The sequence below is a fragment of the Paractinoplanes bogorensis genome (genome assembly GCF_018829635.1).
Classification (GTDB): domain Bacteria; phylum Actinomycetota; class Actinomycetes; order Mycobacteriales; family Micromonosporaceae; genus Actinoplanes; species Actinoplanes bogorensis.
Map to the genome: position 1 here is coordinate 402,577 of NZ_JAHKKG010000011.1, position 40,944 is coordinate 443,520.

Genomic DNA, 40,944 nt, shown 5'->3' on the forward strand with positions numbered 1-40,944 from the left:
CTGCTCGAGGCCGGGGTGAGCGCCGCCGTGTCGGTTTCGGTGGGTGCGGGCGCGGCCTGGTCGTCGACGGCCTCCTCGTCCTCGGCCGGCTCCTCGGTCGGGGTGGCCGACGGCGTGGGTGACGGGGTCGGCGAGGCGCTCGGCTTGGCCGCGACCGGACTCACCACCCGGGCCTGGGCGCCGGTCGAGCTGAGCAGCCGGCCGGTGCCGTCGAAGGCCTGGGCCGAGAACGTGACCTCGCCGTCGTCGGGACCGGTGAACGCGATGTTCCACTGCCCGGTGACCGTACGGTCCTGGCAGAGCTGCCCGGGGTCGAGTCGCTCGTCGATCACCGTCGCGGCCTCGCCCTGCACGCCGGCGCGTACGGGAAACGCCTTTTGATCCTCGATCCGGGTCACCCGCACCTGGTCCAGGCTGATGCCCTTGGTCTCGATGCTCAGCGCCCAGCGGACCTTGAGGCAGCGCCGGCCGCGGTCGGTCGAGACGACGGCGGTGAGCGTGCGGGCGTCCTTGCCGATCGTGAACGTCTGGGGCGACTGCCCCATCTTCACCTCGAAGCCGGGCACGTCGGCCCGCGCGGGCGAGGCCCAGGCCAGCGTCGCCACCGCCACGAGGACAGCGCTGATCCGAGTCCCCCCTCGGGTCAGGTGCCGCATGCGGATCATCTCCTTCGTCCGGCGGCCGCGCGTGAATGGACTGTGGCCGCAACCCATGGTTCGCACGGGAGGGCCGAAAGGTTCACCGGGTGCGCTGGGTCACTGCGTCGTGACGCCTTATTTTTCGCTTAGGCAACTGTTTCTCCGGCGTGTCTGCGCAGGTCAGCGCCCTTCTTGGGGGTGTGGCGAGAAAGTGCGGCGCAAAAGAACCGTCCGGCGTTCATCCGAACCCGTGTGCGGCACGTAGTTGGGGGATGGGCAGGGACCGGCTGGCGCCGTTCGCTGCCCGGCAACAAGTGAAGCAGGGGGCATTCCCCACGGATGCCTGCGTCCCACCGCCCACGGGACGTGACCGCTGCGGAGAACGAGGAGTTATGGCTCGGACGAGTAACAAAGAGCGACCCGCCGAACGCATGCCCGTCGACGTCGGTGCCACCGGAAGCCGCGAGCCCTCCAAGGGCGCGATCGCGATCCTGGCCGTGAGTGTGATCGCGGCCATCTGGGCCGTCGCCATGATGACGAAGCCCGGCCGGGTCGGATACGTCTATCTCTTCACCTACACCGAGTACTACATCGGCGTCATCACGCTCGTGTCGTTGTCCGTCACGATCATGATCGGCCTGGTCTCCACCGACCGGCTGGTCCTCTCGATCCGGCAACGCGTGCTGCTGCAGTCCGCGCACCGCACCACCGGCGTCATCGCGGTCACCGCGCTCGTCCTGCACGTCTGGATGAAGGTCGTCGAGAAGCACGCCTCGGTGATCGACGCGTTCATCCCCTTCCTCTACTCCGGCGACAAGCGCGTCTGGATCGGCTTCGGCACCATCTCGGGCTGGACCATGATCCTGGTGATGTGGACCGGCATCGCGCGGTCCCGGTTCATCGGTCGTGGCAGCCCCTGGATGTGGCGGGGGATCCACTCGATCTCCTACCTGATCTGGCCGACCGCCCTGATGCACGGGCTCAGCGCCGGCCGGCCCGCCGCCACCTGGGTCGTCGTCAGCTACATCGTCTGCGTGCTCGGCGTGCTGGTCGGCCTGGCCGTCCGGCTCTCGGTCTCGCTCAACCGCCGCAAGGACTTCTCGTCGACCGCCGCGTCGGGTGGCCTCAAGCCCGTCGGTCAGCTGGTGCCCACCAGCTCGCCGGCGATGCGCCGCCCCGGCCGCCGCGACCAGCGGGTCGCACCGATCGAGCCCGAGCGGCTCGGACCGGTCGCCGTGACCGACACGTTCCGCCCGGCCGCCGAGATCACCGCTCCGCCGGTCGCCCCGCCGCCCGCCGACGACCTGGTCGCGCCGCGGCAGCGCCGGGCCCGGTCCGAAGAGATGTTCGACGAGCCGACCGGCATGATGCCGCAGTACGACGACGAGCGTCCGCGCCGCGGTCGGCGGGCCACCGAGGAGATCGAGTACGACGAGCCGCGCGGCCGTCGCTACCCGGGCGAGGAGACCGGCACGCGGATGCGCCGGCCCGAGCTCGAGGACACGCAGACGCGGATGCGCCGGGTCGAGATGGAGGACACCGGGACCCGGATGCGTCGCCCGGACTTCGAGGACACCGGCACCCGCATGCAGCGGCCGGACTTCGAAGACACGGGTACACGGATGCGGCGCGCCGACTTCGAGGACACCGGGACCCGGATGCGCCGCCCGGACTTCGAGGACACGCAGACCCGCATGCGCCGGGTCGAGATGGAAGACACCGGCACCCGCATGCGGCGGGTCGAGATGGACGGCTACGACGAGCCGGCTCCGCGCCGCCGCCGCTACGCCGAGCCGGAGGACGAGCCCGCGCCGCGCTCGCGCCGCCGGGGCGACATGCCCTACGAGGAGCCGCGCGAGAGCCGGCACGCCGGTTACGACGAGATGCCCCGCCAACGGGGACGCTACGACGACGAGCCGCCACCGCGCCGCTCGCGCTCGGAATCCCGTTACGACCGGGAGGCCGAGGACGCACCCCGGGGTCGGCGCGACCGGGGTGCCGACATCTCCGGCGCCGATTCAGGACGGCACAGCCGCAGCGGGTTCGTCGATCTCGACGGTCCCGAGTACGTGGAACCGGACGAGACGCCGACCCTGGTCGACATGGCGTCGCGCCGGGCCCGGCGGGAACAGCAGGAACCCGTACGCGTCCAGGCGGGCAAGGGGGCCCGCCGCGGTGGACGCGGCCGGACGGAGGACGAGGCTGACGACGGTTACTGGTCGCAGCTGCGAGGGGAAGCGAATTGAGCGCGTCGCAGGTTCCGCCGGTCACCGCGATCGGCACGCCGCGGATCACCGCGGGCTTCGACGAGTACGGCCGTCTCGACCTGCTCGCCCACCAGGAGGTGCACGGCGGGTTCGCGGCGCTGTCCTCGGGTGAGCTGATCGGCCTGGCCGACCGCATCGAGCTGCGCGGACGCGGCGGCGCGGGCTTCCCGTTCGCCCGCAAGGTGCGCGCGGTGCTCGACTCGTGCCGCCGGCAGGAGCTGCCGCCGGTGATCGTGGTCAACGGCACCGAGGGCGAGCCCCCGTCCTGGAAGGACAAGGCGGTGCTGACCCGGGCGCCGCACCTGATCCTGGACGGCGCCGCGCTGGCCGCGGCCGCGCTCGACGCCGAGGAGATCGTCATCGGCATCGCCGACGACGGCATCGGCCAGAGCTCGATCACCGCCGCCCTGGCCGAGCGCCGGATGCCCTGCCCGACCCGCATCGTCACCGTGCCGCACCGGTTCATCTCGGGCGAGGGCGGCGCGCTGGTCCGCGGCATCAACGGCGAGGCGCACATCCCGCCCGGCCGCAAGGTGCGCTCCAGCGACAACGGCGTGATGGGCCTGCCCACGCTGCTGTCCAACGCCGAGACCTACTCGCAGCTGGCGATCGCGGCCCGGCTCGGCCCGTGGGAGTACAACGCGGTCGGCATCCCCGAGGAGCCGGGCACGGTCATGCTGACCGTGGGCGGTTCGGCCAGCAGCCCGGCCGTGGTCGAGGCGCCGACCGGCACCCCGCTGATGGACGTGCTGAACATGTGCGGCGCCGACATCGGCCCCGGCCTGCTGGTCGGCGGCTACCACGGCAAGTGGATCACCGCCGAGGCCGCGCAGACGGTCACCATCTCGCGCAAGGGCTTCGCGAGCGTGGGCGGCACGCTGGGCGCGGGCATGCTGATCCCGATCGGCTCGCGGACCTGCCCGCTCGGCGAGGTCTCCCAGGTCGTGCAATATCTGGCCGGCGAGTCGGCCGGTCAGTGCGGCCCGTGCCGGCTCGGCCTGCCCGACCTGGCCCGCGCGGTCACGCTGGTCTCGCTCGGCGGCAACGCGGTCGAGAACGTGCGCCAGGCGGCCGGCGTGGTCAAGGGCCGTGGCGCCTGCAGCCACCCCGACGGCACGGCTCGGTTCGCGTTGTCGGCGCTCGAGGTGTTCGCCAAGGACGTCGAGGCGCACACCAACGGCGAGGGCTGCGGCAAGAGCGTACGGGGAATCCTGCCTCTGCCCTACACGGCCGAGCAGGGTGCGCGCCGGCTGGCGGTGGACTGGTCGCGCTGTGACGGGCACGGGCTGTGCTCGGCCGTCGCGCCCGAGATCATCCGGCTCGACGCGAACGGCTTCCCGGCGTTCCCGCAGACGCCACTGCCGCCGTGGCTCGAGAACGGCGCCCGCAAGGCGGTCAACGTCTGCCCGGCACTGGCCCTGCGGCTCACGGAGGAGACGGTCAAGTGAGAAGGCGCGCTGTCCTGCTCTCGGCGGCGGGGGTGCTGCTCGCCGCCGGGTGCAGCAGCGCACCCGTGGAACAGCCGACGTTTGTTCAGCCGGCGGCGGCTGTCCCGGACAAATCGGATGCACCCGAGGCGGCGCCGATCGTTGTTCCGGCCACGCTCAAGTTCAGCGGCAAGACCCTCGACGGCAAGCCGTTCGACGCGACCACGCTGGCCGGCAAGCCGACCATCCTGTGGTTCTGGGCGCCGTGGTGCGCGACCTGCGCGAGCGAGGCCCAGAGCATCCGCGACCTGCAGGAGGAGTACGGCGACCGGCTGTCCTTCCTGGGCATCGCCGGGATGGGCGCCAACTCCGAGATGCACCAGTTCGTCAAGGATCTCGAGGTCGGCAACGTGACCCATCTCGACGACGGCGCCGGCAAGATCTGGAAGAAATTCAAGATCACCGAGCAGAGCCTGTACGTCGTCCTGGACCGCTCGGGCGTCGTCAAGTCGACCGGGTATCTGGACGATCTGCAGCTCACCGCCCAGGTGAAGGCCCTGGTCGCCTGAGTCGGCGGGGTCTGACGGTGCTCGAGAGTTCCGGCCCGGGGGAGTTCTGACGTGGATGGGGAACTGCTGCTGGCACTGACCGCGGGGATGCTCGGCGCGGTCAACCCGTGCGGGTTCGCGCTCCTACCGGCCTATCTGTCGGTGCTGGTCGCGGCCGACTCGGCCTCGCCGGCCCGGGCGGTGGCTCGCGCGCTCAAGGCCGGTGCGGCGCTGGCGATCGGCTACGCGCTGGTGTTCGGGGCGTTCGGGCTGCTGCTGATGCCGGTGGCGGGCGTTCTGCAACCCCGGCTGCCATGGCTCACCGTGGTGCTGGGCGTGGGCCTGGCCGCGGTCGGGGTGTGGCTGCTCGCGGGCCGGTCACTGCCGTCCTTACCCGTACGGGCTCCGGCCCTGACCGGTTCGACCTTCTCTACGGTGCTGTTCGGGATGGCGTACGCGATCGCCTCGCTCGGATGTGCGGTCGGGCCGTTTCTCGCGCTCGTGGTGTCGAGTCTGCGGGCGGGTTCGGTGGGGTCCGGCGTGGCGCTCTTTCTCGCGTACGCGGGAGGAATGGCTCTGGTCGTCAGTGCGACCGCGGTGGCCGTGGCCCTCGTGCGGGTGTCGCTGATCGCCCGGATGCGGCCGCTGCTCGGGGTCGTCCCGCGTGTGGGTGGGGCTGTGCTGGTGATGTGCGGGCTCTACGTCGCCTATTACGGCTGGTACGAGCTGCGGCTGGCCGGAGATCGGCGACTGGCCGGCACCGACCCGGTGATCAACGCGGCCGGGGTCGTGCAGCGCTGGCTCAGCTCGTTCGTGTCCTCGGCCGGCGTCGTGCCGTTTGCGATCGTCGTCGCGCTCGGCCTGATCGGGCTGCTCGCTCTGCGCGTGCGCAAAGCCGGCGCTTCCGCGCAGTCCGCGCCCTCCGCGCCGCCCGCGCCCTCCGCGCCGCCCGCGCCCTCCGCGCCGCCCGCGTAGTCCGCGCCCTCCGCGTAGTCCGCGCCCTCCGCGTAGTCCGCGCCCTCCGCGCACGAAGAAACGGCCCGCACCAGGCGGGCCGTTCTTCAGCGATTCGGGGCTGCCGTCCGGGGACGGCGTCGGGGTCAGACGGCCGGCGGGTAGGCCGTGGCGTAGGCCGGCTTCTCCGACGGCATCAGGATCCAGAGGATCGGGTAGATCAGGATCTGGCTGCCCGGGATGGCCAGCAGGATCACCACGAAGAGCACGCGGGCCAGCCACGGGTCGATCCCGAAGCGGTTCGCCAGACCGGCCACGACACCGGCGATCATCCGGCCCTGGCGCGGCCGGGTGAGGCCCCGGCGGGACATGTTGTCGTGCACGGTGTTCATGGGATGTCTGTCTCCATCTCTCCGGCTCGTTCGGCCTGATGCATTCCATCCTCCGGTCTCGGAGCCTCCGCGAACATCCGGAACTGCCCTGGTCCGACCCTGACGTGCCAACCCTGAGTCCCGACTTGCTAGAGACTTCTTTCTAAAGCATTCTCTAGGGTATGCGGGACACAAACCGGCTCACCGATCCGAAGACCCTTCGCGCGTACGCTCATCCGCTGCGCATGCGGCTCATCGGGCTGCTGCGGTCCGATGGTCCGATGACGGCCACCCAGGCCGCGGCCGCTCTCGACGACAACGTGCCGAACTGCTCGTTCCACCTGCGCCAGCTGGCCAAATACGGTTTCGCCGAGCGGGTGCCCGGTGCCGACGGGCGCGAGCGACCATGGCGGGCCACCGCACGCACCACGTCGTGGGACGACGACTCCGACGACCCGGCCATGCGCGCCGCCACCGACCAGCTCAACAGCGTGCTGCTCGGGGTCTTCACCCAGCGGGCCCAGGACTACCTGGCGGCGCGGGCCGGCGAGCCGGCCGAGTGGCGTTCGGCGGCCGGGTTCGGCGACGCCCTGGTCCACGTGACGCCCGAGCAGCTGGTCGAGCTCACCGCCCAGATCGAGGCGCTGGCGGCCCGGTTCGCCGATCGCACCCCCGGATCGCGGCCGGTTCAGCTCATCCAGCTGGCCATCCCGCGCGGCCCGGTGCCGGCTCTTGGCGAGCCGGAGCGTGGCCCGGTTTCGGCTCTTGGCGAGTCGCAGCGTGGCCCGGTTTCGGCTGTTGGCGAGTCGGACGTCGGCTCGGTCTCGGCTCGCCGACAGCCGGAGCTCGACCCGGGGGAGTCACGGTGACGGCCGGGGCGATCGTCGAGCCGCGGGGGCCGTGGCGGCTGCTGCGCGAGGCCGCCTTTCGTCGCTACTGGAGTGCGCAGACCGTCTCGCTCGTCGGCGATCAGATCACGGTTCTGGTCGTGCCGCTGCTGGCCGTGCTGGCCGTCGACGCTGGACCGGCCGAGATGGGCTACCTGACCGCGGCCGCCCTGCTGCCCAACCTCTTCTTCTCGCTGCCCGCCGGCGCCTGGGCCGACCGCCGCCGCGACAAGCGCCGCATCATGATCGCCGCCGACCTGTCCCGCGCGCTCCTGCTGCTGGCCGTGCCCGCGCTGTGGTGGGCCGACGCGCTGACCCTGCCGCTGCTGTGCGCGGTGGCGTTCCTGGTCGGGTCGTTCGCGGTGCTGTTCGAAGTGGCCCACGCCAGCCTGTTCGCCGCACTGGTCCGCCGCCCCGACTACGTCGACGCCAACACGCTGCTCAACGGCAGCCGGGCCGCGTCCTTCGTGGCCGGTCCGAGCCTGGGCGGCCTGCTCGTGCAGTGGCTGTCGGCGCCGGTCGCGCTGCTCGCCGACGTGCTCACCTACCTGGCGTCGGCCGCATTCCTGACCCGGGTGCGCGTCGCGGACGCTCCCGCCGACACGTCGGATCAGGCCAGAGGCATGCTTGCGGGCGTACGTTTCGTGGCCCGCTCGGCCGTGCTGCGCGCCGTGCTGCTCGGGGCGACCACGCTGAACCTCTTCAACTACATCTTCGCCGCGCTGTTCGTCCTCTACGTGACCACCTCGCTGCACGTGGCCCCCGGCACGCTGGGCCTGATCATCGGCCTGGGCGCGCTGGGCGGCCTGGTCGGCGCCGCGGCGGCCGGCCCGTTGAGCCGCCGCATCGGTATCGGTCCCGCCGTGCTGGTCGGCTTCGTCCTGTTCCCGGCCCCGCTGATCCTGATCCCGTGGGTCGGCGGCCCCTACGCGCTGATCCTGGCCACCTTGGCCGTCGCCGAGTTTTTGTGCGCGCTCGGCGTGATGATCCTCGACATCACTGTCGGCTCGGTCCAGACGGCCGCCACCCCACCGTCGATGCTGGCCGTGGTGGCCGGTTTCAAACGAACGGTCAACTACGGCATCCGCCCCATCGGCGCCCTGCTCGGCGGAGCGTTGGGAGCCACCATCGGCGTACGGCCGTCACTGTGGATAGCCACCGTGGGCGCCCTGCTCGGCGCCGTGTGGATCTGGTTCTCCCCCCTGCGCACCATGCGCGACCTGCCGGAACTCGAGTAGTTCACTGACCCACAGTCGCCGCACTGCGGTGCACGGGGCCGCAGCGCAGCCCGTCGGTGTCGGCGGCGTGGTCGACCTGCAGGGTGGTGTGCCGGATGTGGTGCCGGACCCGCAGCAGCTCCTCCAGGTCGACGCGGCTGCGGTGGCAGTCGGCGTGATCCTCGACGATCACGTGCGCGGACAGTGCCGCGTGGCCCGAGGTGATCTGCCACAGGTGCAGGTCGTGGATCTCGTGCACGGCGGTCACCGCGGCCAGCTCGGCGCCGAGTGCGTCGACGTCCATGCCGGCCGGGGCGGCCTCGAGCAGGATCCGCCCGGAGTCGCGGACCAGCCGGGCCCCGGCGTGGACCATCAGCACCACCACGATCAGCGAGGCGATCGCGTCGGCCCGGGTGAAGCCGGTGACCACCATGACCACGCCGGAGACGAGGGTGGCGGCGAACGCGAACAGGTCGTTGAGCAGATGCTGGAACGCGCCCTCGACGTTGAGACTGGTCCGGTTGGCGCGGGACATGCACCAGGCCGCGACGACGTTGACCACGACACCGATCGCGGCGGTGACCAGGACGACCCCGCCGGCCACCTCGGGCGGGTCGATCAACCGGCCGACGGCCTCGTACGCCAGCCAGAGGCCGAGCAGGATCAGGGTCAGACCATTGGCCTGGGCGGAGAGGATCTCGGCGCGTTTGAGCCCGTACGTGAAACCGCCCCGGGGTGGACGCGCGGCCAGGCGCATCGCGGCCAGCGCCAGGACGATCGCGGCGACGTCGGTCAGCAGGTGGGCGGCGTCGGACAGCAGGGCCAGCGAGCCGGAGACGACGCCGGCCACCACCTCGGCCAGCATCAGCACCGAGATCAGGATCAGTGCGGCGACCAGCCAGCGCCGGTCCGAGCCGGCGCTCACTCCGTGATCATGGTGGTGCTCATGGTGACCGCCCATGGTTCCTCCCGATCGGTATCAGGAGGATTTTCCCACTTCACCGCGAAATATCGGTGCATATCCGAATCATCGGGTGATCCACGATGGACAGCTCTACTCCCCGGTGATGTCGGCGACGATCACCGTGACGTTGTCGGGCGCGCCGTTCTCGAGGGTGCGGTGCACGAGCTCGGCCGCGGCCGTCTTGCGGTCGGCGTTGGCCAGCAGGGTCTCGGCGATCACGGCGTCCTCGACGTAGTCGGACAGCCCGTCGCTGCAGAGCAGGAAACGGTCGCCCTCCCGTACGGGAATCATCCGCCCCGCGGGACGGTAGGGACCACCCTGCACGGCCTGGGTGACCAGCGCCCGCTGCGGATGGCGCCGGGCGTCGGCGGCACTCAGCACACCCTGGTCGACCAGCGCCTGGACGTACGTGTCGTCGCGGGTCAGCTGGGTCAGCTCACCGTCGCGGACCAGGTAGCAGCGCGAGTCGCCGACGTTCAGCGCGGCCACCCGGTCGCCCGCCAGCATGATCGCGGTGACCGTGGTGCCCATGCCGTCACGGGCGTCGTCGTCGGCCACCGCGGCCTCGATCCGCTCGTTGGCCTGCTCGAGCGCGCGGATCAGCACCTGCAGCGGCTCACCCTCGTCGTCCTCGGCGTCGACGACGCTGAGCGACTGCACCAGGATGTCGCTGGCCAGCTCGCCGGCGGGCAGCCCACCCATGCCGTCAGCGACCACGAGGAGGCGGTTCCCGACGAAGACCGCGTCCTCGTTGTTGGTCCGCACCAGGCCCTGATCGGTGGCGGCGACCGCCCGGACAACAAGCGTCATGTGACAAGACTGCCAAAGCCCCGATCAGATGTCTCTAGTACCTCCTGAGTAGTGCGGGGACGAGTTTGTGTTAAGGACGGACATAAGGCGCTTCCCGGCAGGTCAACCACACCGGAGGACTACCTCGCGCGGGGCGGCGGGACAACCGGTGCGGCCGTGGTTGACAATCGTCGGCGTGACGACAGCCATCCATCAGCGCATTGCCACCGAACTCGGGGTCCGTGAGGGCCAGGTCACCGCGACGGTCGATCTGCTCGACGGCGGGGCCACCGTTCCGTTCATCGCCCGGTATCGCAAGGAGGTGACCGGCGCCCTCGACGACACCCAGCTCCGCACGCTCGAGGAGCGGCTGGGCTACCTGCGCGAGCTGGAGGAACGCCGGGCCGCGGTGCTGGAGTCGATCCGTACGCAGGGAAAGCTCGACGACGCACTGGAAGCCGCGATCCTGGCCGCCGACTCCAAGGCCCGCCTCGAGGACATCTACCTGCCCTACAAGCCGAAACGGCGGACGCGGGCCCAGATCGCCCGTGAGGCCGGCCTCGAGCCGCTGGCCGACCAGCTCCTCGGCGATCCCTCGCTCGACCCCAGGTCGACCGCGACATCTTTTGTGGGCGAGAACGTCGCCGACGAGCAGGCGGCGCTGGACGGGGCGCGGGCCATCCTGATCGAGCGCTTCGCCGAGGACGCCGACCTGATCGGTGAGCTGCGCGAGCGGATGTGGACCCGGGGCCGCCTGATCGCCAAGGTCAACGACGGGAAGCAGAACGACGGCGCGAAGTTCGCCGACTATTTCGACTTCGCCGAGCCGTACGCGAAACTGCCCTCGCACCGCATCCTGGCCATGTTCCGCGGCGAGAAGGAGGGCGTCCTCGACCTCACGATGGAACCCGAGCCCGAGGACGAGTCGACCTTCGAGCCGCGCATCGCCGCCCGGTTCGGCGTCACCGACCAGGGCCGGCCCGGCGACAAGTGGATGAACGACACCGTGCGGTGGGCCTGGCGCACCCGCGTGCTCATCCACCTCGGCGCCGACCTGCGCGTCCGACTGTGGCAGGCGGCCGAGGACGAGGCCGTCCGGGTCTTCGCGGCCAACCTGCGCGACCTGCTGCTGGCCGCTCCGGCGGGCACGCGTTCCACCATGGGCCTCGACCCCGGATTCCGTACGGGCGTGAAGGTCGCCGTGGTCGACTCGACCGGCAAGGTGGTGGCGACCGACGTCATCTACCCGCACGTGCCGCAGAACAAGTGGGACGAGTCGATCCACCGGCTCGCCGCCCTGGCCAGCAAGCACAACGTGGACCTGATCGCGATCGGCAACGGCACCGCCTCCCGCGAGACCGACAAGCTGGCCGGCGACCTGATCAAGCGGCACCCCGAGGCCGGCCTCACCAAGGTCATGGTCAGCGAGGCCGGGGCGTCGGTCTATTCGGCTTCCGCGTACGCGGCCCAGGAGCTCCCGGGCATGGACGTGTCCCTGCGCGGCGCCGTCTCCATCGCGCGCCGCCTGCAGGACCCGCTGGCCGAGCTCGTGAAGATCGACCCGCGCTCGATCGGCGTCGGGCAGTACCAGCACGACCTGTCCGAGTCCAAACTGTCCAAGTCGCTCGACGCGGTGGTCGAAGACTGTGTGAACGCGGTCGGCGTCGACATCAACACCGCCTCGGCCCCGCTGCTCTCCCGGGTCTCCGGCATCACGACCGGCCTGGCCGAGAACATCGTGCTGCACCGCGACGCCAACGGCCCGTTCGCCAACCGCAACGAGATCAAGAAGGTGGCCCGGCTCGGCCCCAAGGCGTTCGAGCAGTGCGCCGGCTTCCTGCGCATCCCCGACGGCGACGACCCGCTCGACTCCTCGGCCGTGCACCCGGAGTCCTACCCGGTGGTGCGGACGATCCTGGCGTCGGCCAAGACCGACATCAAGTCGCTGATCGGCAACAGCCCGCTGCTGCGCGGCCTGCGGCCCGAGGAGTTCATCACCGACACGGTCGGCGTGCTCACCGTGACCGACATCCTGCGCGAGCTCGACAAGCCGGGGCGGGATCCGCGGCCCGAGTTCAGCACGGCCACCTTCAAGGAGGGCGTCGAAAAGATCGGCGACCTCGAGCCGGGCATGGTGCTCGAGGGCGTCGTGACCAACGTGGCGGCGTTCGGGGCGTTCGTCGACGTCGGCGTCCACCAGGACGGGCTGGTGCACGTGTCGGCGCTCTCGGACACGTTCGTCAAGGATCCGCGTGAGGTCGTGAAGTCGGGCGACGTCGTGAAGGTGCGGGTCGTCGAGGTCGACGTGCCGCGTAAGCGGATCTCGCTGACCATGCGGCTCAAGGACGAGGTGCGCAAGCCGCGGGAACCTCGCGAGGACCGGCCGCGTGGCGGTCCGGGCGGCGGGCCGCGGCAGGGCGGCGCCGGTCAGGGCGGCGGGCCGCGGCAGGGCGGTGGCGGTCAGGGCGGCGGGCCGCGGCAGGGCAGCGGCGGTCAGGGCGGTGGCGGTCAGGGCAGCGGCGGGCAGCGTCAGGGTGGCGGCCAGCGGCAGGGCGGTCAGCAGCGCCAAGGCGGCGGTCAGCGCCAGCAGCAGTCCCAGTCCAGCTTCAACGGCGGGGCGATGGCCGACGCGCTGCGCCGGGCCGGCCTCACCAAGGACTAGGTGGCGGGCCGGGCGCTCCTCAGCGGGCGCTCGGCCCCCGCACCTCGATCCGGTCGAAGGCCACCTCGGCCGCCCCCGCCTCGGGCGCGTCGCGGTCGAGGAACACGCCGAGCAGCACCCGGCTGCCGCTGATCTCGGCCGCGCCGAGCGGGGCGTCCCCGAGCGGAACGCCGTCGCGGGTCACGGTCACCGTCTCGCCGTCGACCCGCAGACCGATCCGGGTCGGTTCCGCCCCGACCTCGATCGGCTGGTCGAGCGGCAGGGTGCGGGACACCGACACATTCGTGCTCTGGTGCGCCCCGACGAAGATGTTGTCCCGGCACACGCGTACGAGATGACCGCCGTTGGGCAGTTTGAAGTGGAACCAGATCGCCGCGCAGGCATTGTCGCTGAGCAGCCGCACGCCGACCTCGATGCCCAGGTCTTCGGGCAGTTGATCCTGCGGGCCGCGGCACTTGTAGAGCGGCTTGGCGTCGATCCGCACGTGCAGCTCGCCGTCGGTGAACGCGCACGACGAGCGGCCGTCGGGCTCGGTCTTGGCCAGCCACAACCGGGGCTTGTCGAGGTCGTCGGCCAGCAGCAGCGGGCCGGCCGGCGGCGCGGACGACACTTCGGCCACCGGCTCGCTCGGCCCGGGCCCGGGAGAGGCGACCGGACTCTGACCCGGACGTCCGAAAACGATCATCATCGTGCCGGCGATCACGGCCAGCACCAGCGCGGCGATCGAGACCGGCAGGAACCAGCGGCGCTTGTCTTCCACGTCGTCGGTCACCGGCTCGGCCATGCCCGGTATGGCCGACACGACCACGGTCGGCTCGGCCGGCGCCGGATGCGGCATCAGACCGGTCACCGACTGCGCCTGGTTGGCCGCGGCCCGCAGGTCGGGCTGGCCCTCGAGGGCCGACACGGCGGGCCTCGAGTTGCTGGCCACGAGCCGGTCGAGCAGTTCGCGGGCCGAGGGGCGGTCGGCCGGATCCTTGCTCAGCGCGGCCGCGACCAGATCGCGCAGCGGGCCGCTGAGCCCGGAGAGATCGGGCTGACTGGTCAGGATGCGCCCCGCCGTCGACGGGGCCGAGTCGCCGCCGAACGGGGTGTGGCCGGTGCCCGCGTAGGTCACGATGCCGCCCCACGCGAAGACGTCGGCCGCGGCGGTGACCGGCACTTCGTCGTCGCCGAAGCGCTCCGGCGCCATGTAGGCGACCGTGCCCATCATGAACTCGGGCGACGTGTTCGCCGTGTGGGCGCCCTCGATGGCCCGCGCGATACCGAAATCGATCACCTTGGGCGTGCCCGGCGCGAGCAGCACGTTGCGGGGCTTGAGGTCGCGGTGGATCACGCCGGCGCCGTGGATCGCGGTGAGGGCGGTGGCCACCCCGATCGCGACACTGTGGAGGTTGGCCGCGGTGAGCGGTCCCTTGTCGTCCACGACCTGCTGCAGGGTCGGGCCGTCGACGTATTCGACCACCAGATAGGGATGGTCGGCGTCGGGGTCGGCGTCGAGCACCTCGGCCGTGCAGAACGGCGGCACCTGCCGGGCCCGGGCCACCTCGCTGCGGAACCGGCGCCGGAACTCGTCGTCGGGCGCCAGATCGGCCCGCACCACCTTGACCGCCACCTGTGTGCCGGCCGGCGACGTGGCCAGGAAGACGGTGCCCATGCCGCCCTCGCCGAGACGGCCGACGAGCTCGTACTCGCCGAGCCGCACCGGATCGCTCGGGCGCAACGGCTCCGGACGCATGACCGCCCCCAGTCCCGGAGAAATCAGAAAGGGTCACTGTATCGGGTGACGTCAGCCGCCTGCGGCCTATCCTCGGCTCATGTTGATCGAGACCGAACGGCTCCTGCTGCGGCGGTTCCGCAAGCCGGACGCGGAGGTGCTCGCGGCCTATCGCTCGGATCCTGACATAGCCCGATATCAGTCGTGGGACGCGCCGTTCTCGTTGCTGCGGGCCGAGACCGCGGTCGCCAACTTCATGGCCTCCGACCCCGACAGGCCGGGCTGGTTCCAGTACGCGATCGAGCACACCGCCGACCGCGAACTCATCGGTGATGTGGCGGTGCACCTGCACGACAACCTGAAGCAGGCCGAGATCGGCTTCACGCTGGCCCGGAACCGGCAAGGACAGGGTTACGCGACCGAGGCCGTACGGGCCGTCCTTGATCGGCTCTTCACCTTGCAGGGTCTGCACAAGGTGGCGGGGGAGTGCGACGCCCGCAACTCGGGGTCGGCGGCGCTGATGGAGCGGCTCGGCTTCACCCTGGAGGGCCGGCTCCGGCAGCAGACCTTCATCAAGGACGAATGGACCGACGACCTGATCTATGGCCTGCTGTCCACGGAGTGGCCCTCGTATGGTTGAGTTCCCGCCGTGGATCTCGATGGATTCTGGGCGCTGATCGAGCGCAGCGCGCGTAAGAAGGACGAGCACGACCGGGCCGACTGGCTCACCGCACAACTGGCCGAGTCGTCCCCGGCCGAGATCGAACAGTTCGAGATCCTCTATTACGGCCTGCGCGACCGGATCGACACCTGGCACATGTGGGGTGCGGCCGCCCTGATCTGCGACGGCGCGTCCGACGACTCGTTCTGGTACTTCCAGGCCTGGCTGATCGGGCAGGGACGCGAGGCGTTCGAGTCGGCCGCGGCCGACCCGGACGCGCTGGCCGACCTCCCGGCGATCCGCGTGCTGGCCGGCCGCGACTCCGACTTGTGGGCCGAGGACGAGTGGCCCGAGTGGGAGCTGCTCGACTACGTGGCGTCCGAGGCCTACGAAGAGGTCACCGACGGCGACGACCTGGACGACGCCCTCGAGGCCCGCGGCCTGATCTTCCGCGCCTGGCCCGAACCGCCCGACCCGCGTTTCGACACGCGCGACGTCACCGAGCGGCTGCGGCGTTATCCTCGGCTGTCCGGCCTGTTCGACCCCGTTCCCTCCGTCTGAGGAGTCGTTGTGCCGCACCGCAGCCGGTTGTCCACCATCCTGATCGACGTGCCCGCCGCCGAGGCGGAGGCGGCGACGGCCTTCTGGTCACGGGCGCTGGGCGTCGAGACGGTCTCCGAGCCCGGCGAGCCCCAGTTCACCGGTCTGGTCGGCGCGCTGCCCGGGCTCACCCTGGCCGTGCAGGCGATCGACGGCGACGCCCGCTACCACGTCGACTTCGAGACCGACGACCTCGACGCCGAGACGGCCCGGCTGGTCGCCCTCGGGGCCGAGCAGATCGACCAGTGGCTCGACTGCCACATCCTGCGCCTGCCCGGCGGCCAGCTGGGCTGCGTCATCCCACGCCACAGCGACGACTTCGACCGGTTCGCCAAGTCCTGGCCGTGACCGGCTACGGATTCACCGAGGCCGGTCCCGTACGCCGGATGGTGCGGCTCGCCGTGACCAGCCGTCCCGTGGCGTGGCTGTCGGTGCGCTACCTGGCGTCGATCGACCGGCTGGCCCTGCGGGCGAGCGGCGGCCGCGGCACCCTGTCCGGCTGGGTCTCCGGCCTGCCGGTGGTGCAGCTGACCACAACCGGCGCCCGCACCGGCCAACCGCGGACGACACCGGTCCTCGGCGTACCCGACGGCGACAACCTGGTCGTGATCGCGGCCAACTTCGGCGACCGCCGCAACCCGTCCTGGTACCACAACCTGCGCGCCCACCCCCGCGCTACGGTCGCGTCCCGGTCCGTTGTCGCTGTCGAACTGACCGGGCCCGAGCGCGATCGACTCTTCGCGGCCGCCGTTCGGATGAATCCCGGTTGGCTGCGCTTCCGCGACCGCGCCGACGTCCGGCAGATTCCGGTCATCCGCCTCACACCGGTTCCTGATTGAGCCGCCTTCGCTGTTCCGAGGTCAGCTCGATCTGCTCGGCCGCCACGTTCTCCTCCAGATGGGACACCCGCGACGTGCCCGGGATCGGCAGCATCGCCGCGGACCGGTCGAGCAGCCAGGCCAGCGCCACCTGAGCCGGCGTCGCTCCGACCTCGGCGGCGATCGCTATCGCCTCGCCGTTCGGCTCACCAAGCGGCCGCCACGGCAGGAAGTCGATCCCCTCCGCCTCGCAGACCCGGAGCACGGGTTCGTGCACGCGGTCGTCCAGGTTGTAGCGATTCTGCACACTCGCGATCCCGGCGATCGCCCGCGCCTCCGCCAGCTCACCCACCGAAACCTCGGACAGCCCGATCCGCGCCGCCTTGCCCGCACCGACCAGCTCGCTCAGCGCACCCACCTGATCGGCCAGCGGCACCTCAGGATCGACGCGGTGCAGTTGCAGCAGCGCGATCCGCTCAACCCGCAGCCGCCGCAGAGACCCGTCCACTTGCCGCCGAAGCGACTCGGGCCGCCCGTCAAGCCGCCAGTTGCTCAACGGCCCGCTGCCGGTCACCCCGACCTTGGTCGTGACAACCACATCTTCCCCGTACGGATACAGAGCCTCAGCGACCAGCTCCTCGTTGGCGCCCCCACCGTAGAGAAAGGCCGTGTCGACCAGCGGTACCCCTAGCTCGACGGCCCGCCGCAACACCGCAACCGACGTCTCCCGGTCCCGCCCCGCCGTAGCCAGCTGCATAGCCCCGAACCCGATCCGCCCGCCGCTCACCCTGAGCACCCTCTCCCGATCAACCGCTCGCCGTCCACAGTGATCATGACTGGGGCTCGGCAAGATCACTGTGGACAGGTGCGGACGGTAAAACAAACGGCACCTCTCTTTGCCAAGGCGTCTCCAGCTTGTCTGATCGTTGGCGGTGATCGCGGTCTGCAGCGTGAACACCGAGGCCGTGGGTTCTGCCGATCCGGCGACAGGTGCGGAATCAACTCCCGCAGAGCCACTCTTCGGACCGGTCGTCGACTCGCCCGACGTGCAGCGTGGCGGCGTGCGCCGGCGGATCGGTACAGCGAGGCGGCCGGCCCGCATGGCCCGGGCGCCGCGATCCCGACGCAATGGTGGTTCACCATGGGCTCGGTGCGCCGGCGCCCGGACGAGGCGCTGCGTCAGGGTGCCAACTCGAGTGGGTTCCGCTGGCCCGGCAGCATGCGATTGCAGCATTTCCCGCAGGGCCGCTGTCTGGACCGCGACCACAGAATGACGACCCTCGCCCACTCGTAAGCGACGAACGGTATCGGGTGTCACCCGAACCACGGCGCGCGGCGACCCAAGAATCCCATCGAACATCCGCCCGTGCGAATGATTGACGCTGACCGCAGGGCCGGCAGGTATTCGAGCTACGCCAACCGCAGGACCAGCGGCTTCTTGGTCGGCGCTCACAGTGGGCTGAACAGGTGTTGGATTCCGCCCGCGTATGAGTCGCGCAGGATCATTCCGAGCTGCGTTATCAAGCCCATGTAACGTTCCGCCGGAATTTCTGAACGAGTCGGCGTGAGGCGTTTCTGTAACAGCGTTATCCTGCGTTGGTCCACCTATTTTGTGGCCCGTGGTTCGAGGCGATTCTTCCTGCGCGGCGAGGCCTGTCTCGTGCTGCGACACGTCGACCGTACTGGTGACTGCCGTAGGAACTACCTCGCGTCGTGCCGTGTCGGTGGCCTCGTTCCGGGTTGCGTTGGCTGCTCTGGCGTGGGCTTCGCCGGCTGCTTCGCGTCGTGCCGTGTCGGTGGCCTCGTTCCGGGTTGCGTCGGCTGCCCTGGTGTGGGCTTCGCGTCGCGCTGTGTGGGTGGCCGTGCACCGTGCCACTTCGGCCGACCAGATTTCCGAAGCGCGCGCTGTGGCTGTTGCGTCGGGGCGCGCTTTGTTGTTGGCTGCGCGTGCTGCTTCGCGCTGTGCTGTCGCGGTGGCCTTGTGTCGTGCGACGTCGGCGGCCCAGTCTTGCGCTGCGCGAGCTGCCCCGCGTTGCGACGCGTCGGTCGGGCTGATCTCGGCTGTGCGGACAGCCTTGATCTGGTCGAGCGTGGACGCCGGCGTGCGGCGCATCTTTTCGGCGTGGCGGCGCTCCAGGCCCCGGTCTCGGCGCTCTTTGTGCTGGCGCCGGAATTCCTCCCGGGAGGGTGAATAGTTGCGTGCCAAGGTGGGATCGCGCATTTCCGAGATCGTGGCCCGGCTGAACAACGACAACTGCGCCATGCAAAGATTATCCCCTACCGGCATAGCGCCATGTCAGTATTCGATCATGCAAATATGTGCGTTTCACGAAATGACCTCGGGCAGCAAAACCACGGCGAGTCAGTGAAGGTCAACCTCATTCACGACGTTCCGGAGGGGTTGTCCCGGCGATCCCGGTCGCTCACGGGGTTCGATCAGACCGTCCAGACCTTGAGCAATCCGTCTGGCGGGAATCGGGCATCCCGGCCGCCGAGATGGACCGCGCCGGGGCCACGGCCTGGTCCTGCCGCCTGCGCCGGAAGACGACCCGGTGACCGAAGTTCGAGGACCGGCCGACGTCTGGTGGCATGACCGGGATTCGCTGATTGCCGTCTACGCGGGCCTCGGCCCGCCAGTCACCGCACCGGGTTGATCTTCTCAGGGCTGGACGCGTGCTTGTAGCGGCGTGGGCTGCAACAGCCGGGTGCACGCGACGGCAGCCGTCAGCATGGCCGCCAGCAGGATGAAAGCTGTGGCCCTCGGCCCGGCCACGGCCAGCAGGTAGCCACCGAGCACGGCACCGATCGGCACCGCGCCGTCGGTGATGACCGAAGCGGCGCTGACGATGCGGCCCAGCGCCGAATCGGGTACGGCGCGGGCCCGGGCCACCGTGAGGGTGACGGCCACGACCGTGCCGATCGCGCCCACCCCGCCCCACGCGATCACCAGCACCACCGTCCGGGTGCTGACCGCGATCAGCGCCAGCATCACCGTCCACGCCCACATGCAGCTCAGGAACAGGGCGCGCGGCGAGAACTCCCGTTCCAGCCGTGGGGCCGCGAACGAGCCCAGGATGCCGCCCACGCCGGCCGCGGCCAGGATCGCGCCGACCGTCCAGACCGGACGGCCGTCGCGGGTGCCGACCACCAGCACCATCAGGATCACGCACTGGAACAGGATGTTGGTGAAGCCGGTGACGATCGTGGTCATGCGCAGGAAGGGGATCCGCCACAGCCAGACCAGTCCCTGGCCCATGCGGTGCCAGAAGCGGGCCACCGGGTCGGCGGTGGGGACCGGGCGGGGGTCGAACAGCCGTTTCGGCATCGCGGCCAGGGTCCACAGGCAGAAGACGTACGAGAAAGCATTGAAAAGGAACGGCGCCCAGCGGGACACGTCGAAGAGCGCGCCACCCACCGCGCGCCCGGCGAGGTTGGCGATCGGCTGTTCCGCTTCGAGGAAGGAGAAGGCGACCGTGCGGTGTTTCTCGTCGACCACGTCGCGGACCGCGCCGACCTCGGCGATGCCGAAGACGACGAACGCCGAGCCTTCGAGCACCGCCGCCACGATCAGGATGACGGTCAGGCCGGCCAGGTCGAGCGCCGATGCCAGCAGCACCGACACCGTCGCGGCCAGCCCGACCGCCTGGGCCGCCAGCATCAGGAGGCGGCGGTTGACGGTGTCGGCGATCAGGCCGGCCGGCACCTGCAGGATCAGCGTGGGGACGGTGGCCGCGAAGGCGATCCAGCCGGCCAGTGCGGGGGAGTCGGACAGGGCCAGGGCGAGCAGGGGGTAGGCGATGCGGATGCCCGCGGTGCCGACCAGCGACAGGGCGTTGCCGCTCCACAGCGCCAGGAAGCGCCGGTTGTGGAGGATCACGACGAGAGCCACGCGGTGAGCTGGACGATGTCACCGCCGACGGCCGCGTGCAGTGCCGCGACCACTTCGGGGCGGCGGAACAGGGCCGAGACCGACGCCTCGTCGGTGAGGTGCCGCATGCTCAGGGCCACGCCGGCCCACGACTCGGGGCTCAGCGGTGACTCGGCCAGATAGAGCGACAGGGCCCGCTCGTAGTCACCGGCCGCATAGGCCAGGTCGGCGGGGGGAACGCCCGACAGATCGCCCGACATCTTCAGATAGCCGACCGGCAATCGCGAACGATCGCGGGGTGGCGCGGAGACCACGTGCGAAGGCGGCAGCGGGCCCGGCCTCGGCGACGAAAGCCAAGAAGCGGATAGAGAGGTGATGTCGACCGCCATGTTCCGCACCCGCCACGCGACCAGATGACCGGCTGACGCCTCGCGGGCCAGCGTCTCGAGCCGACCGGACACGGCCACGCCCGACCAGCGCGCGTCGGCGGCGGCCCGCATCGCCGCGACAAAACCGGTGCCGGCCTCGGTGAGCAGCGGTGACGCGGCGGCCACGAGCAGCGCCTGCCGCACCTGGGTACGCCACCGCGCGAACTCGACCTCGGCCACCGCGGACTGCTCCGACAGACGCCAGAAGTCAGTGACGCCGATATGCGCGTAGATGCCCTGCAACAGCCCGGAGAGCGGCCGCGGATCGTCCCGCCACGGCGCGTACAGGTCTTTGACGGCCGACGGCTTCTGAAGTTCGACCAGGTCGGTCAGGGCGGTCAGCTTGGCATGCTGGCACTCGTGGATCAGGGTGAGCGCGAACTGGCGCGGCCCGCCCGCGGCGCTCATGTGCACACCCCCGTATGCGTGCAGCGAGGTGTTGCTGACCCCGTTGGGCACCGGTTCGGCGGTCAGCGGCACCACCGCCCGCAGCACGTCGTCGATGCCGGCGCTGTATTCCGGGTACTGCCGGCGCAGGATCTCGAGCGCGCCGTGGAAATGGCGGGACCACATCGCCGCCTGGGCCTTGGTCAGCCGTGGGGGAGGAGAGGTCAATTGCGCTTTCGTGTACGGGTCGGACATGTCGCGAAACGGGTCCAGATCATCGAGATGGACCGTCCGCAGCGTCGAATACGTCGTCCCGAGCTTGCGCAACGGCAGCCAGCGCTCGTCGTTCTCGCCCCCGGGATCGCGCACGATGAGGCGGGTGCCGCCAAGAGTGATCTCGGCCCGATCCCGCGCCACAGCCACGAGAGCCGTCCCGTGATACCCGGGCGCGGCGAGCCGGGCCAGCCCGAGCCCCGGCAGCATGACCGCGCCGTCGCGCACGACCACCTCGTACTCGCCGACCCCACCCGACGTGATCACGTGCGCCACGGCCAGCCAGCCCGGATAGCCCAGGTCGGCCCAGAGCGGGATCTCCGACTCGACCTGCCCGGACAGCCGCCGCAGGCAGTGCACGAGCCAGACGCCCAGGTTCGGGGAGTCGAGCAGTTCGCCCCGGATCAGCCGGGCCGCCTCGGTCAGCCGCGGGTCGGCCGCGTCCTTGACCAGCATGCGCAGCAGGACCTCGCGTTTCTTCCGCTGCCCGGCGGCGAGCAGGGCCCGGGCGGCGGGCGTGCCGAACCCGGTGCCGAGATCACGGGCCAGGGCGTCAGCGTCCACCGGCCGGCCTCCTCGCGCCGATCCGGGCCAGTTCGGCCGTGACCCGGGCCCGTACGTGCTCGATCAGGAATTCCAGGTCAGGGCAGTAGACCGACGGGTTGCGGAAGCCGGAACCCGCACGGAACCGGTGCGCGTAGTTGCCGCCGCCGCAGATCCGGTGGATCGCGCACGCCCGGCAGGTCGGGCCGAGGGCCTCCCGGCCCAGTTGCCGGGCCATGATCGCGGGCTCGAGCAGCGCCGCGTCGAACGGGTTGCCCGGGCCCGGCGGCCGGATCCGGGTCGCGCCCGCGAACGCCGTCTTCAGTGTGTCGACCTGCTCGATGGTGCCGTCGGTCTCGACCACGGCGACCCGGATCGGTTGCAGGCCCACGGATTCCGAGCGCCCCGAACCGCCCAGGATCAGCGCCAGCAGGTCGTCGAACAGCCGCACGCCGGTCTCGCGCACCGGGGCGTCGAACCAACGATCGAAGATCAAGGACAGCCATTTCCCGTACGCGGGCAGGCCGCCCTCGTCGCGGCGGGGCGGGGGAGTCGTCCAGTTCCCGTGCGGCAGCAGGAAGTCGACGGTCGGCGGATCGAGGGCGAGCAGGGCCTCGTACGTGGAGATCGGGTCGTTCTCGAGGTCGACCGTGCACAGCAGCCCGGCGTACAGCGAAGGGCGTCTGCGCAGCAGGTCGATTCCCCGGACGACGCCGGCGTAGCTGCCCCGGCCGTCACGGTAGGTGCGGTGCCGGTCGTGGCCGGCCCGGTCGCCGTCGACGCTCACGGCCACGCGGATCTGCCACCGCTCGCAGACCTCGGCCACCCGCTCGTCGAACAGCAGCCCGTTGGTCTGCAGGCCGAGTCGCAGCCGCCGGCCCGGCCCGACGATGCTCGTGGCGTGGGCGGCCAGGCGGTCGAGATGATCGGCGCCGGCCAGCAGCGGTTCGCCGCCGTGGAAGACCAGGCTCACCGAGTCGCCGGCGTGTTCGGCGATCTGGCGGCAGGCGGTCGCGAACACGGCCTCGCTCATCACCCGGGGCTGGGCCCGCCAGCCCTGGTCGGCCGACTCGTAGACGTAGCAGTAGCCGCAGGCCAGGTTGCACCGGCTATGGATCTTGAGGACGAACTGGTGGAACGGCTGCGGTGTCATCGGCTCAGAGATCGGCGTCCACGAACGAGTTGAACCCGCCCGGCCCCTCCAGTGTGTCGGGCGAACGGACCCGCTCGATCGCCGCGCGCAGGGCCGGGCTGAGCTCGGCCAGCAGGTCGTCGTCGGCCTCGAGCGGGTCGACAGGCTCCGGCTCCTGGTTCTCCATCTGTGCCTCCATTCGCCGGAACCCGCCTTCCGCAGTTCTCGAACCTGTCGACGACCGCCTAACGCACCACGATACGGGCCGTGTTGTTGCCCGGCCGCGACTCGGTGCCGTCGATGATCGTGCCCGACACCCGGACCGTGCCGTTGCGGCCCGGCGCCGACTTGATCTTCAGCGGCACGGTGTGACCGACCCGGCCGTAACCCGAGTGGATCGTCGGGAAGTAGCTCTCGAAGTTGCAGCGCACCTGCTTGGACTCCGGGAGCTTCTGGTAGTCCGTGCCCTCGGTCCAGCACCACTCCGACGGCAGGATGACCGTGCCGGACGGCGCCGTGATCAGCGCGCCCGGGCCGCCGCCGTCGGACGGGCCGTGGTTGACGACCTCGAACGACAGATCGACGGTGTCACCCACGGTGCCGCGCACGGGAGGCACGGTGACCGAGACGTCGAGCGTGTTGCGACGGCTCCAGATGGCGAAGTCGTCCGAGGCCAGCACCTCGCCGTTGCCGGGCGTGACCGAGACGGCGGCGTAGAACTGGTCGGGCCCCCACAGGTTGCGGCCGAACTCGGCCCGGAAGGCGGGCCGGCCCGCCGCGTCGACCAGCGGCAGCGACTCACCCGGGGCCAGCGTGCGCCCCACGACGCAGGTCGCCTCGGACGGTCCGTAGACCCAGGGAGCGCCCTCGTCGTCGGGCCAGTAGTCGGGGAACGTGCAGTCGCCGAAGCTGCCCTTGAGCGCCGCGCCCTCGGGCAGGGTGATCATGATGGCGGGGACCTCAGCCGGCTCGGTGCCCTCGTTGCGGATCTCGGCGCGGATCGGCCGGCGGTCGCCGCCCCCGATCCGGGTCTGCGGCGTGTTGAGGTCGGACACCGAGACGACGAGGCCGGGAGTCTCGGGGTCGTCCGCGGCCTGTGCGGCGGCGGGTGCGATGACGAGCGTGGCCGCCGAGAGTGCGACGGCCCCCGCGCCGACGCGTCTCCAGACGGACTGAGTGCGACGCATTGATCACCTCCAGTGAGGATGGATGAATGCGCCGCACTCTACATACGACAGTCAAGCGGGCTTGCTATTCGGCGCTCCAGCGCAGCCAGACCGCGCCCAGCGGCGGGATCCGCAGCGACACCGACTGATCGAAGCCGTGCCAGGGCAGGTCGTCGGTGTCGACGCCGCCCAGGTTGCCGACGCCGGAACCGCCGTAGAGCTCGCTGTCCGTGTTGATCACTTCGGCCCACCGGCCGGCCCGGGGCAGGCCGATGCGGTATTCCTCCTGCGGGACCGCGGCGAAGTTGACGATGCAGGCCAGCGGGTCGCCGTTCGGGGCGAACCGCACGAACGAGAACGTGTTGTGCTGCGAGTCCTCGCTGGTGATCCAGCGGAAGCCACTGGCCGACGTGTCCTGCGTCCAGATCTGCGGCGTCTCCTTGTAGACCCGGTTGAGGTCCTTGACCAGATGCTGGACGCCGCCGTACTGCGGGTCGTCGAGCAGGCCCCAGTCGAGCCCGCGCTCCTCGCTCCACTCGCGCAGGTCACCGAGCTCGGCCCCCATGAAGAGCAGCTGCTTGCCGGTGAAGGCCCACATGAAGCCGAGCAGGGCCCGGGTGTTGGCCAGTTTCTGCCACAGGTCGCCGGGCATCTTGCCGGTCAGCGAGCCCTTGCCGTGCACGACCTCGTCGTGGCTGATCGGCAGGATGTAGTTCTCGCTCCACGCGTACACGGTCGCGAAGGTCATCTGGTGGTGGTGCCACTGCCGGTAGATCGGCTCCTTCTCGATGTACGAGAGGGTGTCGTTCATCCAGCCCATGTTCCACTTGAAGCCGAACCCGAGGCCACCCAGGTGGGTCGGGCGGGTGACGCCCGGCCACGCGGTCGACTCCTCGGCGATGGTGACCGCGCCCGGGTAGTTCTTGTAGACCGTCGCGTTCATCTCCTGCAGGAAGCTGATCGCGTCCAGGTTCTCGCGGCCGCCGTACTGGTTGGGCGTCCACTCGCCGTCCTTGCGCGAGTAGTCGAGGTAGAGCATCGAGGCCACCGCGTCGACCCGCAGGCCGTCGGCGTGGAACTCCTCGCACCAGTAGAGCGCGTTGGCCACCAGGAAGTTGCGCACCTCCTTGCGGCCGAAGTCGAAGACGTACGTACCCCAGTCGGGATGCTCGCCGCGGCGCCAGTCACCGTGCTCGTAGAGCGGGGTGCCGTCGAACCGGGCCAGGGCCCACTCGTCCTTGGGGAAGTGCGCCGGCACCCAGTCCAGGATCACGCCGATGCCGGCCTGGTGCAGCTTGTCGACCAGGTAGCGGAACTCGTCGGGGGTGCCGAACCGCGACGTCGGCGCGTAGTAGCCGGTGACCTGGTAGCCCCACGAGCCGCCGAACGGGTGCTCCATCACCGGCATCAGCTCGACGTGCGTGAAGCCGGTCTCGAGCACGTAGTCGACGAGCTGAGAGGCCATTTCCCGGTACGACAACCCGGGTCGCCACGAGCCCAGGTGCACCTCGTACGCGCTCATCGGTTCCTGGTGCCACTGCTTCGAGGCACGCGCCGCCATCCACTCGGCGTCGGACCACTCGTACGAGGTGTCGTAGACGACCGACGCGGTGGCCGGCGGGACCTCGGTGTGCCGCGCGAGCGGGTCGGCGTGCTCGCGCCACTGCCCGTCCCGGCCCAGGACCTTGAACTTGTACTTGCTGCCGACGTGCGCCTCGGGCAGGTAGATCTCCCACACGCCGCTGGAGCCGAGCGAGCGCATCGGCCAGCCGTCGAACGGTCCCCAGCCGGTGAAGTCGCCGATCACCTGCACGCCCTGCGCGGCCGGGGCCCACACGGCGAAGCCGACGCCCTGCCCGTCCGGGCCGAGCGGCTGGGCGCCGAGCACCTTCCACAGCTTCTCGTGCCGGCCCTCGCCGATCAGGTGCAGGTCGAGCTCGCCCAGCGTCGGCAGGTGCCGGTACGGGTCGTCGAACTCCTCGCCGTCCACGTCGAGCCGGTAGTCGAGGACCGTGCCGGGCAACTCGGCGGCGAAGATGCCGTCCGGGTGCACCTTGACCATCTCGACCCGCTCGCCCTCGTGCAGCACGAACACCGCCTTGGCGCCCTTGCGCAGCGTGCGGATCACCGTGTTGCCGCCGCCGGGGTGGGCGCCGAGCACGGCGTGCGGGTCGTGGGTGTCGCCGGCCACCACGCTGTTCATGGCGCGCTGGTCGGCGGCGAGCGAGGAAGCGGATGGGCCGATCACGAGGGGTCTCCTTCTGCAGATGTCGTCAGCCGACGAGCCGGGCGATGGACCGCAGCGGGATCCGCAGCCATCCGGGCCGGTGCCGGGATTCGTACGCGGCCTCGTAGACCGCCTTGTCGAGCTCGTACGCCGCCAGCAGCGAGCCCTGCTGCCGCGGGTCGGCGCCGGACACGTTGGCGTAGCCGTCGCAGAACGCGGCCCGGTTGCGGTCGACCCACTCGCGGGCGCGGGCGGCCAGGTGCTCGTCCTCGTCCTGGTCGACCAGCAGCTGGTAGGCCGCGTATTCGTAGGAGCGCAGCACCCCGGCCACGTCACGCAGCGGGGAGTCGGGCCGGCGGCGCTCGTCCAGCGGTGCGCCCGGCTCACCCTCGAAGTCGATCAGCAGCCACGCCTCGGGGACCCGCAGCACCTGACCGAGGTGCAGGTCGCCGTGCACCCGCTGCACGGTGATCTCTTCGCCGGCCAGCTCCCGGAACTTGGCCTCGATGGTCGGCACGTACTGCTGGATCTCGGCCACCGACTGGGCCGCCTCGCGCAGCCGGGAGAGCACGGCGTCGACCGGGAACGTGGCCGGGCCCGAACCGAGCGCCCCGGCCAGGTCGGCGTGCACCGAGGCCACCGCCTCGCCCAGCCGGTAGGACTCGCCCTGGAAGTCACCGCCCACCTCGTCGGCCCCGAACTCGGCGTCGGCGAACAGGTCGCGGGCCGACGCCGTGGCCATGGCCCAGCCCTCGGCCGAGTTGCCGGCATATTGGGTGACCATGCCGAGCGGGCACGGCTCGCCGCCCTCGGTGGTCTGGAAACTGCCGAGGAGCCGGGCCACGTGCGCGTTGCCGCGGCGGCCGAGCACCTGGTTGAGCTCGATGTCGGGGTTGATCCCGGCCGAGACCCGGCGGAACACCTTGAGGATGGCGTCCTGCTCGAAGATCACGCTGGTGTTGCTCTGCTCGGCGTCGAACACCCGCGGCCACAGGTCGACCGGGAACTCGGCACCCGGCTCGGGTTCGAAGGTGACGTCACCGACCGTGCCGCCCGCCGCGATCAGCGCGAGCAGCTTGCGCGCGGCCGCGGTGTCGTAGAGCGCGTCGTAGCCGATCCGGTCGCCGTCGGTGCCGATCGTCGCCACTTCGCTGTATTCGATGATCGGGCCCGAACCCCAGGCCACGACCACCTGATACCGCTCGGAGCTGCCGTCGGTGTACTCGACGTCGATCAGCACCAGGTCGAGATTGTCGTCCAGGGGCGTGGTCGACGCCTCCTTGACCGACGACAGGGTGCGGGACTTGCCCGCGTACCACCTCTGCTGCGGCAGCCATTCGGCGAAAGGCAACGTCATTGCTTCTCCTCGGACCCGCACAGCTGGAACCAGTAGAAGCCGTGCCCGGGGAGGGTCAGGAGGTACGGCAGCTGCCCGATTCGCGGGAAGTTCACGTGCCCGGTCAGTTCCACCGGCGTGTACCCGTTCCAGTGCTGCAGGTTCAGCTCGATCGGTTGCGGGAAGCGCGACAGGTTGTTCACGCAGAGCACGACGTCGTCGCCGTCCTCGCGCAGGTAGGCCAGCACCGACGGGTTCGATCCGCCCAGTTCGCGGAACGTGCCGACGGCGAACGCTTCGTGGCGGCGTCGCACCGCCAGCATGGTACGCGTCCAGTTGAGCAGGGACGTGGAACTGTCCCGCTGCGCCTCGACGTTGACCGCCTGATAGCCGTACACCGGGTCCTGGTTGGCGGGCAGGTAGAGCCGGCCCGGATGCGCCGTGGAGAACCCGGCGTTGCGGTCGGGCGTCCACTGCATCGGCGTCCGGACACCGTCACGGTCACCGAGCCAGATGTTGTCGCCCATGCCGATCTCGTCGCCGTAGTAGAGCACCGGCGAACCCGGCAGCGACAACAGCAGCGCGGTGAACAGCTCGATCTGGTTGCGGTCGTTCTCGAGCAGCGGGGCGAGGCGGCGCCGGATGCCGACGTTCGCCTTCATCCGCGGGTCTTTGGCGTACTCGGAATACATGTAGTCGCGCTCTTCGTCGGTCACCATCTCGAGCGTCAGCTCGTCGTGGTTACGCAGGAAGATGCCCCACTGGCAGTTGTCCGGGATGGCCGGCGTCTGGGCCAGGATCTCGGAGATGGGGAAACGCGATTCCCGCCGTACGGCCATGAAGATGCGCGGCATCAGTGGGAAGTGGAACGCCATGTGGCACTCGTCGCCGCCGGCCTTGGAGTCGCCGAAGTACTCGACCACGTCGGCCGGCCACTGGTTGGCCTCGGCCAGCAGGACCCGTCCGGGGAACTCGTCGTCGATCACCTTGCGGCAGTGCTTGAGGAAGGCGTGCGTCTCGGGCAGGTTTTCGCCGTTGGTGCCTTCCCGCTCGAACAGGTAGGGCACCGCGTCCAGCCGGAAGCCGTCGATGCCCAGGTCGAGCCAGAAGCGCAGGACGTCGAGCATCGCCTCCTGCACGGCCGGGTTGTCGTAGTTGAGGTCGGGCTGGTGCGAGAAGAACCGGTGCCAGAAGAACTGCCGGCGCACCGGGTCGAACGTCCAGTTCGACTCCTCGGTGTCGACGAAGATGACCCGGGCGTCGGCGTACTTGTCGCTGGTGTCGCTCCAGACATAGAAGTCGCCGTACGGGCCGTCGGGGTCACGCCGCGACTCCTGGAACCACATGTGCTGGTCCGAGGTGTGGTTCATGACCAGGTCGGTGATCACCCGGATGCCGCGCTTGTGCGCCGCGTCGAGCAGGGCGACGAAGTCTTCCACCGTGCCGAACTCGGGCAGCACCTGGTAGAAGTCGCTGATGTCGTAGCCGCCGTCGCGCAGCGGCGACTGATAGAACGGCGGCAGCCAGAGGCAGTCGACGCCGAGCCACTGCAGGTAGTCGAGCCGCTCGATCAGGCCGCGCAGGTCGCCCGCGCCGTCCGAGCTGGAGTCGTAGAACGCGCGGACCAGCACCTCGTAGAAGACGGCACGCTGGAACCACGTCCGGTCGGCCGGCAGCGCCCGGGCGTGCTCGAAGTCGTCCGCGGTCGGGTGCTCCACCACCCCGTCCTCGACGTGGCTGCCCTCCGTCGGATCGTGCTCCGTCGTCTCTTCGAGGTCGAGATCGCTTTTCTGGTCCATCAGGTTCCCCACCTACCCACCCGCAGGTACTTGAATCTTCACTTCGACTACGAGCGCTCGATCACGAAGACGTGCGCCGGTTCGACGTACGGGTCGATCCGTACGGCGTTGTGCTGCCCCCACTCGTACGTGGCCCCGGTGATCTGGTCGGTCACCGTGAACCGCTCGTGCCAGTCCAGCCCGAGAGCCGGCATGTCGAGCACGGTGTTTCCCCACTGCACGGTCGTCGAGTCGAAGCTGACGACGACGAGAACCGTATTTCCGGTCTCCGGGTCACGCTTGCTGAAACAGAGCAGCGCCCCGTTGTCGATCTCGTGGAACTTCAGGTTGCGCAGCCAGTGCAGCGCCGGGTTCTCGTCCCGGATCCGGTTGAGCCGGGTCAGGTACGGCGCCAGCGACCGCCCCGACCGCTCGGCGGCGGCCCAGTCCCGCGGCTTCAGCTCGAACTTCTCGTTGTCGATGTACTCCTCGGCGCCCGGCCGCGGCACGTGCTCGAAGAGTTCGTAACCGGAGTACATGCCCCAACTCGGCGTGAGCATGCTTGCCAGGACGGCCCGAATCTTGAACATCGGCGGTCCGCCGTGCTGCAGCGACTCGTGCAGGATGTCGGGCGTGTTGGGCCAGAAGTTGGGGCGCATCCAGTCGATCGTGGTCAGCAGCGTCTCCATGTACTGGCGCATCTCCCAGGCCGTGGTGCGCCAGGTGAAGTACGTGTACGACTGCGTGAAGCCGACCTTGCCGAGCCCGTTCATCATGGCCGGCCGGGTGAACGCCTCGGCCAGGAACAGCACCTCGGGGTTGCTCTCCTTGACCTTGGCGATCAGCCACTGCCAGAAGTTCAGCGCCTTGGTGTGCGGGTTGTCGACGCGGAAGATCTTCACGCCGTTGCCGACCCAGTGCATGACGACGCGATAGACCTCCTCGCGCAGTGTCTTGTAGTCGTTGTCCCAGTTGATCGGATAGATGTCCTGGTATTTCTTGGGCGGGTTCTCGGCGTACGCGATCGTCCCGTCGGCCTTTTTGGTGAAGAACTCGGGGTTCGACTTCACCCACGGGTGGTCGGGCGCGGCCTGCAGCGCCAGGTCCATCGCGATCTCGAGGCCGTGCTTCTCGGCGGTGGCGATGAACGCGCGGAAGTCCTCCAGCGTGCCCAGCTCCGGGTGGATCGCGTCGTGGCCGCCCTCGTCGGAGCCGATCGCCCACGGCGAGCCGACGTCTTCCGGCCGGGCCACCAGCGTGTTGTTGCGGCCCTTGCGGTTGATCTTGCCGATCGGGTGGATCGGCGGCAGGTAGAGCACGTTGAAGCCCATGGCCGCGACGGCCGGGATGCGCTCGGCCGCGGTGGCGAACGTGCCGTGCTTGATCGGTGTCGACCCGGGACCGATCTCGGCGCCCTCACTGCGCGGGAAGAACTCGTACCAGGCCGAGTAGAGCGCGCGCTTGCGGTCGACCCAGATCGCGTACGACCGGGTGGTCGTCACCAGCTGACGGACCGGGTTGTGCCAGAGCAGTTCCTCGAGGTCGAGCGCGGGCGACACCCGGGCGAACAGCGAGCGCTGGTCGTCGCGCAGGGCGGCCGCGGCGACCCGGACCCGCTCCTCGTCGGCGGACGGCACGATCTTGGTGGCCAGGTCGAGCACGTCGGCGCCCTCGGCCAGGTCGTTGGCCAGGTCCTCCAGGCCCTGACCGGCCCCGATCTTCTTGACCACGGCGTCGCGCCAGGTGCGGTACGGGTCGTCGAACGCCTCGACGGTGAACGTCCACCGGCCGACCCGGTCGGGGCGGATGGTGCCGTGCCACTGGTCGAGGCCGGGCTCGCCGGGCCGCATGCGGGTGAACGGCTCCGATTCGCCGTCGGGGCCACGCCATACCACGTTGACGCCGAGCGAGTTGTGTCCTTCGCGATAGGACACGGCGGAGACCGGCACGAATTCGCCGACAACCGCCTTCGCCGGATAACGGCCACAGGACACCGAGGGCGTCACGTCTTCGATGGGAAAGCGACCGGTCATGATCTCCACCGTAATCTTCGTGGGGCGCGGGCGGGTGCGGCTGAACCAGACCGCCGTCAGGGCATACTTCTCCGCAGTGGAGGCGCCGCAAACGACAGCGTGCCGATGCGCCCAACCTACCGGAGTCCGCTCAGGCCGGCTCATCCAGGCGCGGCTTCGCACCACCGATGAATTCCGCCAATTCCGCGGTACGGATCATCCGTTCATGCTTACCGAGTTTGATCATCGGAACGTTACCGGCCAGCAAAATAACGTTTCCCGCTCGTCGGCCGCGAAGTACCGCGGACGGGCCCAGCAGCATCGGATCGTCGAACGCGGTCCGGATCGTCGCCATCTGAATCCGGGTGTGCGCGAGCGGCGGTACGTCGGTCAGGTTCGCCACCAGAAGACCGTCCGGGCGCAGCGCGCGCCGGGCCGCCCCGGCGAACCCGGTCGAGGACACACTGGCCGGCATCGCGGCGCCCACAAAGACATCCACGACGATCAGGTCGTACTGCTCGGCCTTCTCCACGGCCGCGCGGGCGTCCTCGATCTCCACCCGGATCGAGTCGTCGAACGGCAGGAACCGTTCCACCAACGTGAGCAGGGCCGCGTCCCGGTCGACGACCAGCTGCTCGGTGCCCGGGCGCAGATGGGCGATCAGCCGGGGGATGGTCAGCCCGCCGCCGCCCAGGTGCAACACCCGCCGCGCCCGGCTCAGGCGCACCACGCGGCCCAGCTCCTGCGCGTACGGGAAGTGCATGTACTCCGGGTCGGCCAGGTCCACGTATGACTGCGGGACGTCGTCGACCAGCACCGTCCAGCCCCGCGGACGGGCCGGATCGGGGCGTAACTCGGCCATCCCGAAGTCGATCGCCGCGTGGACGGGAGCGCGTCGGTTGCCGTGCGGTCCCATCCCGGTGACCCTACTCAGTTTCCGCCCCGGCGCCGCCGAGAGGTACTGCGAGACGCGGACCGACCGGGCCGCGCCGGAGCGGAGGAGACCACGTGGCTGGACCGTCTGTCGAGCTGTCGCCCGTCATCGCGGCGAGCACGCACTGGCTTGCGCGTGCCTACCCGGCGGGTAACAACGACACGATCGCCCACACGCTGGCCGAGTTGCAGGCCCGGCAGGCCGTCACGGTGGCGGCGTGGCTGCGCTACCCGACCGAGGTCGACGCGGCGCTGGTCGCGATCGCCGGCCCCGGCGGCTCGGCGGTGCTCGACTGGCGCGCCGGCAGCGAGCCCGAGGACGAGGAGGCCGAGGAGGAGGGCTGGCGCACCTGGGTCGACGAGGTCGTGGTGAGCTGGGCCGCGTGCCTGCTGGCCGACCCGTCACTGGCCCACCGGGCGGTCGACGCCGTGATCGCGGCGGTGCCGCTGTCGGAGGACCGGCCGCTGCCCTACCCGCGCCGGACCGGCGGGGCGCCGGCCGAGTTCCGGCGGCTGCTCGAGCCCGACCTGCGTGACCGCGACGCCTCGGTGCTGCTGCGCCACCCCGACCTGCTCGAGCCGGTGGCCGAGATGCACCGCGACACCTTGCTGTATCTCTTGGGCGTCGCCTCCGGCTCGCCGGGGATTGCGCCCCTCGGGGCCGACGTCGCGGACACCGAAAAAGACCTCGGCTTCGCCTAGTCTTTTTCGGTGCCCGCGACGTCGACGGGCGCAATCCCGACTTGCCTTGCGCTCAGATCAGAAGCCGGCACCCAACTTTGGGTGCCGGCTTTTGTCGTTGAGCGTGACCGCTCACGCACGTCGCCGTGACGCGCCCCGCGTTCTGGACGCGCCAGCGGCCAGCGGGGCACGTCGCGGTCCCCGCGGGAGCGACGGTCCGTACACCCGCCCAGCCGGGAAATGAAGCCCTTGATTTTGATCCTTCGGCGGCCTGGCTCGAATCCGGGAAGAAACTTTCTTCAATCGTGCAGCATTCTTGGCACGCCGGCCGTTACCGGTGCAAACAAGAGGAGCGGGGATGCGTGATGCGGACGGCTTCGACGAGTTCTACCGGGATACGTCCGCGCGTCTGCTGCGCTACGGATACGCGCTCACCGGAGATCTCGCCGAGGCGCAGGACGTGGTGCAGGAGGCGTACACGAGGGCGTGGCGCAACTGGCGCATGGTGGCGGCCCATCCGGCGCCCGAGGGCTGGCTGCGACTGACCGTGGCCCGCCTGTCGACCGACCGGTGGCGTCGTCTCAGCGGCTGGCGGGCCGCGGTGCGCCGGGCCGGGCCGCCGGAACCGGTGGGTCCGCCCAGCGAGGACGCTGTGCTGCTGACGGCGGCGCTGCGGAAACTGCCGGCGCCCACCCGGCAGGCGGTGGCGTTGCACTACCTCTTCGATCTGCCGGTGGCCGACATCGCGGCCGAGACCGGCACGCCCGTCGGCACGGTGACCTCGCGGCTGAACCGCGGGCGGGCCGAGCTGGCCGCCATCCTCGCTCCCGCCACCCGCACGCCGGAGGTCACCGATGTCGAACAATGAGGTCGACCGCGCGTTCGCCGCGCTGTCGTCGGATGTCGAGCGCGGGCTGCTGCTGAGCGGGCCCGAGCTGCGCCGCCAGGCCGGCAAGCGGCACAACCGGGGCGTGGCCCTGACCGCGAGTACGGCCGCGGTGCTGGCCGTGGGGGCGATCGGGGCGGGCTGGGCTCTCGCCGGTGATCGCGGCGGGGATCAGACCGTTTCCTTGCCGCCGCCCCCGTCGTCGTCTTCTGCTCCGGCGCCGTCGTCCGTTCCCCCCACCACCACTGCGCCGCCCTCGTCGGCTCCCGCGACTACCCCGCCGTCGTCCGCTCCCACGACCGACGCCCCGTCGATCCCGAAGTCGATTCCGGCCCGGGCACTGCTGACCAAGGCCGAGAGCCGTACGGGGGAACTGACGCCCCAGGACGAGCCGCGCGGGGTGCCCGAGTTCTGCGGCAAGGCGAAGTTCCCGAGCGCGTCGCAGAAGGGGGTGTCGGCGTCGGTGATGCTGATCTATCGAGGCGCTTCGGCGCCCGAGGGCAGCATCCCGGACGACGTCGTCTACAACACGGTCACCGTCTTCCGCGACGAGGGCGCGACCGACTATCTGAGCGAGCTGCGCCGGGCCGTGCAGCTGTGCCCGACGGGCAAGATGGGCGACCTCGACGCGCAGTTCGACTCGCTGGGCTCGCTGGGCCTGGGCGACGAGTCGGTGCTGATCGAGCGGTCGTACGCGGCCACCGACGGCCAGGGGGAGCCGATGAACAACGGCTCCCGCACGGCCACCTATCTGGCGGCCGTGCGGGTCGGTGACTCGGTGACCTTGCTGGACAGCCGGGGCTACGAGAACCTGTCGTCGAACCGGGCCGACGTCGAGAAGCTGGCCAAGGTCGCGGCGGCGCACCTGGCCGACTGGCGCTCCTGACTCTTCACGCCAGCCGGGCCGGGAACCCGCCGGTCGCGATCGGGCCCCAGCGGTCGATCGTGATGCGGATCAGGGACTTGCCCTGGTCGCGCATGGCCTGGCGGTACTCGTCCCAGTCGGAGTGCTCGCCCGAGATGACGCGGAAGTATTCGACCAGCGGCTCGAGGGCCTCGGGCAGATCGAGGACCTCGGCCGTGCCGTCGACCTGCACCCACGGGCCGCCGAAGTCGTCGGAGAGCACGCAGACCGAGACCTGCGGGTTGCGCCGCAGGTTGTAGACCTTGGCCCGCTCGGGATACGACGAGATGACGATGCGGCCCTCGGTGTCGACGCCGCACGTGTTGGGCGAGGCTTGGGGGCGGCCGTCGCGGCGGGTCGTCATCAGAATGGCGTGGTGGCGCGGGCGCAGGAACTCGAGCAACTGCTCGCGCTCGACCTCGGTGTTGGTGGCGATCGTGCGGGGCATCAGTGGGTCACCTTTTCTCCGGCCTCGTGCGGGGTCACGCCGCGGTCGCCGGCCTGGCCGTCGATCTCGGCGATGCGGGCGGCGCCGATGATGCCCGCGTTGTTGAGCAGCGTGGCCGGCACCATCGGGGTCCGGATGTCGATCAGGGGCAGCCAGCGGTCGGCCTTCTTGCTGACGCCGCCGCCGATGATGAACAGGCGCGGGGACAGCAGCATCTCGACGTGGGCCAGGTAGTCGCGGACCCGGCCGGCCCACTTCTCCCAGCTCAGCTCCTCGATCTCGCGGGCCCGGTCGGCCGCCTTGCTCTCGGCGTCGTGCCCGTTGAGCTCGAGGTGACCGAACTCGGTGTTGGGGATCAGCGTGCCGTCGAGGAACAGCGCGCTGCCGATGCCGGTGCCGAAGGTGAGCATCATGATCAGGCCGGCCTGGTCGCGGCCCGCCCCGAAGGCGACCTCGGCCACGCCCGCCGCGTCGGCGTCGTTGAGCACCGAGACCGGCTTGCCCAGCCGGTCGCTGAACAGGCGGGCGGCGGGGGCGTCGAGCCAGGACTTGTCGACGTTCGCCGCGGTGCGGGTGACGCCGTCGACCACGACGCCGGGGAACGTGATGCCGACCCGGTCGTAGGAGCCCTCGAACTGCGCCGCGACCTCGGCGACCGCCTCGACCACGCTGGTGACGTCGGACGGCTGGGGCGTGGGCACCCGGAACCGCTCGGCGAGCAGCTCGCCGGTCGCGGTGTCGACCGGGGCGCCCTTGACGCCCGAGCCGCCGATGTCGATGCCAAGAATGGCCATCTTCTTTCCCGTCCTTGAGGTGCCAGTTGTGCCCACGGTGTTTACCACGAGGGCACGACATTAAATCCCTGGGCTGCCCCAGGCTAGTCGGGTGACCCTCGTACTTTCGGCTAGTCAGGCATCAACTTCTCGGTTAGCGTTAAACCACGCGAACGGTCGCCGCAAGCGGGCACGGCTCTCTGCCCGCTCTCTGGAGGACCTGAAATGACCGTGTACACGGCGGTTCCCGAAACCGCTTCCGAGCTGCTCGTCACGCTCGCCCACCACCGTGACCGCCCCCGCCTCCGCGAGCAGGCCATCGAGGCCTGGCTGCCGCTGGCCCGGCACCTCGCCCAGCGCTACTCCGGCCGCGGCGAGCCGACCGACGACCTGATCCAGACCGCCACCGTCGGCCTGATCAAGGCGGTCGACAAGTTCGACCCGTCGTACGGTGTCGATTTCGCCGGTTATGCGATCCCCACCATCATCGGTGAGATCAAGCGCCACTTCCGCGACCGTACGTGGTCGGTCCGGGTGCCCCGCCGTCTGCAGGAGCTGCGGCTGGCCATCACCGAGGCCAACTCCACGCTGACCCACTCGCTGGGCCGCTCGCCGACGGTCGCCGACGTCGCCATCCACCTGGGCGTCAGCGAGGAAGACGTACTGGAGGGCCTGGAAGGCGCTCGCGCCTACAACGCCACCTCGCTGTCCACCCCGATCGGCGCCGACGGCACCACGTCACTCGGCGACACCCTGGGCGGCGAGGACGACCAGTTCGAGCTGGCCGAGACCCGGGTGGCCCTGGGCCCGGCGCTGGCCACGCTGAGCGAGCGTGAGCAGCGGATCGTGGCCCTGCGCTTCTACGGCAACCTGACCCAGTCGCAGATCGCCGACCGGATCGGCATCAGCCAGATGCACGTCTCGCGTCTGCTGACCAGGTCGCTGGCCAAGCTCCGGTCCGAACTGCACGAATCAAGCCTGCAGTAGCTCAGAGACCGTGACGAACCGGTAGCCGTCGGCCCGGAGACCGGCGACAAGCGCGGGCAGCGCGTGCAACGCGACCAGCCGCCGCTTGTCGCCGGCGTCGTGGGCCAGCACGATCGACCCCGGGCGCATCGAGCCGGTCAGGTCGCGGGCCTGCGCCGCCGGGTCGCCGGCGAACCGGCGTTCCCGCATCTGGTGCGACCACAGCGCGATGTCGTAGCCCATGGCGTCGGCGGCGAGCACAGTGGACCCGCCGAGATGCCCGTACGGGGGTCGCAGCAGTGTGGTCTCCCGGCCGAGGTGCCGTTTGATGGCGTCGTGCGTGCGCTCCAGTTCGCGCCGCGCTCCCGCCAGGTCGAGAGTGGCCAGATCGTCGTGCGACCAGGAATGGTTGCCCACCTCGTGCCGGGCCAGCCGATCCCGTACGAGACCGATGTGCTTCTCGAGATTACGGCCGACGAAGAAGAACGTGGCCGGCACGCCGGCCTCGTCGAGCGCGTCGAGAAACCGCGGCGTGTACTCGGGAAGCGGCCCATCGTCGAAGGTGAGCGCGACGACCTTCTCGGTGGTCGGCCGAAAGTAGTGGATCTGCACCCCGCCGTGCGCCACCGCCCCGAGATCGTCGGCGGCCGAGGCATACCCGCCACCGAGCGGCGGCCGGTCCCATCCACACCAGTGCCTGACGTGCCCACTGGCGGCCAGAGCCGTTCCCGCACCACCCGCGGCCAGTAAGGCCCCGCGCAGCACCGCACGACGAGTAACCATCAATCTCCCCCGATCGATCAGACCTCGCAGCCTGATTGATCATGGGAGCCCCGCGCCTCGGCCTCCCGACGGGTTTCCGGGCGCCGCCGCATCGGCCACAAGTCAGAGCTTCACGCGGGCCGTCTCACTCGCGGGAGCCGGGCGACGTCATCCGGGAGAACGGCGATCTCGAGTCGGACGCTGTCCCCGGCCGTGGCCTCGAAGACCCGGCAGTCCGAGTTCAGCAGGACGCGCTCGATCACGGTCAACCTGCGGCTCGGCCCGACCCTCAGACCCGGCAGCGCGACTCGCCGACCTGCCCGGGGCCGCCGAGGGACCCAGGAGCAGTCCGGACCGAGTTCCACATAGCCGTGCCGCCACCAGGTGACAAGTCGCCGATCGGGCAGCCGCAGACCGGCGTCGAGGCGTACCGGACCGCCGCGGCGGCTCCATCCGGGCAGCAGACCACCGAGAACGTCGCCGATCAGGTCGTCGATCACCCCACCATGATCGCCCGGCCCTGCAACGATGCTCTGTGATCAATCGTGTGTTCCCGGCCGATGCCGGCCTCTTCGAGCGAGCCGTCCGCACCTTCCGTGGGGCGACCGGCGGCGGTCGTGCGTACCTGGGAAGTCCGGACGCTCTCGCCTACGTCGCGTCGGACGGTCGCGACATCTCCGGATGGTGCTGGGGCTACCACCTGATCCGGCCGGACAACTCCTCCATGCTCTACCTGCACCAGTTGGAGGTTGCGGAGCCTTACCGCGGGCAGGGGATCGGCCGCGCACTTCTTTCCGCGTTCATGCGAGCCGGCGCACAGGCCGGTGCCACGAGGATGTTCCTGACCACCGGTGAGGCGAACGCGGCCGCGAGGTCCCTGTACGAGTCGGTGGGCGGCGGCCTGGCCGAGCAGGGGCCCACGGTCAGCTACTGGTTCCGGTTGAATCCCGGGGATGTATGAAGCTCTGCTCCTGACGGGCGTGGCCGGAGTCGGAAAATCGACGGTGGCCGCAGCCGCCGGGAGCGTCCTCACTAAGGCGGGCCACCGCAACGCCGTGGTCGACGCGGACGCGCTGGCCCAGTTCGGACCGTCCCCGGAGCGGGAACACTTCTACGACGAACTCAAGTGCGCGAACCTGGCCGCGGTGTGGGCGAACTTCCGGTCCGCGGGCGCCCAGTACCTCGTCGTGGCCGACAGCGTTACCACGCGGGCGCTCTATGCGGACAGCCTGCCCGACTGCGCGATCCACCTGGTCCACTTGATTGCGGACGACGACACCGTGCGCCGGCGACTGCGGCAACGAGACACCGGGCCGAAGCTCGAACAGCACCTGCGGGCGCTGCTCAAGCCCGCAAGCCCGATCGACGACTTCACGGTTACGAACGACCGTCCGGCACTCGCCGTCGCCACCGAAATCCTGGTACGCCTGGGCTGGGTGGACCGGCCAACGTGAAGTGAAGGGCGATTCCATCCCGGCGTGTCATCGCATGTCCGGGACACCCGATCGTCGGTGGTGGTGCCCGGGCGGATCCCGTCGTCAGCGATCTTCAACCAGCGGTGCGGACCATGTAAGTGAGGACTCACATCCTTACCGGTCAGGAGTCGACCGAGCACGGGGTGGTCCTTCCGCGCGGCAGTACTCCGTGGCGATCCGATTGTGCGATTGTCGGCTGATTTGTTTTCGCGTCCAGGCAGTTCTTGAATTTGGCATGATCGAAAATTGGCGGACGGCATGTGGGGCACGGGATAATTGCTGGCATGCGATACCAGCAGCTTTCATTAATTGCCGGGCCGGCGACGGAAGTCATGCGAGATCGCACGAAAGCACGTAATTATTCGCCGAGTCGGGAACAGTTTCGTCGTGACCATGCGCGTCGGCGTGATTGGGGGCTGGCGCGGCGTCATGGCTGGAAGCTGTGCCGGTTGCGGGGTTGCTGTCGGCGGTGCGGGGAGTTGGGGCTGCACGACGAGTTCGAGGCGATCCCGCCGTTGATCTGGCCTGAGGGAGCCACGAGTGTGCGGCCGTCAGCGGCGACACCGGGCGACGTCGTCGCGGCCGGCGATGACGAGCCGTCGAGTGCGTCGCGTCCGGCGGTTGTCGCCGACTCGGTGCCCGCAGAGTTGCCAGTGCGACCTGCTTCTTGGGTCGCGCCGGCATCCCGTGACGTGCGCGTGTCCCGTGGCGTGCGCGTGTCCCGTGATGTGCGCGTGTCCCGTGATGTGCGCGTGTCCCGCGGCGTGCGCGTGTCCCGTGATGTGCGCGTGTCCCGTGATGTGCGCGTGTCCCGTGATGTGCGCGTGTCCCGTGATGTGCGCGTGTCCCGCGGCGTGCGCGTACCCCGCGACGAGAGCCACCCCGGGTCGACTGGGCGCTTCTGTTGCCTGTGTCCGCGCGACGGGCCGAGCGCAGGGTGATCGTCAGCGCAGTTGCTCGTATCGGGCCGGGCTCGCACGCCGGGATCCGGGCCGGCAGCCCAGCACCGAACCAACGCCGCCGGCCCCGGCGACATCGGCCATGCGGAGCTCAACGGCTGAGTGTTCCTGGGCCGCCGATCAGCAGGCCGACGTTGAGGCCCAGGGGCAGCTGGTACGCCGGACCCGGAGATCTGAGTCAGCGTGTACCCGAGCCCCAGCAAGTCGGTGTCGGTCTCGCCGTCGGTAGTCGATGTCATGACACCGACCAAATCCCGGCCGGTCGGGCTTGGTCGTCCCGGATCGGCCCCCACCGTTGCGGGGGTCCGTGCGTACCCATCGCGCGTCGGCACCCGGATCGGCCCCCTGCGTTGGCCTCCCGCGTTGGCCTCCCGCGTTGGCCTCCCGCGTTGGCCTCCCGCGTTGGCCTCCCGCGTTGGCCTCCCGCGTTGGCCTCCCGCGTTGGCCTCCCGCGTTGGCCTCCCGCGTTGGCCTCCCGCGTTGGCCT

General features: G+C 70.2%; 36 protein-coding genes and 1 pseudogene (1 of these 37 only partly in view). 17 read left to right on the forward strand and 20 right to left on the reverse strand.

The features are described from left to right. Positions 1-611: the 5' portion of an RAD23 family protein gene (locus tag KOI35_RS33775; protein WP_215792745.1), read on the reverse strand. The gene continues 157 nt to the left of window position 1, outside the view; 611 of the gene's 768 nt are visible here — the first part of the coding sequence; its start codon is at positions 609-611; its stop codon lies off the left edge, out of view. 458 nt (positions 612-1,069) lie between these two features. Between KOI35_RS33775 and KOI35_RS33780 the strand changes: the two genes are divergently transcribed. From KOI35_RS33780 to KOI35_RS33795, 4 genes are all read left to right on the forward strand, one after another. Further along, positions 1,070-2,884: a translation initiation factor III gene (locus tag KOI35_RS33780; RefSeq protein ID WP_246614163.1), complete on the forward strand. Its 1,815-nt coding sequence runs from the start codon at positions 1,070-1,072 to the stop codon at positions 2,882-2,884. Next, the gene (locus KOI35_RS33785) at positions 2,881-4,353 is read left to right on the forward strand and encodes an NADH-quinone oxidoreductase subunit NuoF family protein (protein WP_215792747.1); all 1,473 of its coding nucleotides are present in this window, start codon (positions 2,881-2,883) and stop codon (positions 4,351-4,353) included. Before KOI35_RS33780 ends, KOI35_RS33785 begins: the two co-directional genes overlap by 4 nt. Further along, positions 4,350-4,901 (forward strand): redoxin family protein, encoded by a 552-nt coding sequence (locus KOI35_RS33790; RefSeq protein WP_308121266.1) that lies wholly within the window; start codon positions 4,350-4,352, stop codon positions 4,899-4,901. Before KOI35_RS33785 ends, KOI35_RS33790 begins: the two co-directional genes overlap by 4 nt. An 87-nt stretch (positions 4,902-4,988) precedes the next feature. Continuing rightward, positions 4,989-5,855, forward strand: coding sequence for a cytochrome c biogenesis CcdA family protein (locus KOI35_RS33795; protein WP_215792799.1), 867 nt, complete (start codon positions 4,989-4,991; stop codon positions 5,853-5,855). A 125-nt stretch (positions 5,856-5,980) separates the two neighbouring features. Here the strand turns inward: KOI35_RS33795 and KOI35_RS33800 are convergent, their stop codons facing one another. Next, positions 5,981-6,226, reverse strand: a complete 246-nt coding sequence (locus KOI35_RS33800; RefSeq protein WP_215792748.1) for a PspC domain-containing protein — start codon at positions 6,224-6,226, stop codon at positions 5,981-5,983. 161 nt (positions 6,227-6,387) lie between these two features. Here KOI35_RS33800 and KOI35_RS33805 point away from each other — a divergent pair. Both KOI35_RS33805 and KOI35_RS33810 read left to right on the forward strand, forming a co-directional pair. After that, positions 6,388-6,945 (forward strand): annotated as a pseudogene (locus KOI35_RS33805) (winged helix-turn-helix domain-containing protein); the annotation flags it as partial. 125 nt (positions 6,946-7,070) lie between these two features. Continuing rightward, the gene (locus KOI35_RS33810) at positions 7,071-8,330 is read left to right on the forward strand and encodes an MFS transporter (protein ID WP_308121268.1); all 1,260 of its coding nucleotides are present in this window, start codon (positions 7,071-7,073) and stop codon (positions 8,328-8,330) included. A gap of 1 nt (position 8,331) precedes the next feature. Here the strand turns inward: KOI35_RS33810 and KOI35_RS33815 are convergent, their stop codons facing one another. Together KOI35_RS33815 and KOI35_RS33820 are read right to left on the reverse strand one after the other, a co-directional pair. Beyond that, positions 8,332-9,234, reverse strand: coding sequence for a cation diffusion facilitator family transporter (locus tag KOI35_RS33815; protein ID WP_308121269.1), 903 nt, complete (start codon positions 9,232-9,234; stop codon positions 8,332-8,334). Between the two features lie 129 nt (positions 9,235-9,363). Next, positions 9,364-10,083, reverse strand: a complete 720-nt coding sequence (locus KOI35_RS33820; protein ID WP_215792751.1) for a PP2C family protein-serine/threonine phosphatase — start codon at positions 10,081-10,083, stop codon at positions 9,364-9,366. A gap of 175 nt (positions 10,084-10,258) precedes the next feature. On the opposite strand from KOI35_RS33820, the gene KOI35_RS33825 reads away from it, so the two are divergent. Beyond that, positions 10,259-12,724, forward strand: coding sequence for a Tex family protein (locus tag KOI35_RS33825; protein WP_215792752.1), 2,466 nt, complete (start codon positions 10,259-10,261; stop codon positions 12,722-12,724). A gap of 19 nt (positions 12,725-12,743) precedes the next feature. On the opposite strand, the gene KOI35_RS33830 is transcribed toward KOI35_RS33825, so the two are convergent. After that, complete coding sequence (locus tag KOI35_RS33830) at positions 12,744-14,462, reverse strand: serine/threonine protein kinase (protein WP_215792753.1); 1,719 nt, start codon at positions 14,460-14,462, stop codon at positions 12,744-12,746. Positions 14,463-14,541: 79 nt separating this feature from the next. Here KOI35_RS33830 and KOI35_RS33835 point away from each other — a divergent pair, with 79 nt between their 5' ends. From KOI35_RS33835 to KOI35_RS33850, 4 genes are read left to right on the forward strand one after another with little or no spacing between them, the layout of a single operon-like run. Beyond that, positions 14,542-15,081, forward strand: a complete 540-nt coding sequence (locus tag KOI35_RS33835; RefSeq protein WP_215792754.1) for a GNAT family N-acetyltransferase — start codon at positions 14,542-14,544, stop codon at positions 15,079-15,081. Between the two features lie 9 nt (positions 15,082-15,090). Next, entirely contained in the window at positions 15,091-15,663 is a 573-nt protein-coding gene (locus KOI35_RS33840) for a DUF4240 domain-containing protein (protein WP_215792755.1), read from the forward strand. A 9-nt stretch (positions 15,664-15,672) separates the two neighbouring features. Beyond that, positions 15,673-16,050, forward strand: coding sequence for a VOC family protein (locus tag KOI35_RS33845; RefSeq protein ID WP_215792756.1), 378 nt, complete (start codon positions 15,673-15,675; stop codon positions 16,048-16,050). Continuing rightward, complete coding sequence (locus KOI35_RS33850; protein WP_215792757.1) at positions 16,047-16,541, forward strand: nitroreductase family deazaflavin-dependent oxidoreductase; 495 nt, start codon at positions 16,047-16,049, stop codon at positions 16,539-16,541. Before KOI35_RS33845 ends, KOI35_RS33850 begins: the two co-directional genes overlap by 4 nt. Here the strand turns inward: KOI35_RS33850 and KOI35_RS33855 are convergent. The 11 genes from KOI35_RS33855 to KOI35_RS33905 form a co-directional block, all read right to left on the reverse strand. Then, on the reverse strand, positions 16,522-17,478 hold the full coding sequence (locus KOI35_RS33855; protein WP_308121270.1) for an aldo/keto reductase: 957 nt from the start codon (positions 17,476-17,478) through the stop codon (positions 16,522-16,524). The genes KOI35_RS33850 and KOI35_RS33855 overlap by 20 nt on opposite strands. Before the next feature lie 1,701 nt (positions 17,479-19,179). Continuing rightward, entirely contained in the window at positions 19,180-20,409 is a 1,230-nt protein-coding gene (locus KOI35_RS33860) for an MFS transporter (protein WP_215792758.1), read from the reverse strand. Then, complete coding sequence (locus KOI35_RS49115; RefSeq protein ID WP_215792759.1) at positions 20,394-22,040, reverse strand: HEXXH motif domain-containing protein; 1,647 nt, start codon at positions 22,038-22,040, stop codon at positions 20,394-20,396. The genes KOI35_RS33860 and KOI35_RS49115 overlap by 16 nt, the downstream gene beginning before the upstream one ends. Then, entirely contained in the window at positions 22,030-23,172 is a 1,143-nt protein-coding gene (locus KOI35_RS33870) for an FxsB family cyclophane-forming radical SAM/SPASM peptide maturase (RefSeq protein WP_215792760.1), read from the reverse strand. Before KOI35_RS33870 ends, KOI35_RS49115 begins: the two co-directional genes overlap by 11 nt. 4 nt (positions 23,173-23,176) lie before the next feature. After that, entirely contained in the window at positions 23,177-23,338 is a 162-nt protein-coding gene (locus KOI35_RS33875; protein WP_215792761.1) for a hypothetical protein, read from the reverse strand. 58 nt (positions 23,339-23,396) lie between these two features. Next, on the reverse strand, positions 23,397-24,338 hold the full coding sequence (locus KOI35_RS33880) for a hypothetical protein (protein ID WP_215792762.1): 942 nt from the start codon (positions 24,336-24,338) through the stop codon (positions 23,397-23,399). 64 nt (positions 24,339-24,402) lie between these two features. Next, on the reverse strand, positions 24,403-26,520 hold the full coding sequence (glgB, locus tag KOI35_RS33885) for a 1,4-alpha-glucan branching protein GlgB (protein ID WP_215792802.1): 2,118 nt from the start codon (positions 26,518-26,520) through the stop codon (positions 24,403-24,405). 70 nt (positions 26,521-26,590) lie between these two features. Next, positions 26,591-27,901, reverse strand: a complete 1,311-nt coding sequence (locus KOI35_RS33890) for a maltokinase N-terminal cap-like domain-containing protein (RefSeq protein ID WP_215792763.1) — start codon at positions 27,899-27,901, stop codon at positions 26,591-26,593. Continuing rightward, positions 27,898-29,679, reverse strand: a complete 1,782-nt coding sequence (gene treS, locus KOI35_RS33895; RefSeq protein ID WP_215792764.1) for a maltose alpha-D-glucosyltransferase — start codon at positions 29,677-29,679, stop codon at positions 27,898-27,900. Before treS ends, KOI35_RS33890 begins: the two co-directional genes overlap by 4 nt. Before the next feature lie 47 nt (positions 29,680-29,726). Further along, positions 29,727-31,691: an alpha-1,4-glucan--maltose-1-phosphate maltosyltransferase gene (locus tag KOI35_RS33900; protein ID WP_215792765.1), complete on the reverse strand. Its 1,965-nt coding sequence runs from the start codon at positions 31,689-31,691 to the stop codon at positions 29,727-29,729. A 130-nt stretch (positions 31,692-31,821) separates the two neighbouring features. Further along, a complete protein-coding gene (locus tag KOI35_RS33905) occupies positions 31,822-32,586 on the reverse strand; it encodes a spermidine synthase (protein ID WP_215792766.1) in 765 nt (254 codons plus the stop codon). Positions 32,587-32,678: 92 nt separating this feature from the next. Between KOI35_RS33905 and KOI35_RS33910 the strand changes: the two genes are divergently transcribed. From KOI35_RS33910 to KOI35_RS33920, 3 genes are all read left to right on the forward strand, one after another. Continuing rightward, entirely contained in the window at positions 32,679-33,305 is a 627-nt protein-coding gene (locus KOI35_RS33910; RefSeq protein ID WP_308121271.1) for a hypothetical protein, read from the forward strand. A 337-nt stretch (positions 33,306-33,642) separates the two neighbouring features. After that, positions 33,643-34,152, forward strand: a complete 510-nt coding sequence (locus KOI35_RS33915; RefSeq protein ID WP_215792767.1) for a SigE family RNA polymerase sigma factor — start codon at positions 33,643-33,645, stop codon at positions 34,150-34,152. Beyond that, a complete protein-coding gene (locus KOI35_RS33920; RefSeq protein WP_215792768.1) occupies positions 34,139-35,056 on the forward strand; it encodes a hypothetical protein in 918 nt (305 codons plus the stop codon). The genes KOI35_RS33915 and KOI35_RS33920 overlap by 14 nt, the downstream gene beginning before the upstream one ends. 4 nt (positions 35,057-35,060) lie before the next feature. Here the strand turns inward: KOI35_RS33920 and KOI35_RS33925 are convergent, their stop codons facing one another. Next, entirely contained in the window at positions 35,061-35,522 is a 462-nt protein-coding gene (locus KOI35_RS33925; RefSeq protein WP_215792769.1) for a PPOX class F420-dependent oxidoreductase, read from the reverse strand. Next, positions 35,522-36,316, reverse strand: a complete 795-nt coding sequence (gene ppgK / locus KOI35_RS33930) for a polyphosphate--glucose phosphotransferase (protein ID WP_215792770.1) — start codon at positions 36,314-36,316, stop codon at positions 35,522-35,524. The genes KOI35_RS33925 and ppgK overlap by 1 nt, the downstream gene beginning before the upstream one ends. A gap of 204 nt (positions 36,317-36,520) precedes the next feature. Here ppgK and KOI35_RS33935 point away from each other — a divergent pair, with 204 nt between their 5' ends. Further along, positions 36,521-37,282 carry an RNA polymerase sigma factor SigF gene (locus KOI35_RS33935; protein ID WP_215792771.1) on the forward strand — a complete coding sequence of 254 codons (762 nt, stop codon included), beginning with the start codon at positions 36,521-36,523 and terminating at the stop codon, positions 37,280-37,282. Here KOI35_RS33935 and KOI35_RS33940 read toward each other — a convergent pair. After that, positions 37,268-38,044, reverse strand: a complete 777-nt coding sequence (locus KOI35_RS33940) for a polysaccharide deacetylase family protein (protein WP_215792772.1) — start codon at positions 38,042-38,044, stop codon at positions 37,268-37,270. The two genes, KOI35_RS33935 and KOI35_RS33940, sit on opposite strands and share 15 nt — an antisense overlap. Before the next feature lie 110 nt (positions 38,045-38,154). Beyond that, the gene (locus tag KOI35_RS33945) at positions 38,155-38,523 is read right to left on the reverse strand and encodes a hypothetical protein (RefSeq protein ID WP_215792773.1); all 369 of its coding nucleotides are present in this window, start codon (positions 38,521-38,523) and stop codon (positions 38,155-38,157) included. 35 nt (positions 38,524-38,558) lie between these two features. On the opposite strand from KOI35_RS33945, the gene KOI35_RS33950 reads away from it, so the two are divergent. Together KOI35_RS33950 and KOI35_RS33955 are read left to right on the forward strand one after the other, a co-directional pair. Continuing rightward, on the forward strand, positions 38,559-38,984 hold the full coding sequence (locus KOI35_RS33950; RefSeq protein ID WP_215792774.1) for a GNAT family N-acetyltransferase: 426 nt from the start codon (positions 38,559-38,561) through the stop codon (positions 38,982-38,984). Beyond that, positions 38,977-39,477: an AAA family ATPase gene (locus tag KOI35_RS33955; protein WP_215792775.1), complete on the forward strand. Its 501-nt coding sequence runs from the start codon at positions 38,977-38,979 to the stop codon at positions 39,475-39,477. Before KOI35_RS33950 ends, KOI35_RS33955 begins: the two co-directional genes overlap by 8 nt. The last annotated feature ends 1,467 nt before the right edge of the window (positions 39,478-40,944 follow it).

Excerpts from the sequence above, each read along its gene's own strand:
- KOI35_RS33900 (WP_215792765.1), bottom strand. The coding sequence starts at position 31,691 with ATGACCGGTCGCTTTCCCATCGAAGACGTGACGCCCTCGGTGTCCTGT.
- KOI35_RS33880 (WP_215792762.1), bottom strand. The coding sequence starts at position 24,338 with ATGCGTCGCACTCAGTCCGTCTGGAGACGCGTCGGCGCGGGGGCCGTC.
- KOI35_RS33935 (WP_215792771.1), top strand. The coding sequence starts at position 36,521 with ATGACCGTGTACACGGCGGTTCCCGAAACCGCTTCCGAGCTGCTCGTC.
- KOI35_RS33955 (WP_215792775.1), top strand. The coding sequence starts at position 38,977 with ATGTATGAAGCTCTGCTCCTGACGGGCGTGGCCGGAGTCGGAAAATCG.
- KOI35_RS33780 (WP_246614163.1), top strand. The coding sequence starts at position 1,070 with ATGCCCGTCGACGTCGGTGCCACCGGAAGCCGCGAGCCCTCCAAGGGC.
- KOI35_RS33915 (WP_215792767.1), top strand. The coding sequence starts at position 33,643 with ATGCGTGATGCGGACGGCTTCGACGAGTTCTACCGGGATACGTCCGCG.
- KOI35_RS33820 (WP_215792751.1), bottom strand. The coding sequence starts at position 10,083 with ATGACGCTTGTTGTCCGGGCGGTCGCCGCCACCGATCAGGGCCTGGTG.
- KOI35_RS33870 (WP_215792760.1), bottom strand. The coding sequence starts at position 23,172 with ATGACACCGCAGCCGTTCCACCAGTTCGTCCTCAAGATCCATAGCCGG.
- ppgK (WP_215792770.1), bottom strand. The coding sequence starts at position 36,316 with ATGGCCATTCTTGGCATCGACATCGGCGGCTCGGGCGTCAAGGGCGCC.
- KOI35_RS33835 (WP_215792754.1), top strand. The coding sequence starts at position 14,542 with ATGTTGATCGAGACCGAACGGCTCCTGCTGCGGCGGTTCCGCAAGCCG.
- KOI35_RS33925 (WP_215792769.1), bottom strand. The coding sequence starts at position 35,522 with ATGCCCCGCACGATCGCCACCAACACCGAGGTCGAGCGCGAGCAGTTG.
- KOI35_RS33830 (WP_215792753.1), bottom strand. The coding sequence starts at position 14,462 with ATGCGTCCGGAGCCGTTGCGCCCGAGCGATCCGGTGCGGCTCGGCGAG.
- treS (WP_215792764.1), bottom strand. The coding sequence starts at position 29,679 with ATGGACCAGAAAAGCGATCTCGACCTCGAAGAGACGACGGAGCACGAT.
- glgB (WP_215792802.1), bottom strand. The coding sequence starts at position 26,520 with ATGAACAGCGTGGTGGCCGGCGACACCCACGACCCGCACGCCGTGCTC.
- KOI35_RS33890 (WP_215792763.1), bottom strand. The coding sequence starts at position 27,901 with ATGACGTTGCCTTTCGCCGAATGGCTGCCGCAGCAGAGGTGGTACGCG.
- KOI35_RS33800 (WP_215792748.1), bottom strand. The coding sequence starts at position 6,226 with ATGAACACCGTGCACGACAACATGTCCCGCCGGGGCCTCACCCGGCCG.
- KOI35_RS33875 (WP_215792761.1), bottom strand. The coding sequence starts at position 23,338 with ATGGAGAACCAGGAGCCGGAGCCTGTCGACCCGCTCGAGGCCGACGAC.
- KOI35_RS33940 (WP_215792772.1), bottom strand. The coding sequence starts at position 38,044 with ATGGTTACTCGTCGTGCGGTGCTGCGCGGGGCCTTACTGGCCGCGGGT.
- KOI35_RS33920 (WP_215792768.1), top strand. The coding sequence starts at position 34,139 with ATGTCGAACAATGAGGTCGACCGCGCGTTCGCCGCGCTGTCGTCGGAT.
- KOI35_RS33795 (WP_215792799.1), top strand. The coding sequence starts at position 4,989 with ATGCTCGGCGCGGTCAACCCGTGCGGGTTCGCGCTCCTACCGGCCTAT.
- KOI35_RS33905 (WP_215792766.1), bottom strand. The coding sequence starts at position 32,586 with ATGGGACCGCACGGCAACCGACGCGCTCCCGTCCACGCGGCGATCGAC.